Raw genomic sequence first — 49,417 nt, 5'->3', positions numbered from 1 at the left:
TCATAAAGGTGATGAAGGACCAAGCAGGGAAGAACGGCAGAAGAAATGTCCTTCATAAAGGTGATGAAGGACCAAGCAGGGAAGAACGGCAGAAGAAGTGTCCTTCATAAAGGTGATGAAGGACAAAGCGAGGCACAATGGCATCAGAAAGGTCCTTCATAACCAACACGGAATTTACAATCCTTCCTAAATTTTTATAAACATTAACATTAACCTCATAGTCCATTTACATTAAACTGGTATATTGTCCAATGTAGGTACAGTAATCACCATGACATGATAAAGGAGATTAATATGCCAGATTTAAAAGCAATTGTACTTGATCTTGATGGTACTTTACTTAATAAAAGTGGAGTGGTATCTAAAAGGAATAAAGATTATTTATTAGAGCAAAAAGAAAAAGGTGTAAAAATTATCCTCGCTACTGGACGCCCAATTAATATGACTACTGTTATTCACCAACAGCTTCAACTGAACACTCCAATGATTTGTCTAAATGGTGCAGTCGTGTATGATCGTGAAATTCAACAAGTTGTTAATGATGAACCAATTGGTAATCACTTAGTGGATGAAGTCTATGATAAGGTAACTGATCATGCAGAACTAATTATTAGTCATACATCAAAGTACAATTACCAAGTCCACAGCAAACAAGGGAACTCTCTCTTTGATATGTGGGGGTTGGCTAATGAAGATGTCGATAAAGACGAGCCTATACTAAAGGTTATGGTTGACTTTGAAAGTCAAAGGACAGCCCTTGATTTAGCTGACCAAATCAACCCGCAGTTACAAATCATTAATTGGGGTGCCAGTGTCGAGATCACCAAAAAGCCTGTAACCAAGTGGCATAGCTTAAAAAGGGTATTAGATCAATATGGAATTGACCCTCAAGAAACGGCTGCCTTTGGGGATGGTCCTAATGATATTGAAATGCTTAGAAATGTCGGCATTGGTGTAGCTATGGGGAATGGGTTAAGTGAGGTTAAGAGTGCAACAAAATTTATTACCGCCAGCCATGAAGAAGATGGTGTAACTGAGTTTTTATTTCAGTATCAAAAGAAAAGCCGTTTAACCATTTAACTAAATTGTAGGAAAGGAGCATCCACTGTGGAGCTCCTTTTTTAGGGTCTATTGATATATTGAAATAATGAAAAGTATCACTATTTCCGAAAGGTTTTTCTTGAATTTTACATAATGAGCGTTCCCTGTGGGGATAAATAACAAAGACCTCAAGTACAAAGGAGTTTGTCGCGAGTGTTTTGGAAATGGTATTTAAATAAAGTAAAAAAATCAGCTGGCCCCCAACCACATGATCCAATTGCTGCTAATCCTAATACGAAACAAGTTATAAGTAGGGATGCAATTGCTCAGAGCTTACAAGATATAGATGACTTGGTCATGAAAGAGATCACAGTTGGTGATCAAACCGCGACCATAATCTATCTCGATTCACTCGTGGATACAACATTGCTTTATCAAGTTGTTTTTAACCCTATTGATGAAAAACAGACGGGCCAGGTCAAAGAGATATTTAAAGACTTCGAAACGTTTGAACAAGATGAGCTGCCAAACCTGCTGCATCATATATTGAGTGGCTTTACTGTGTTGTTATTTGAACGAGAAAACCTTGCTATAGCAATTGATACTTTTAATGTTCCCGAACGTTCCATTACAGCACCAGAAAATGAAACGACCGTTCTCGGACCTCAAGATTCCTTTGTAGAAAGTTTACAAACGAATCTTTCATTAATTAAACGAAGAATTCGCTCACCTTATTTAAAATCAAAGTCCATGTTATTAGGGACAGAAACGAAAAATACGGTGACCGTTTTATATTTAGAAAATATTGCGAATGACGAAAATGTGAAACGTGTTTTATCCCGCTTGCAAAATATCGAGTACCATGGCTTTATTGGAATGCCTGTTCTCAAGCAAGCACTAGAAGATAAACCGTTATCGCCTTTTCCGCAATTCGGAATGACGATTCGTACCGATAATGTTATCAATGAATTATTGAATGGAAAAGTCATAGTAATGATGAATGGGAGTCCTGAAGCAGCTGTACTACCAGCTACTTTTTTTGAGTTGTTTATCACCCCAGAAGATTATTATAACCGGTGGACTACGGCTTCATTATTACGATCTTTGAGGTTAGCAGGATTTTTTATATCGATATTATTAACTTCATCTTATGTATCAGTTTTGACTTTTCATCCAGAAATGCTCCCGCAGCAATTATTGACCTTATTAGCAGAATCGCGATCACAAGTTCCGTTTCCACCAGTCATTGAAGTTCTCGTCATTGAACTAGTCATTGAAGTTCTTCGCGAAGCTGGTGCACGAATGCCGACCAAAATTGGGCAGACGATTGGGATCGTTGGCGGGATCGTAATTGGAACAGCAGCAGTAGAAGCTGGTCTTGCAAGTAATATTTTAATTGTACTAGTTGCTATTACTGCTCTATTATCATTTATTCCAGCGAATTTCATGATGAGTAATGCCATTCGATTTATTCGTTACTTATTTATTTTTGCAGCGGGTGCTCTTGGCATGTTTGGTCAAATGCTTACGTTAGCCTGGTTGTTTAATCATTTATCTAACTTAACTTCTCTTGGTTCACCTTTTATAACTCCAATCATTCCTAGAAAATGGTCGGATTTATTTAACAGCATTCTACGTGCACCTGGAAATTTTTTTATGCAGCGACCTGGAATATCTAGGGCGAAAAAAGATCTTGTTCGTCCATTAGACGAGGAGTAGTCGTATGGATAGAGGTAAGTTTAAAAAACTAAATGCTTATCACGTCGTATTTCTAGCGCAAAATACGATGGTTGGAATTTCATTATTTTCATTGCCGAATGATATTAGTCAAGCGGGATATAATTTGTGGCTCGTACCCATTTTGCTTGGAGTGCTTGCCAATCTATTGCTCATACCTATTATTTATTTGTGTAAGCAATATCCAAACGATTCATTGTTTAATATCAATGAGAAACTTCTTGGCATTTTGATCGGGAAAGTCATGAACTTCATTTTGTTACTTTATGCATTAGTTGCCTTAACGTCTGTCAGTCAAAGGTATTTAAGGCTTGTTCAAACGGTAACCTTGCCAGAGTATACAATGACTTGGATCGGGGTTGTATTTTTTATTGTTCTAGTTTGCATTGTGAATGGGGGAATTAAATCGATTGCTCGTTTTTGTATGTTTGCGTTTTTTTTCACAGCTTGGTTGATTTACTACCTCAAATGGCCGATGCAATCTGGAAATTGGATACATGCGATACCCACCTTTGAGGTCAGTATGTTTGCATGGCTCCAGGCACTACATAGCGGTGCATCTGCGATGTTTGGCTTCGGACTTATCTTATTTTATTATCCTTATATCATTAACCAAGAAAAAGCCTTTTTACATGCTTCCATTGGTATTTGGTTAGCCGTATTTTTTTATGTTGCTGTTTCTTTAGTGAGTGTCGTTTATTTTTCACCTTGGCAGTTAGATAATTTATTATTTCCCGTTCTTAATTTATTTCAAGCGGTTCAATTAGCTTTCATTGAACGTATTGAAACTTTCGGGACCGCTATATGGGTGTTTTTAGCATTATCAACAGCGTCTGCTTATCTTTGGGTTGCGAAAAAAGGGTTGGATGCCTTGGTTTCTAAACATAAAAATCGTACATGGCATTTGTATGTATGTGCCGCTATCGGCTTATTCTTATTTCTTGGCCCGATTCCATTTCATTTACAAACGGTGATTTATGACCAATGGGCTGTTTTCTATGGGTATGGAATTCATTTGCTCCCAATATTTTTACTTATCGTTCACTTCTTTAAGCGTGAAAAGGAGAAAGGGGTGTCTTTATGAAACTCTTTTTTTCAAGTCTATTGCTTGTTTTTTTAACAGGACTATTATTTGGTTGTGATGATCCAAACGTTAAACAGCCCGTCATTGAGGATCTTGGGATGATTGGTGTGATGGGGTTTGATTATGTTGATGATGAAAGGGTAAAAGTCAATATCTCCCTGCCCCAACCTCAACATGATGCTGAGGAACAAGTTCAAACCTTCTCAACGGTTGTGCGAATGCCGCATCAATCGGTTATGGACATCTCTACTTTAACAGAAAAAGTACTGTCCCCTCTTCAATTACGTGTTCTTTTATTTAGCGAGGAGTATGCAAGAAAAGTAGGATTATGGAAGGTACTTGAAAACTTATACCGTGATCCACAAGTAGGGACGAATATTTTTATTGCGGTTGTTAAAGGGACAACTGAAGAAGTGATTAAGCGTGACTATAGTGATAAACCCGAAATCAACGTCTATTTAAATGAGTTATTAAAACCAAGGGTAATGACTGCATTTAGTCCGTTTACAACTATTCATTATTTTATAAATAAAAGTACAGATGAAGTATCAGACCCTTCGGCACCGTACCTTGAAATTGTAAATGAAAATTCGTTAAAAATTACCAATGTCGCTCTTTTTAGTGGTGATAAAATGGTAGGGAGGTTAGATCCTGAAGAATCTAAATTAGTACAAGCGATGAAGAAAAGAAAAAACTTACCTGATATATCCGTTATGATTCCTGGACCAAACGGGGAAGGCGAAGAAGAGATGGCGATCTTAAAATTTGTGGCGACAAAGTTTAGTGCAGAAGCAAATGGTGATTTAGAAAACCCTGAGTTGTTTCTCCATTTTTATGTTCGAGGAAGTATCGTTGATTATGACGGGGCAAGAGATTTAGCAAGTTTAGGAGAAAGAAAAGAGATTGAAGAGAAGATTAGTGAGAGAATAGAAGACCGGGTGATTCATACGGTTCGCCAGTTTCAAGAGCTAGGTGTCGATCCTGGTGGTTTTGGCGAATACTTCCGTGTGAAAGCTCCAAGAGGTTGGAGTAAGGAAAATTGGAAAGAAGTGTTTAGACGGACGGAGGTTACGACTCATGTTGAAGTAAGGATTATTTCAACAGGCACGATCAGGTAAGTACAGAGTCTTTTCATAATCTAAGCGGAAAGTTCTGATATTTTAAGATGAAGATTAATCTTCTTACAATCGGGTATCTGATTAACACAAATACTTATGAGGTGATTATATGTTTTGGACGTTAATCGGTATACTCGTTTTGTTATGGTTATTAGGGTTTTCTTTTGAACTAGCCGGTGGGATAATTCATGTGCTTATTGTTATCGCATTAATATTAGTTATTTTCAACTTGTTGACAGGAAGGCGAATATAAGAAGATAACGTTTTTTTAAATCCAAATGAATGGAGATTTCTGGAGGGAACTAAAAGAAAATCGAACATTAAATTTCATTGGATTAGAGAAGTTTGTTTGTCAATCTTTTTATTTATGAAAAACGTGTTTTTTCGTAAATTTTCATATTGCTTAAGGACACCTATCTAAGTATAATTTTCTTGTTTATATAACTTTAATTATATTTGGAATGGGGAGTAGGAATTGACGACGTTAAGAATTTTATTCGTCTATAATTGGGTACCTGATGAGGAAAGAACAGAGGCATTTAGAGAATGCGCGTCTACTAAGACAGTACAACGATTAACAACAGTTTTTCAATCTTATCAAATGGAAGTAATTCCTCTTAATCTATTTAGTAAGGAACAATTAGCAGAAGCAGTTCAGGTGAACCAACCGGATTTAGCTTTTGTAATTGCAGAAGGTTTTCTGGATGAACCAGAAACTTTGTATGATGGATCAGGTGCATTAAGTATTAGAGCGGTACTTGAAGGATTAAGTGTACCGTACTCACATTCCGATGTCCAAGCGATGGAAGCTTGCCGTAATAAAGATATTACGTATGAAAAGTTAGGGCAAAAAGAAATTGCTATTCCTCGTTTCTTTGTTTTTAGTGATATACAAGAAGATAACGATAATATCGATCGAGTTGAATATGTCGTAGGATATCCAATGTTCCTTAAGCCATGCGGCGGCGGTTGTAGTATTGGGATTGACGAGAAATCGATTGCTAGAAATCGCAGTGAATTACTATTTAAATTACAGCAATTGCGGGAGATGATTGGTGATCAACCGATCCTTGCTGAGACGTACTTACCGGGTCGAGAATATACGGTTGGTGTGATCGGGAACGGTGTACCGAACGTTCTGCCAGTCATTGCTTTTCCTGAAGCCTTTAATGTTCGCAGTCAAGAAGTAAAGATGGTGGAGCATCAGTCTCGTAGTGAATTTGAGATTATTCCTGCTGCATCCCCAGTGGGCGCAAAGATAAAAGACACGGCTATGCAAGTTTTTCAAGCACTTGGAGCACGTGATTTAATTCGTTTAGACTTGCGAGAAGGTGAAGATGGTCGAGTATATGTTATAGATGTGAATGGCACACCTTCCTTGTCATTAACCGGGTCTTTAGCTTTTATGGCGGAAAATAGTCAGGTAGATTACCCAGAGTTTATCGCGTATTTCTTATTTGTCACGTTGACAAGGTATGGTTTACCGATAAACGAACAGTTGAATGAAAATGCTATGAGAGTAAATACGTATTTACAAGGGATTTTTGAAAATCAGATAGCGTAAGAGCTATAGGAATAAAAGAACAAATTAACATACAAAATAGAGGGTAAAATCGATGTGATTTTACCCTCTATTTATTTTGTGGTTTAAAAGCATTTGGCTTCCTTTTGAAGTAAGTTGACTGCTGTAAAAGGGGAAACGGACTCCAGGGATCCTTATTTGAGTCAATAATACTGTTTTGAGCAGTTTAAGGCACTCAGAGGATCTTATTGTTTGAACAAGCAGACGGTTTCACCAGATTTGATAAAAATAAGAGCTTCTCAGTACTCTAATAGTGGTTTAAGTATGAATTTCATTGAAATAAGGGCTTGTGCATTCCCTAAAATAGTAACGCTCCAAATTACAAGCGTTCGGTGTTAGTTAGTCAGTTGTGGTTATATAGAGAATCTTCATAACACTAATACCCGATAAACGAAAGTACATAATTCTACGTCTTTTAGGGACTATAATAATGAAGGTAGTACCTGCAAGTCCAATGTAAGGTAATGGTGATACATAAGAAGGTTGATAGAACTTCTTTTTCATTTGAGATTCCTACCTTAAGGAAAATAATAAAGCGATATGTGGAGGTGCTTTAAATGAAGAAAGAGAATATTGCAGCAAATAAACCAACATTAACAGATACACCAAAAAGAGAAGAATATTCGGTCCGTTCCGATGTGAGCAGCTATGCACCACAGGATTCAAATCCATACTATGCTGGAGACTCAGTAAACGAACATAAAGAACAAGAAGAAGCGAATCAAGGCATTGCAGGAGAAGAAATTAAACAACAAAACGAAAACCTGTAAAAGCATCGGTGCCACATGGTGCACACCGTCGCAACACCCGGTGCCAGGCACCTTTAGCACTGTGTTGTACTAAAGGTGCCTGGCACCCTACAGTAGGCACCGGCTATAGATAGGAGTGGGAGGCGTGTTATTTATCTTCGACTTAATGAAAATAGTTGTGAAGATCAAGAACCTGACATTAGTTCTAGGTACTATTATTTTCATTGTTCTAAGCTCCTTTATTGTTCATTATTTAGAACCTGAGACTTTTCCAACTTTATTCTTAGGGTTTTGGTATGTAATGACAACTATAACAACGACAGGTTATGGTGACTTCGTTCCTCAAACAGTAGCAGGGAAATGGTTTGCTCTTTTTCTATACTTATTTGGGATAACTTTAATTGGTGTATTTATCGGAAAAATGGTAGAAGGAATAGGCGTGTACCGCAAGCTTAAGGAGGAAGGGAAATTGCGCTTTAAAGGAAGTGGCCATTATGTCATCATCGGTTGGTCTCAAAAAGCCCAAAAAACAATTGATGAACTTCTATTAGCAAAAGAAAATGCAAATATCCTTATTATTGACCTTCACCATGTGACGCCCTATGACAAAGAACAAATTCATTTTATCCATGGTGATGCGACTGATTCTGACACCCTTGAAAAAGCGAATATTACGAAAGCAGATTCTGTTCTAATCTTTGCTCCCGATACCATTAATGACCCAATATCAGTTGATGGAAGATCACTATTGATTGCTTCATCCATAGAGCACTTAGCGAGTAAAAAGAAAAAAGACATTTATACGATTGTAGAAATTGTGAGAGAAAGTCATATCCCGACATTTAAACATGCCTGTGTAGATGAATTTGTGTTATCTAGTGAGGCTTTTTCTGATTTGATGGCAAAGTCGGCACTGCATAAAGGATCAACGAAAGTATTTATGCAATTGTTGAGCCGGGAGTACGGAGATAATGTGTGGGAAATCGAAAAAAAATCAAATTGGAAAACATACAATGATGCATTTGAAGCGTTGAAACAGATGGGTGCTAACCTATTGTCAGACTCCAATGATTTTAGCATTATTCGACGCCTGCAAGATGAAGTTCCAGACAACGCCAAACTGTATGTCATTTGTGATGAGCCTACATATCAAAAAATTAAATTAATGTGATGTCGGCAGAGAGTTCCTCTCCAGTAGATATCGCATGATAATAAAAAAGACCCCTTTCTACATCGTCCAAATACATAATGATGCTATATGTGAAATATGATTGAAATATATATTGCATACAACATTCCTAAATGTATTGGACAACAGAAGTAAGGGGTTTTGCAGATGATGCATGTAATACTGAGAAACTTCTTTTTGTTCCTTTCTAAAAATCAATTTTTAAATCGCGGTGCAAGAAAATGGGGTCTGAAATTAGGGGCTTCACAAGTTGTAGCGGGGGAGACGATCTCTAAAGCAATGAATGTCGTGCGTGAACTAAATGAAAAGGGGTTAGTTTGTACCGTCGATCATTTAGGTGAATTCGTAAAAACAGAAGAGGAGGCTGCTGAATCCACTGAATTCTGTATTCGAACGTTAAATGCAATTGCTAAAACAGGTGTGAACTGTAATCTTTCGCTTAAGTTAACACAACTCGGTTTAGATGTTGAAACGCAGCTCTGCTATGAAAATATGAAAACCATTTTAACCTATGCAAAAAAGCATAAAATTTTTGTTCGAATTGATATGGAAGATTATTCGCACTGCCAACAAACGATAGATATTCTTGAAAGCTTAAGAAAAGAGTATGATGGATTAGTAGGAACAGCTATCCAAGCCTATTTATACCGAGCGTCAGATGATGTGAAAAAATTACAGGGAGTAAATCTGCGGCTCGTAAAAGGTGCCTATAAAGAATTACCTGAAGTGGCTTTTCAGAAGAAAGATGAAATTGACGCGAATTATTTAAAGATCATTAAACAGCATTTACGAAGCGGGAGTTATACTGCGGTTGCAACTCACGATCACAAGATTATTCAGAAGGTAAAAGATTTTTGTAACGAAGAAAAAATCCCGATGACCCAATTTGAGTTTCAAATGCTTTATGGATTTCGTACAGATCTACAAGAACAAATTGCAAAAGAAGGATACACAATGAGAATTTATGTACCCTACGGGAAAGATTGGTACGGCTATTTCATGAGAAGGTTAGCCGAGCGCCCGCAAAATGTTTCATTTGCATTGAGGGGCTTTTTTTCAAAGTAACGTTAGAAGCTAAAAATGAGGAATGATGAGCGCAAGAAGGAAAAATTAGGAGAAAGCGTGAACGAAAAGCGAGGAATGGTGAGCGCAAGAGGGAAAAATTCAGGGAAATTCAGTAACCATGAATAGAGCACTTTCAAAGGAGGTAGCCTTGGCTTTCGAAACAATCAACGATACTCCTTTAACAAAAAATGAGAAGGCAGATCGTAAATCTGTACTCCTCACTCATTTACGTGTTCGAGTCACTTACGCCTATACTTGTTTATTTTTAAACTTTCGGATTCGATATTGCAAGTTTTGGCGGCTGAGTCCTAATGCTTCGGCCGTTCTAGAAATATTGCCATCATGCTCTGATAAAGCAGAGTTGACGTATTGTTCTTCTATTTTATCTAAATAGGCTTTTAAGGGTAGACCTGTATTAAGGTGAATATCTACCGGCTTAGCTGCTTCTACTTTAGCCTGTGTCTGGTTTTGTGAAAGAAACCGCTGTTGGAATACTCTGGGCAGATAGGTCAGTGTTATTTCTTCCTCATCCATCATTAAATTCATAGCAGCTTCGACCATGTGTTCTAACTCCCTGACATTTCCGGGCCAATCATAGTTGTATAAATGTTGGAGCGTATCATTAGCAATCCCTTTAACATTCATGTGGAATTTATAGTTATAAAGTTCAATAAAGTGTTTCATTAACGGTTCAATATCTTCTAATCTTTCGCGCAACGGGGGGATAAATAATGAAACGACACTTAGGCGGTAATAAAGGTCCTTACGTAAACGTCCTTCTGCAATCGCATTGATTGGATCTTCATTAATGGTCGAAATAATTCGAACATCGATTGTACGGTCTTTCGTATCACCGACTCTTCGGATGGTTTTCTCTTGAATCGCCCGTAATAGCTTGGCTTGAAGATTAGGATTTAAAGAATTAATCTCATCAAGCAATAACGTTCCACCATGTGCTTGTTCAAATAATCCTGGATGATCTGTAGCACCGGTAAACGAACCTCGTTTTGTCCCAAATAAGAGCCCCTCAATCAAATTATCAGGCAGCGCAGCACAGTTTTGCGATATGAAAGGTTGATCTGCACGGTCACTTCCGTTATGAATACTTTGAGCAAATATTTCCTTTCCAGTACCTGTTTCACCAGTAATTAGAACAGAGGAAGGCGTACGTGTAACCCTCTTGGCATCTTCAATTACTTCTTTAATCGCTGTACTCGTACCTATAATGCTATCAAAAGAATAGCGTGTGTTTTGGTTTTGTCTGTTTTGGCGAATTAGTTTTTCAATCTTTGTTACGTCTTTTGCAATCTCGAAAGCACCTTCAAGTTTATCGTTGTAAAGAAAGGGATACGTATGATTAATTGTGATGATTTCCTCGCCTTTATTATTGAAATATTGTTGTTTCACATTTTTAGTTGTTTGTTTCTTTTCTAAAGCTTGAAGTAAAGTACTCGTCTGTTGATGAGGAAACTGAAAAACGTCTCGAATGTTCTTCCCAATCACATCCTGGGCATTCATCGACTCTATCGCTGACATTTTATGATTATATAAAATCGTTTCCCCGTTTTTATTTACAACATGAATACCAACATCTAACTCTTGAATGACAGTGGTCAACATTTTTAATAGCTTTTCATGATTGATGTTAGAACGATCTTGCTCCATAGTTTCTCACCCTCTCCTACTATGTAAAAGTATAGAAGATCCTTGATTTACAAGCAAATATTTTTTGCATGAAAAATTAATAAACAAAATAATGTGCAAAAAAAAATATTTCTGTGATTATGAAAAGAAAAATCAGCTTTATAACTGACTTAAAATACTGTATAGTTGGCACAATTTTTGCAATAAGTAAAAGTAGAAATGATCAAGGAATGGAGGAATTGAAAATGACTAGAACAACAGAAATTATTGAAAAGACGGAAAAATACGGTGCTAAAAATTATCATCCACTTCCGATTGTCATCGCAAAAGGTGAGGGTGTGTGGGTTGAAGACCCGGAAGGCAATCGCTTCATGGATATGTTAAGTGCGTACTCTGCGCTAAACCAAGGACATCGCCATCCGAAAATTATACAAGCATTAAAAGATCAAGCAGATCGGATTACCCTTACGTCACGTGCTTTTCACAATGATAAGTTAGGAGATTTTTATGAAAAGGTGACTGCCTTAACAAGAAAAGAAATGGTATTACCGATGAATACAGGAGCAGAGGCAGTTGAAACAGCTGTAAAAGCTGCAAGACGTTGGGCATACGATGTGAAGGGTGTTGAAGACAATCAAGCTGAAATTATCGTTTGTGAAGAAAATTTTCACGGTCGTACAATGACAGCAGTATCAATGTCATCTAGTGAAGAATACAAACGAGGCTTTGGTCCAATGCTTCCTGGAATAAAAGTAGTCCCTTACGGTGATTTAGAAGCCTTAAGAAGTGCAATCTCAAAAAATACAGCGGCATTTATTGTTGAACCAATTCAAGGAGAAGCAGGAATTAATATTCCACCTGAAGGATTTTTATTAAAAGCTTATGAACTGTGTAAACAAGAAAATGTATTATTTATCGCTGATGAAATTCAAACAGGATTAGGAAGAACAGGTAAGTGGTTTGCGTGTGACTGGGAGAAGGTTGACCCGGATATGTATATATTAGGAAAGGCACTAGGTGGGGGAGTAATGCCAATTTCGGCTGTTGCGGGTGATGAAAACGTATTAGGCGTATTCAATCCAGGTTCTCACGGTTCAACATTTGGTGGAAATCCACTTGCGTGTGCTACTGCAGTCGCATCTTTAGAAGTACTTGAAGAAGAAAACTTAGTTGAAAAGTCGGCCAATTTAGGTGAGTATCTACTAAATGAACTGCAAAAAATTGACGATCCTCACATTCATGAGGTAAGAGGAAGAGGATTATTTATTGGAATTGAATTAACGGTTCCTGCCAGACCTTATTGTGAAAAGCTTAAAGAACTAGGGCTGCTTTGTAAGGAAACGCATGAAAATGTCATCCGTTTTGCCCCACCCCTTGTAATCACTCAAGAAGAATTAGACTGGGCACTTGAGCGGGTACGCACTGTTTTTAAACCATCGTAATTAAAGTCTTTTCTCAAAGATTATTGCTCATGATTTTGGATTGTAAGCCATGCATAGCGTGAGCGCTTGAAAAGAAAATAGCCTGAGAAAAAAATTTTAAATAAGATAATGAAAAGCCGGCTTAATGAAATGTACTATTGAAGTTGTCGTGTTTAAATTTTAAACGATACTTCTAGTACAGACTTTTGTCGGCTTTTTCATTTTCTAAAAGGAGAGGTAAATGCAATTTAATAGTAAGAGCTAATACAAACTAATTAAATCTTTGTAAAATAAAGAATAATATTGCAAAATAGAATTTATATACATATAACTTTTGACCAAAAAAGAGAGGGTGGTACGGATGATTAAGCTTATAAAAAATGGAACGGTGTATAGTCCCGAGTATCAAGGAAAAAAAGATATTTTAATCGTCGATCGACGAATCGGTGCAATCGATGACGACATAAATGTAGAAGGGCTTCCTAATGTAGAGGTATTGGATGCTGAAGGAAAACTTGTTGTTCCTGGGTTTATTGATAACCATGTTCATATTATGGGGGGAGGCGGAGAAGGTAGTTATCGCACTCGAACGCCGGAGCTTCAACTTTCAGATGCAATAAAAGGCGGAATTACAACTTTAGTGGGGGTCATTGGGACAGACGGAACAACACGAACGATGGCAAGTCTTGTGGCCAAAGCCAAAGGTATAAAAGAAGAAGGGCTGTCCTGTTTTATCCAGACGGGTTCTTACCAGGTCCCTGTTAAAACGTTAACTGGAAGTGTAGAAGATGATATTATTTTAATAGAAGAAATCATCGGCGCTGGAGAAATTGCAATCGCTGATCATCGTTCCTCGCAACCTACATATGAGGAATTAGCTAAGATTGCTTCTCAGGCGCGAGTCGCAGGAATGCTGTCTGGAAAAGCTGGAATTGTAAATGTTCATATCGGTGATAGTTCCTCAAAGCTCTCTTTAATAGAAGAAGTTGTTGAAAAGACAGATATTCCAATCCGACAGTTTTTACCTACTCATATTAACCGCAATCGGAAGTTGTTTGAGGCGGGAATTAATTATGCTAAAAACGGTGGGTATGTCGATTTTACAACTTCGAGTATTGAGAAAAAAGTGACGAAAGGTCAAGTGAAATGCAGTGAAGGTTTAAAGGAAATGCTAGAAACCGGAGTCCCGCTGGAGCAAATAACTTTTACTTCTGATGGACAAGCCAGCTTACCAGAGTTTGATGAAAATGGCATGTTTATCGGATTACAAGTCGGTAGAGTGACGTCCTTATACAAAGAGGTAAGAGATGCAATTCTTAATGAAAAAATAGAAGTTGAAAAAGCAATAAAAGTAATCACTTCTAATCCGGCTGATATATTAAAGTTTACTACGAAGGGTTATATTGAAGCAGGAAGGGATGCCGATCTCGTTCTCCTCGATCAAGAAACGTATGACATAGAGTCCGTTATTGCTTTAGGGCAAAAGATGATGTGGGAAGGCGAGGTCCTTGTTAAGGGTACATTTGAATAAGTTTTAAAGTAATAAGATTCGGTAGTTTAAATCTTGTTAGTACAAACGAAAAGGAGTGCGAGGGAACTCCTTTTCGTTTGTAGTTTGGAAGGTAGTGGTTTAGTTTCTACCATTACCGTTACCATTGTTTTTTAGAAGAACTTTAAGTCCTTGGCCCATGTCAGATGCTAATACATAGTTTCGATCTACAAATACGCCCCAAACGTTTGACCTCTCTGGTGTGTAGCGAGCAATTTCTACTGGGTTACTAGGGTCGGTAATATCGACGGCTAGAACACCGCCAGAATAATAAGATAAGTATAAAGTGTTGCCGTGAACTTTTGGATCATGGACCGTCTTAGCAAACGAAACAACAGGAGCAGAGAAATCAAACGTTAAGTCTGTTTTAAATTCACTTAGTAATACTGGATTTGTTTTATCTTTAATATCAAAAATGCGTGTATAACCGTAGGCGCTTTCGTATCCTGCACCGTGTGGATTAGCGATTTCACGAGTTTCAATCAGAACAGTTCCACCTTTAGCAAGTGCTGCAGAGTGAGCTGCACCTTTTTGGTTGTCTGCATATTCTGTTCGCCCAAGGTAAACTGGATTTTCTGGATCTTTAATATCGAAAATCACTGTTCCTAAATCCCACATCGACACATAAGCATGTTGTGCGTTATTGTCGGTAATTACACTATGGTTAAATACAGGGCGTGTTTTCCCGTCTGGAGATGCCCAGTGGTAACCGTTGAAATCTTCTGCGACTTCATCTAACTCTCTTGGATCCCATTGCCATAATAATTCAGGTTCTGCTGGGTTAGTTACATCAATAATTTGAAAGTCTTTCTGTTCTCCGTGAGTGTAATAGTCTGCATATGGATTTGAAGCTAGAACAAGAGCACGATTTCCTTGCGTTGTTAAGTAGAGCTCATGTGTCCCTGTAATTATTCGATCTAATTCATAAAAGCCTAAGCGCTCTGGGTTATAAGGGTCGGTTACATCATAAAGTAACACACCGCCGACACTGTTGGGTCTGTTAGCATTATTTCTAGAGGTTTGCTGTAGACTTACTGCTGCTAGGTCTCCTTTAAAATGTGGAGTATTAACAGATTTAACAATTACTTTTTCTTGCCAAGTATTTGGAATTTCATCTGCAAAAACCGCTACTTCAACGGGATTTGAAGGATCTTTTAGGTCAAAGACTCTTACGCCACCGTTCGCGCCATTTGCAGTATGGGTACCAGTATAAGCAAAGCCTTTATGGGCATAGACATCCGCCATATTATTTTGAACACCATTATTTTTTTCAATTTGTACGGCTGCAGCTTCTCTAAGGAACGAAAGGTTTTTCTGTCCAGTCATGGAGTGGGTTAAAGTTTGAAGGGCCTCACTATCGAATACATAAGCTTCTTTAGAAACGCCTTCCTCCAGCGCATCATGTGCAAATACAACAGGAGAAAATGCGGAGAATGCAAGGACTCCTGCCAGTGTAGTATTAATAAATAATTTCTTTTTGTTCAATCGAAACAACCTCCAATTATTTGAATTTTATTACATTTCAGATTATAGCTATATTTTTTCATGTTCACTATATTTAACGTTCTTGGTATTTCGACATTCGAAATTTTGTAGTAGATTAGTAGCGGGACTTAGTTTAAAGAGCGCTTTGTTCGATATATTGAATTTTTATAAATGCGATAAAAGTATTGTGAGAAAATCTACTTTTTCTCGTTAAAGTTAGTTCAATTATCATGTAAAAAAAAGTAAGTACTATCAATTTAGTGTAAAAGTAGGGTTTTTATAAGATTTATTAAAAAAGTGAAAAATCAGCTCTATAGATAACATTTTTTGAAGGATTTAACTGCATTATATTGCCCCTTTTGAAACGGTTTTTCTAGTTAGGAGATCAAAAATTCGGTACAATAAGAGGAGTAGAAGACGGAGAAGCAAGGGGATTAAATATGAGTGATTACAACTCAAAGAAAAATGAATTTAAAGTTGCGTTTAGTAACTTACAGGAAGTGGTCGATAAAATTAGTGAATTGCTTCATTGTCCTGTGACACTTGAAGATGAGACCCATCGATTAATTACCTATAGTAAACATGATATTCATACAGACCCTGCCAGGCTGGAGACGATCATTAGTCGTCAAGTACCTTTTAAAGTAACGCAACGGTTGTGGAAGCAAGGAATTATACAAAAGTTAAATGAAAGTAATCAACCTTTACGAATAAAAGCAATTGAAGATATCGGCTTAGGAAATCGAGTCGCCATTTCGATTCGACAAAAAGACGACGTTTTAGGATATATTTGGGTTATCGAAATGGAAAATACGATAGATCAAGTTGGTTTTGACCTATTAACGGTGGCAGCACAAACCTTACGAATGTTTTTGATTAAGCATCGCTTACAGCAGCGGAAGGAAACAGAAGGGCAGCAACGTTTCTTTTGGAGATTATTAAATAATAGTTATCAAAAGAGAGAAGACATTATCGAAGGGTTTAATAAACTACAAGTAAAAATTCCGGAACGCTTTGCTATTGCTAGTTTTCGATTTTCGACTAGGATAACCTCAAGACAAGAACAGCAGTTCATTACGTATCTCCACGCCAATCAAGACTTAGAAATGATCTTTTATCATATTGACCAATACGATTTTACACTGTTTCTCTCACCTAAACACCAACGTATTACGTTACAAAAGCTTCCAATTATAATAGAAGACATTGTTACTTCTCTTAGTGGAAAAGAAAAAGGCGCTATTCAAGTAATAGGTGGGTGTAGTCAGTTATATAGCAAAATTGAACGAATCGATAAAGCCTATCGTGAAGCACTTACTGTAATAGATTTGAAAGAAACTTATGTAGGTGAGTTAACATCAACTTATGGTTATTGGGAATTAGGTGTTTTTAAATACTTAGATATTATGATTGAGAGAAAAGCGGAAGACAATATTGATTGTTATCCGATTTCGTTCTTAACTGAGTATGATGAAAAAAATCAAACGAATTTATTGGAAACTTTAGAAGTGTTTTTGAATATGGATGGGAATGTAACTGAAGCATCTAAAGAACTACATGTACATCCCAATACATTAAACTATCGAATGAAAAGAATTGTGGAGTTAACAGGAATAAAGCTGAAAGATCCTAAATTAAAGCTGGATTTATACTTAGAGTTTAAAATAAGAAGGTGGATGGGCAAGTAACTTTGTTAAAATACACAAAGACACTTGCTCTTTTTTTAGGAGTTTAACAAAGCCAGAAATCTTTCTAATCTATATACTGTAATTAAAGTAATTAGTTTATAGGAGGCATGTCCAATGATTATCGGCGTTCCTACAGAGATTAAAAATAATGAAAACCGCGTTGCACTTACGCCAGCAGGTGTTGTGACACTAACAAACGCAGGTCATCACGTATTAATTCAAGACCAAGCAGGAGTTGGTAGCGGATTTACGAACGAAGATTATGCAGCAGCAGGTGCGCAAATTATTGTTTCTGCCAAAGATGTTTGGAGCCAAGCAGAAATGGTTATGAAAGTGAAGGAACCCCTTCCATCAGAGTATGAATACTTCCGTAAAGGATTAATTTTATTCACATACTTGCATTTAGCAGCAGAACCAAGTTTAGCTCAAGCATTAGTTGAAAAAGAAGTTACAGCTATTGCTTACGAAACAGTTGAAGTGAATCGTACTCTTCCATTACTTACTCCAATGAGTGAAGTTGCAGGACGTATGGCTGCACAAATTGGTGCTCAATTCCTTGAAAAACCAAAAGGTGGAAAAGGTATTTTACTATCAGGTATACCTGGTGTGAAAAGAGGAAAAGTGACTATCATTGGCGGCGGCGTAGTTGGTACAAATGCTGCGAAAATTGCAATCGGTTTAGGTGCCGAAGTAACAATGATCGACTTAAGCCCTGAGCGTTTACGTCAACTTGATGATATTTTTGGAAACTCTATTCAAACATTAATTTCGAATCCATTAAATATAGCTGAAGCAGTAAAAGAAAGTGATCTCGTTATTGGAGCTGTTCTTATTCCAGGAGCTAAAGCACCAAAGCTTGTCACTGAAGAAATGATCCAATCCATGACAACAGGTTCAGTTGTTGTTGATGTTGCGATCGACCAAGGTGGTATTATCGAAACGGTTGACCAGATTACAACTCACGATAATCCAACGTATGTTAAGCATGGTGTTGTTCACTATGCAGTTGCTAATATGCCAGGTGCTGTTCCACGCACATCTACGATCGGATTAACGAATGTTACAGTTCCTTATGCATTGCAAATTGCTAATAAAGGTGTACAACAAGCAATCATGGATAGTACAGCATTAAAATTAGGAGTTAATGCTGCGAATGGTGCAATCACATATGAAGCGGTAGCTAAAGCTTTAGATATGTCATATGTACCAGTAGAGCAAGCAATTGCTGGAGTTACTGCATAATTCAAACGTTTTCCCCAAAAATGTTTAATTATATAAAAAAGAGAGGAAAAGCCATCTTGGTTTTTCCTCTTTTTTAATTAGAAATTCATGTTTAATTAATATATTCTTAATAATTATTTGGTATATTTTACTAATATATTACAGAACTTTAAACATGTTTGAAAGAATGTAAATGAACACTTTGGGAGGCACCGATGAAGGAATACAAAATATTTTTCTTTCATTTAGATAGTATGATAGTAACTGGTAACCTGACAATTCCGTACATCCGTGAAGTCATTCAATTATTGAAGCAAAAAAGTAAAAAAGTTTATTTTTTAACGAACCAACTCGATTGCTCCACATCAATAAAAAAGCAATTAGAATTATATGGAGTAAAAGCAGCTCTAAATCAAATCATTACTCCGATGCACGCTATCCAAGATTACTTTAGTGACAAAGTTAAAATGATAAGTGTGTTTATTGCAGGTTCCGACCTGATAAAAGAAGAGATGCGCAAAAAAGGAATTCATATTGTAGCTACCGCCACCGAGAAAACGAAGGGAGAGGTTTATGTAATTCTCTCGTTGACAATAACCTTAGAAAGTCGAGAACTGCAAGATGCTTTTTCTCTATTACAACGAGGAGCAAAGCTTATTTTGTTAAATCCTGATTTATATGGATCTAATCCAAACAAAATGATATCAGGATCAATAGCAAGAGTTTTTATCGGGGAACAACCGATTGATAGATTGAAGATTAATGTAACGGGGAAACCATCAATATGGACGCAGCAAGTGTTATTAAAGAAAATTAATAATCAATCTGGCCAAGCAGTAATGGTTAGTCATTCATTAGCTAGTAATGTGGCTATAGGTCAAGCTTTAGGAATGGATACCATTTTACTGACAGATGGCCAAACGCAAGAAGAAGTAAAGCAAAAACCAACATATATCTTTGCAAGCCTGAAAGAATTGTTTTACGAACTAAAAGGTAAGGAAATGGTACAGGATCAATAGCTTTAAATTTTTATAGAGGAATAAAGCGGAAAGTTTTGAATATCTAAAAGACATACGTACAAAGTTTACTAGTGGCAACAATAAAAAGGGAAGAAAGAAGGGGAAGGAATGCAAAAGGTACATACGGAAGTATTTGCACATCGGGGATTGTCCAGCCTTTATCCTGAAAACACAATGATTGCTTTCAAAGCAGCGGCAAAGCTGCCTATTGATGGGATTGAATTAGATGTACAATTAACGAAAGATAAAGTACCTGTTATTATTCATGATGTAACGTTGGAGCGTACAACTGAAGGGAAAGGAATGGTACGTGACCATACACTAGAACAATTAATGACATACAGTGCTGGTGCTTGGTTCAGTGAACAATTTCGGAAAGAGAGAATTCCGACTTTAGAGGAAGTATTAATCTGGGCAAAAGATTACACTTTCAAGCTTAATTTAGAGTTAAAATGTCCATCGTGGGAACGCCAAGAAATGTGGGAAACGGTTAAGCATTTGATTGGTCGCCACGGTATGAGTGATCGCATTCTAATTTCTTCTTTTGATCATGTGTTAATTGCTAGTATAGAAAAAGAGGCAACACCAGTAGAGACAGCGGTAATTGTTGTTGCTGGATTGTTTAAACCACTATCTTATATCCAATCAACTGGCACAAGAGGGTTTCACTACTTTTATCCAATGATGTTAGAAAGTGAGCTAAAGGCTCTGATGGAAGCAGGCATTTCAGTGAGGCCTTTTACTATTAATGATAATCAAATGATGAAACAGGCTTTTCAAAGTAGAGTGACTGGCATATTTACAGACTATCCACATGTCGCTCTTCAAATTAGAGAGGAAACGGAATAACGAAAAGGGCTAAACCATACTTTGAAATTGGTTTAGCCTTTATATCTTAATTTTCTATTGATACAAGGTGAGGACGGTTAGTGTTGATGTAAACCAGGTTGACGTTTTTTCCAATCAATTTATCGAATTTCTTTGCTGTGCCGTATGGGATTTGTAGAACTTTATGCTCTCCCCCAATTAGAACCTCAATTGAGATGTTATCAACAATTCCTTCGACAGTAGCCGAACTCTTTTTAATGTCATTTTTTTTAATCATTAGTTTTTGATCAATTAGGATAATATCACTTTTGAGTCTATTATCACGCTTAATAGCTTCTACAGAAATATTAAAGCGTTGTGCGATGCCCCATAATGTGTCGCCAGCTACTGCTGTGTATATGGCAGTTGTATGGCTTTCGTGTAAATGACTTCGTTCTGGATGGTTTTTATGTTTGCTTTCACTGATAGTAGTTGTTGTTTTTGGTATAACGAGCAGTTGATCGACTCTAATGAGGTCAGATGTTAAATGATTTGTCGATTTAATTTCTTCTATTGTAATTTGGTACCTTTTAGCGATAGAAAAAAGACTATCTCCTTGTTTCACTTTATAATTTATATTGTCAATGGTTACATCATCATTCGAGCTTTCAGTTTGAGAGGGAATGTCAGTGTTGTTATGACTCGAGTTTGTTGGCAGGTATAAAAGTTGTCCAGCTCTAAGGAAATCTGTCGTAAGATCGTTTGCCGACATAATGTCTTGAACGGTAACCCGATGCTTTTTAGCGAGCGAATAAAGAGTATCACCATACTTTACTTGATATTCAGAGCTGCATGCGAGCGCTTTACCTGTCGCACTATTAAGGTTGAGTAAAGCACTTGTTACAAGAGCTCCTGCTAAAGCATACCGTACGACTTTATCTCTTCTCATTTTACATGTTTTATTTCTCTCAGCTAAAATTCTTTGTTGTCGAGTTTTAGTAATTACTTTGTAATCAGACAATGTAAACCTCTCCCCATAACAAAAACTATGTGTCAAATTCCGCAATTTTTTTACTAGCCTTGTATATTATTCGACAATTTTTCATATTTGGGAATATGGTTTTGCGAAAAGAGTAGAAAAGTAATGTCATAAATCTTGCAGAGCAGGGAATAGGGAGGAGTTACTTAATATACGAGGGGGGATATTTTACTGTAAAAAAATATTTAGCCTTATGTCTAAAGACACATTTGTCAATAGGTAACTTATGGAATGTTTTAGGGGCAATCTAAGTTGAAGTCTATTATTTAGAGAATAATACAAAAACCCCTCATGGTGGAAGCAACCGTTTCGGTCCACACCAATAGAGGAGTTTTTAATATAAATTAATTATAATTTAACAGATACTTCGTTTAAACGTGCACTGGACTAAGGCGCCATATCTCACTAGCATATTCGGATATTGTTCGGTCACTAGAAAATTTACCTGAGTGAGCGATATTCGTAATACTTTTCTTTAACCACGTGTTTTGATCCCGGTAATTTTGATCGACCATTTCTTGAGCCTCGATATAGCTGTCAAAGTCTTTTAATACAAAAAACTCATCATTGTTAGATAAAATATTATAGTAGATATCTTTAAATTCATATTCATCCTTATTAAAGAAGCCATTAACTAGCTGATCAAGAATGGTCCGGATCCGATGGTCTGAGTTATAAATATGTCTTGCGTTATATCCGCCAAACTGATAATAGTTTAGGACTTCCTGTGCTGTTAAGCCGAAAATAAAGATATTCTCGTCACCGACCATTTCTTTAATCTCTACGTTGGCACCATCTAATGTCCCAAGAGTTAAGGCACCATTCATCATTAATTTCATATTACCTGTTCCAGATGCTTCTTTGCTCGCTGTGGAAATTTGCTGGCTGACGTCTGCGGCAGGAATTATTTTTTCGGCAAGAGATACACTATAATTCTCAAGAAAGACGACCTTTAATTTATTGTTTACGAGTGGATCATTATTAATTAAGTTTGCTGCTGTGACAATAAGATTAATAACTTCTTTTGCGAAATAATAGCTTGGTGCTGCTTTGGCTCCAAAGATAAATGTACGAGGAGTCATATCTATGTTTGGATTTTCGCGAAGTCCATTATATAGGTGAATAATATGGAAGATATTCATCAGTTGACGCTTGTATCCATGGAGTCGTTTAATTTGGACATCAAATATAGAATGTTCGTCGACAGTAATACCGCACTGGTCTTTAATTAATCTTGCTAGTTTGCGTTTATTGTCTTGTTTCACATTTCTCACTTTCTCCTGAAGTGACGGGTCTGAAGCATATTTTAGTAAACCAATCAGTTCTTTTGGTTGGCTGATCCACCTTTTACCGATTGTATTGGTAATCAGGTCAGCTAGTTTTGGATTAGCATTCAATAACCATCGTCTGTGAGTAATTCCATTTGTCTTATTGTTATATTTGCTAGGATAAACCGTATAAAAATCTTTCATTTCTTTTTGTTTTAAAATATCGGTATGAATTTTCGCTACACCGTTTACACTGAAGCTTCCGACAATTGCTAGATGCGCCATATGTACTTGGTCATAAGCGATGATGGCCATTTGTGAAATCTTTTCACGAAGTTCAGGGAAATCAAACCATAGCATCTGACAAAAACGTTCATTTATCTCTTCAATGATCATATAAATTCGTGGAATGAGTTGTTGTACTAGGGAAACGGGCCATTTTTCCAACGCTTCACTTAAAGTCGTATGGTTGGTATAAGCAACTGTTTCTGTAGTAATCGCCCATGCTTCATCCCAACCGAAACCTTCTTCATCCATTAATATTCTCATTAACTCAGGAATAACTAAGCTTGGGTGGGTATCATTAATTTGCATTGTAATTTTGTCGGGCAGTTTTCTTAGGTCATTGTTATATTTTTCTTTAAACATTTTAATAATGCTTTGAACTCCAGCAGAAACGAGAAAATATTGTTGCTTTAACCGAAGCAGTTTTCCTTCAAAGTAGGAATCATCAGGGTATAGGAACTCAGAAATGGACTCAATAGAACGCTTATATTCTAGGTATTTGTAATAGTCGTTTCGATTAGAAGAATGGAAGTTAAAGTCGTTGGTAGTAGATTCCGCACTCCATAGGCGTAACGTATTAACCGTCTGATTTTCATAGCCGACAATTGGGACATCATAAGGTACAGCCATAACCGTTTCATAGTTCGTATGATGGAAAGTTAAACGACCATCAATAAATTCGGGGTGGACATTTCCGCCGAAGCGAACCCCAATCGCTTTGTCAGATCGACGAACTTCCCACACATAGTCTTCTTCTAACCAATAATCAGGAAGTTCAACTTGATGACCATCAATTAGTTTTTGTTGGAATAATCCATACTTATAACGAATCCCGCACCCATGGCCAGGGAGTTCTAACGACGCGAGAGAATCTAAAAAACAAGCTGCAAGCCGGCCAAGTCCGCCGTTACCAAGACCAGCATCATGCTCTTGATCGAAAATTTGTTCAGGGTCGATTCCTAGTTCTAATAATGCGTCCTTTACAGTTGTAAGTGTACCTGTATTCAGCAGATTACTTTCCAATAAACGGCCTAATAAAAATTCCATTGAAAAATAATAAACTTGTTTTTCTTCATTGTTTAAATAGTGTTTATTAGTTTCAACCCAACTTTTATTCATCTTCTCTTTTACAAGCGTTCCAATCGTCTGATAGATTTCAATGGGTGATGCTTCTTTTGCATCTTTACCGAACTTTTTTTCTAACCTTTCAATTAAAGCAACTTTAAATGACTCTTTACTAGAAAACATAATCCCCACTCCTTAAACCTCTAAGGTTTTTATATACAAATCTGTATAACGTTTGGCCGATTGTTCCCACGAGTAATTTGATTGATAAACATTTTCTAAGATCTTGGACCAGTGTTCTTTGTCTTTATAAAAACGAAGGGCCCGTTTAATCGTATATAACATGTCATGTGCATTATAATTGGTAAAACTAAAGCCATTGCCGTTATATGAAAACTCGTCGTAAGGCTGGATCGTGTCCTTAAGACCTCCGGTTTCTCTAACAATAGGTACACTTTCATATCGTAAGGCGATAAGCTGCCCTATTCCACAAGGTTCAAAGCGAGAAGGCATTAAAAATAAATCAGAAGCGGCATAAATTTTTCTAGCTAACGGTTCACTAAATGTTACACTTGTTGAGACTTTGTCTGAAAAGCGATCAGCGGCATCTCTGAACGCATGCTCAAACTCGGGATCACCAGTACCTAAAATAACGAGTTGAATATCTAATGCAAGTAATTCCTCTAAAACATGTCGAATAAGCGGAAAACCTTTTTGTTCTACAAATCTACTAACGATAGCTATCATTGGAACATCTTCAACTTTAGGAAGACCTAATTCTTCTTGAAGGAGGCGTTTATTCACCATTTTTTCAATCGGTGAATGACTATAACATTTATAAATATAAGGGTCTGTTTCAGGGTTATATTCTTCGTAATCGACGCCATTGACAATTCCATGCAAATCATCTTTTCGATGGATGAGCATACTTTCTAAATTCTCACCGAAGTATGGATATTGAATTTCTTTAGAATACGTTTCACTTACTGTAGTTAGTACGTCTGAGTGAAAAAGGGCTGCCTTCATGAAGTTAATACACCCGTTGTATTCTAACCCAAAATAATGTTCATCCGAAAAGTTAAGAAGATCATGAAAAATGGTAGCAGAAAAAATTCCTTGATACATCAAATTGTGAATTGTAAAAACAGTCTTTAATTCACGATAAAACGGTTGATATGTATACATGGTTTTAATGTAGGCAGGAATTAATCCTGTCTGCCAATCATGACAATGTAAAACGTCTGGTTTGTCTTCTAAATAAGGTAAGGAGTCAATAACGGCATGATTAAAGAAGGCGAAGCGTTCGCCATCATCATAGTGTCCATATAATCCTTTTCGTTTAAAATAGTATTCATTATCGATAAAATAATAAGTGGTGCCATTATGAACGAACTGAAGTAACCCGCAATATTGTTTTCTCCATCCGACATGAACCGTTAATGTTTTAATAAGTTTCATTTGGTCTCTATATTCTTCCGGGATGTCACTGTAATTGGGTAACATAATGGATACATTAACACCAGTTTCTTTTAAAGAGGAAGGCAGAGAGCCGATCACATCGGCTAATCCACCTGTCTTAATAAATGGTGTACATTCTGATGCAATGAAGAGTACGTTCAATTTTTCCATCTCCTTGATGATGTTTAATAAGTCTGGTCCACCTATTAAACGTAATTATAATAATGTATTTTAATTAAATGACTTTACGTTTTGCAACTACATATGGTTGTTCGCTGCAACCAACAAGTGTTCGTTCGGGTGATAACACGACATCTTTATCTAATATGACATTCTCAAGTCTGCCGTGTTCTTTAATATCACAACGTTGCATAACGATTGAATTTTTAATGACAGTTCCTTTTTCGACATGAACTCCCCGGAATAGGATGCTATTTTCAACTGTTCCTTCGATGACGCAACCATTTGCGACTAATGAGTTTTTAACAGAAGAGCCTTTTAAGTATTTGGCAGGAGGTTCATCTTTTACCTTTGTATAAATAAGGTTTTCATTAAAAAATAAGTTTCGATAAACTTTAGGGTCAAGTAAAGACATACTATGTTTATAGTAACTTTCAATCGAATTGATCACCGCTAAGTACCCATGGTAGGAATACCCCATAACTTTCAGTTGGTCTAAGTTTTGGATAATGCCATCTCTAAAGAAGTTATCCATTCGCCTTGCTATACAATGGTCAACAATATCCATGAGCAGTTTCTTATGAATAATCATCATATCTAAGGAAACAAAATGGTTGAAGTGGTCGTTAGTGACAGCGGTAATTCTTCCGGTCTCATCCATTTCTACTTTATGACATTGCTTATGTTCTTCCTCAAGGTTTGGTACAGGTTTATAGATCACGGTTACATCTGCACCTGTTTCTAAATGATATTTAAATGCATGGTTATAGTCGATATTACATACATTTTGACTACCTGTAATTAATACGTATTGAGAAATTCCTCTATCAAAAAAATCACGATTATTATGAAAGTGCTGAAGATCTCCTTGCGATATGTCAGAAGGATCATTCCAGTCAGGCGGAAGAATAAATAACCCTCCACGCTTCCGGTCTAAGTCCCAAGCGGCACCTGTGCCCAGGTGGTCCATAAGGGAACGATATTTTCTTCTTGTAAATACAGCAGTATCACTAATTTTAGCATTAGTCATGTTAGATAAGACAAAATCGATTAATCGGTATCTTCCCCCAAAAGGAACTGCAGCCCCGCAACGAAAATACGTTAATTCATTTAATAAATCTAATTCACTATCTAAGTTAATAACACCCATCATAGAATCCATTTAACATTCCCCTCTCTACTAAGACCCTCTCTACTAAGACCCTCTACTAATAAGATCCTCTCCTAAGATCTTTTATCCATTTACAACGGCAATATCTGAAAGAACGGTGTCTTTGTCTATTACTACAATTTCTTTTGGCGTACTTGGCTTAATGACAACATTATCCGGAATGATTGTACCATCATTTATAATAGCTCTCTCTATCGTTACATTCTTACCAACCGTAACATTTGGCATAATGACACTATCTTTAATTTGACTGTTTTCTTGAATTTCTACTCCATAAAAAAGGATAGAACGATAGACACTACCATAAATCAAGCAGCCTTCGTTAATCATCGAACACTCAATAGATGCTGTAGGAGCAATATATTGAGGAGGTTGATTAGGGTTTACAGAGTAGATCTTCCAATTCGGATCACTTAACTGTAGAGATGGAGAATCTCTTAATAAATCCATGTTGGCTTCCCAAAAGCTATTAACAGTTCCGACATCTTTCCAATAACCTCTAAACGGGAAGGCAACCATGTTCTTACCATCTTCGAGCATCTTTGGAATGATATCCTTTCCAAAATCATTACTCGAATATGGGTAAGTTGAATCTTCAATTAAATACGATTTTAATACTTTCCAATTGAAAATATAAATTCCCATAGAGGCCAAATTATTTTTCGGATTTTCCGGTTTTTCTTCAAAATCATTAATGATATAGTTGCTATCGGTATTCATAATTCCAAAACGACTTGCCTCATCCCAAGGAACTTCAATGACGGATATGGAAGCATCGGCATTATTTTTCTTATGGAAATCTAGCATAGCCGCATAGTTCATTTTATAAATGTGATCGCCCGAGATGATCAGTACATATTCAGGGTCGTATTGTTCAATAAAATTAATATTTTGGTAGATAGCATCTGCCGTTCCTTTATACCACGAGCCCCCAGTTTTCTCGATAAAAGGCGGTAGGGCACTTAAACCACCATTACGACGATCTAAATCCCAAGGGCTTCCAATGCCTAGGTGGGTATTTAGTGCCAAGGGCTCATATTGAGTAAGTACACCAACGGTATCTATTCCAGAATTCGTGCAATTACTAAGGGTAAAATCAATAATTCGATACTTTCCACCGAAATAAACAGCTGGTTTAGCAATCTTTTTAGTCAGAAGGCCTAATCTTTTGCCTTCCCCTCCAGCTAATAACATTCCCACACATTCTTTCTTTTGTTTCATGATTATCGCCTCACTCTCTTTCTATTTCACTATCTGTTAACTTCAAAACTAGCATAGCTAGTGGAGGAACTTTAATCGTTAAACGATAAGGTTGATTATGCCAAGTTTCTCTTTCGCTAACTAATGGTTTGTCTAAAGTTTGATTAGAACCACCAAATTCTTCGTTATCACTATTAAAAACTTCAATGTAAGTTCCCATAGAAGGAACCCCGATATGATAGTCATAACGAACGATAGGAGTAAAATTACAAACAACGATAACATAATCCTTAAAATCTTTACTTTTTCTAATGAAACTAACAATACTTTGTTCATAGTCATGTGGGTCAATCCATTCAAAACCATCATTGTGATGATCTAACTCCCATAATGACTTTTCAGATTTGTAAAAGGTGTTAAGTGATTTCATGTAGTGGGAAAATTCTTTGTGTGAAGGATATTCTAGTAGTTCCCAATCTAAGTCTTCAAGGTCTTTCCATTCATCAAATTGACCAAATTCTCCACCCATAAATAACAACTTCTTACCTGGGTGAGTCATCATATAGCCGAGGAATGCACGTAAATTGGCGAACTTTTGCCAATAATCACCCGGCATTTTATTTAGTAATGATTTTTTACCATGAACAACTTCATCATGTGATAAGGGAAGGATAAAATTCTCTGAGAAAGCATAAAAAAAAGAAAAGGTTATTAATTGATGGTGCCATTTACGATGAACAGGTTCCATTTCCATATAACGGAGCATGTCATTCATCCAGCCCATATTCCACTTATAATTAAATCCTAGTCCACCGACATATGTCGGGGCGCTGACTAATGGCCAAGAGGAGGACTCTTCTGCCATCATGTAAGTGTTAGGGAAAACTTCAAATACAGCTTCATTTAGTTTACGGAGAAATTGAATAGCCTCGATATTCTCTTCTCCACCATATTGATTAGTAATTTTATCTTCATCTTGTCTATCGAAATTTAAGTAAAGCATACTAGAAACAGCATCCACTCGGAGTCCGTCAATATGGAACATATCAAGCCAATAAAAAGCGTTCGAAATTAAAAAACTATTCACTTCAGAACGTCCAAAATCAAAGGACAGAGTTCCCCAGCCCTTTTTTTCAGCCTTCCGCTCATCAGCGTATTCATATATTGGTTCACCGTCGAATAATCGAAGTCCGTGTTCATCTTTACAAAAATGACTGGGAACCCAATCTAATAAAACACCAATTTCGTTTTGATGACATTGATCGATGAAGTACATAAAATCTTTGGGTGTCCCAAACCGACTAGTTACTGAAAAGAAGCCGGTGGACTGGTAGCCCCAAGATCGATCATAAGGATGCTCGGTAATCGGGAGAATTTCAATATGGGTATATCCCATCTCTTTTACATAATTAATCAACTCGCTAGCTAATTCTCTGTATGTATAAAATTCACCATTGTCTTTTCGTTTCCAGGAACCAAGGTGAACTTCATAGATGAGCAACGGTTCATTTAATAGATTTTTTGTTTTCTTTGCTTTTTGCCAAGCCTCATCTCCCCATCTGTAGTCATTTAAATTAGTTACAATGGAAGCAGTTTGTGGGCGGAGTTCGGAGTAGAAGGCGTATGGATCAGACTTTAGGAAAACTCCCCCATGTTTAGAGTGGATTTCATATTTGTAGATTGTTCCTTCATGTACATTTGGAATAAAGCACCACCAAATGCCGGACTCATTTATTTTATGCATAGGGTGGTTTGTTCCATTCCAATTATTAAAGTCTCCTACAACATGGACAGCTTCTGCATTAGGGGCCCAAACTGCAAAGCGCACCCCTCTTGTTCCCTCTTTTTCATATAGGTGGGCTCCAAGAGTTTTGTAGCTGTAAAAAAGGTTGCCTTGATGGAATAAATAAAGATCATATTCACTAAGATTTTCTGTTTGCAAAAGAAACCTACAACCTTTCTAAAATAAAGTTCTTAGGTTAAGCTTTCTACATTATAAAAAGAAACCCTCTTGAATTAACAGAAAGAAAATAAAATTAATGTTACAAAATCTAACAAACTTCTAGTAGTGGTGACGAGTTGAATGGAATAAAAGAAGAAAAAAATACTACATATCGTCTGAAAATAAGAGATTTTGTCGTAAAGAATAGAAAATATAGTAAAATATAACTAAACTTATAGGTTGATTTATAGGTATAAAGTATTTTAATGTTATATTTTAATAATATTATGATGTTAAAATTTTAGTAGGTGATGCTAGTGAATCATCAAATTGAGCCTTTATATGACAAAGAGATAATTTGTTTAGTATGTGGAGAAAGGTATACTACAAAACGAATTCGTACTAGGTTTATGAGGTCACAAAAATAGAAACTGTCATCTTACAGTGTCTTAAGACGATAACTGTAACTTTTATATGTACGAGGTACATGTCTTTCCAAATTGTGAAGAGTCACTCGCACAGTCTGATTTTTTGTCGGCACAAAGTTAACGGAAGTAATAGTTATTTATTTGTTGGGAGAATTGAGTCGTAGAATAGGTTCAGAAACAGAAGCGATTAAATAGTTTTCTAAAGTTATACAATATCAATGTTATAATAATGATGCAAAGGTAATAGAACTGGTGAGGGAACAATGATTTTTAATTAAAAAGCAGGAGAAAAGTTTTAGTTGTAAATAATATTTTCTAAAAAAGACACCATGTAAATTGCCTTGTATGATAAAATTGACACATGAATAAAGTTGTAGTTAATTCAGAGTGTTGTACTTATATCATATCATTTAATTTTAATTAGCTACTATAGTATGTGGAGGCTATTATGAATGTAAATCACGTGAATGCAATTTGTCGCGCAACGCAAACTATCTTACAAAGTCACTTTGGCATAGAAGTTACACCTTTAAAACCGTCAGCTGGAAAAGGTCCGGTTCCTTCTAACCATGTTTCAGTCATCTTAGGTGTGAGTGGCCAGTTGAATGGGCAAATTATTTGTTCATTTTCTGATAACACAGCGAAGGGAATTGTCGGTGTGATGATGGGCGGGATCGATGTAGAAACATTAGATGATATAGGTTGGAGCGCTGTGCAAGAGTTTGGAAATTGGGTGGCAGGGACAACGGCAACGGAGCTGTCTAAAGAAAATTGTATTATTGACGTCACGCCTCCTATCGTAAACGAAGGGGCTTCAAAATACCATTCAAATAAAACATTTATAAGCATTCCATTAGATAGTCAAATCGGAATGATTGAGGTACATATTTCAGTTTCAGATCAATAAAAGGTTTTTACGAAGTAATCTTAATAGCCGTTAGCCGTTATTGAAAAACACAAGCAGCAGAAGAACTTTTTTCTGCTACTTGTGTTTTTGTTTTGCTATGGCTTTATTTGCTTGTATAGGCCAGCCGATTGTTTATTTTGACTGGAATGGTGTGCGCTGGAGGGAAAAGCTAGGAGAAAGCGTGAACGAAAAGCGTGGCTTAGTGAGTGGAAGAGGAAAAAACTAGGAGAAAGCATGAACGAAAAGCACGGAATGATGAGCGGTGGAGGGAAAAACTAGGAGAAAGCGTGAACGAAAAGAGCGGAATGATGAGCGGTGGAGGGAAAAATTAGGAGAAAGCGTGAACGAAAAGAGCGGAATGATGAGCGGTGGAGGAAGATACTAGGAGAAAGCGTGAACGAAAAGAGTGGAATGATGAGCGGTGGAGGGGAAAATTAGGAGAAAGCGTGAACGGAAAGAGCGGAATGATGAGCGGTGGAGGGAAAAACTAGGAGAAAGCGTGAACGAAAAGAGCGGAATGATGAGCGGTAGAAGAAAAAACTAGGAGAAATCCTTAATGTATTATTAATAATCCCGCTTATTATCTGAGGATTATAAGTCCGAACCAGGAGTAGGAGAAAGGACGTTAACTAACAAACGTAAGTAAACTTAAATACTCGAAGAAGATGATTTTGTTTAATTGTTCATATTATAGGGGATAGGTTGTTATTAGTTGTTGAAAGGGCCTGGTTAAGGGTACACTTCATAATATAGTTGATTAGGAAAAAAGGAGTTGTAGGCATGACAAAAATAGATGTTTCAAAATTTGAGAAAAAGATAGAAATTAGAAATATCAAGAGAAAAGATTTTAATGAAATTATGGCACTACAGAAACTTTGTTTTCCTAATATGGAACCGTGGGAAATTGAACACTTAGAAAGCCATATTCGTGTTTTTCCTGAAGGACAGTTTGTTGTAGAATATGATGGGAAAATTATAGGTTCATGTTCGAGTTTAGTAATCAATTTTGATGAATACGATGATCAGCATACGTGGGATGAAATTACGGATAAGGGATATATAACGAACCATAATCCTGATGGGTATAACTTATACGGTATTGAGGTTATGGTGCATCCAGATTATCGAAGAATGAAAATTGGAAAAAGGCTGTATGAGGCAAGAAAAGAATTAGCAAGAAGCCTTAATTTGAAAAGTATGATTATTGGCGGGAGAATTCCTAATTATTATAAACACGCAACGAAATATACGCCTCGTGAGTATGTCGAACAAGTGATGTTACATAATATTTATGATCCAGTTCTAACTTTCCAAGTGATGAATGGATTTACACTTAAACGAATTAATCCGAATTATTTACAAGATGATAAGGCATCGATGAGATATGCGACGTTAATGGAATGGAATAACATCGATTTTCAACCGAAGAGTAAAAGGCATTTTAGAACGTCGTTTCCTGTGCGGATAACGACTATCCAATATATGATGAAAAGAATAGATTCATTTGAAGAGTTTGCTACGCAATGTGAATACTACACGGATGTAGCTGCAGGTTATGGATCTGATTTTGCAGTGTTCCCTGAGATTTTTACCACCCAGCTGTTATCATTCCTACCTGAAAAAAGTCCGAGTCAAGCGATCAGACGCTTAACTGAATATACAGAAGACTATATAAAATTGTTTACCAATTTAGCTGTAAAGTACAATGTTAATATCATTGGTGGTTCCCACTTTGTGGAGGAAGAAAATAAAATTTATAATATTGCCTACTTGTTCAGAAGAGATGGAACGATTGAAAAGCAATATAAAATTCATATCACTCCAAATGAACGTAAGTGGTGGGGGATCAGTCCAGGTGATGAAATCAAAGTTTTTGATACCGACTGTGGGAAGATAGCTATTCAAATTTGTTATGACGTAGAGTTCCCAGAACTCGGACGAATCGCTGTAGATAAAGGAGCAAATATAATCTTTACGCCATTTTGTACAGATGAACGACAAGGCTATTTAAGAGTTCGTTATTGTGCGCAAGCACGTGCGATTGAAAACGAAGTTTATACTGTTATTTCGGGTACAGTTGGCAACCTTCCACAAGTTGAAAATATGGATATCCAATATGCTCAATCAGGAATTTTCACACCTTCTGACTTTGAATTTCCACGCGATGCTATTGTTGGTGAATGTCACCCTAATATAGACACCGTAGTTGTTGGGGATGTTGATCTTGAAATATTGCGTCGACACAGACGTAGCGGGAGTGTAAATCAATTACGTGATCGAAGAAAAGATCTATATGAGATTAATTACAAACTAGAAGGAAAATAAATGATTGTGAAGAGAGGCCGTTCAAATGGATCAATAAGATCTTTTCGAACGGTCTTTTTTTCTGTAGGGTGGATCAGGTTTTTGATGCTAGTTGAATGTGAACATATCACGAGAAGTGTTTGCCTTATACGTCTGGGTTGTAATTGCATAAATGCATAGAAACGAAATGATTTACCATTATGAGTTTAATTCATTCTTTCGTTGGAAAAGCTGTGATGAGAGAAAGGATGAGCAATTTGAATTTAGAAAAAGTAGTTGTAAAACGATCTGTTATGACCATCTTTATAGCTATGTCTTTTTTAATTATTACAGGATTACTAAGTTATGCTCTCTTGTTTCGTGAAAATCTTGTTACGGATTGGTACATGGAAGTTGTCGGAAGTGAAAATATTATTTCAGCAGGGGCCACGAATGATCTTCATATTTTTCTGTACGATGAGGAAGGAAATCCAATAAAGAATGCTAATGTTAAAGTAATATTAGACATGCCAGAAATGGTTCATTATATAAAGAAGCCGATGCGTCATGTGGAGAATGGCTTATATGAAGTTGAAATCTTATTGTCTATGGGTGGAACGTGGATTGGTTGGTTAGAGGCAAAGCGCGGTAGTGAGACATACATCAACCAGTTTTTACTTCAATCGGATGGTAAGGTTATGTCCAATGATTTTCGTGACCCAAAAGACCACTTTCATTTAGAACAACCACTTCCTCCTACTATTCAACAACAGTTAGATTAACTGTTCATACGTTATTGACAAGCAGAACATCTACTGCTTAAATGACGTATTAGAGGAGGATGACATGTGATGGAAAGTTTTAATGGACAAAAAATCTTACCGGCTGCAAGAGATATTAAACAATTAGAGAAATTGTTAGAAAGTCAGTTCACATATATTATTTTATTAAATAGTCATATTGGTCAGTTGAGGAGTCTGAACCGATTGGCCAAAACTAAAAATAAACAATTGCTTTTGCATGCGGATTTAGTTCAAGGACTTAAAAATGATGAATATGCTGCCCAATTTTTATGTCAGGACATTCGGCCTGCAGGCTTAATTTCAACGAGGAAAAGTGTGGTACTATCAGCAAAAAAGAGTGGGTTAATTGCAATTCAACGATTATTTTTACTAGACAGTATTGCACTTGAAACGAGTTATAAATTATTAGGAGTAACAAAACCTGATTTTATTGAGGTCCTTCCAGGTGTAATGCCGCATATTATAACTGAAGTTTTTGAAGAAACCAAAATACCAATTATAGCAGGTGGACTTATCCGAAAAAAAGAGGAAGTTGATCATGCAATCAAGGCCGGTGCAGTGGCAGTGACTACTTCGAGGGAATTTTTGTGGAAATATTAGGTTGTTTTTAATGGTACATATGGTAAAGAAAAGGCTAGAAAAAAATTTTTTTCTGGCTTTTTTACTATGTGACTGCCACTTACATTATGGTCTTTTGAAATATACATTCCATCAATAGAACATACCGAACGATGACATGTGTCTAATACTTATCTTATTTTGTAATATGTAGGGAAGTTATGTCTTTATTTTTTACATAAAATTAGCAATGTGTTGGCAGGAATGGTAAAGTATTTAGGGAAATAAATAAGTGTTTACTATTAATTAAGTAAGGTTTTGTAGAGGATAAGGAGGATACTATGGTGTGGAAACAAGCTTATAGTAGATGGGTAGGTTTTGGTGGCTTAGAAGCAGAATTAAAAGAGGCATTGGAGGCTTTAAAGAATGATGATGTTCGCCTAGAAGATTGCTTTTATAAAGGACTAGAGTTTGGTACAGGGGGAATGAGAGGAGAAATTGGCCCTGGACCTAACCGGATGAATACATATACAATTCGTAAAGCCTCTGAAGGTTTTGCTCAATATATTTCTGAGTTTGGAGAAGATGCAAAAAAGCAAGGTGTTGTTATTGCTTATGACTGCAGGCACAAATCACCTGAATTTGCTAAAGAAGCAGCGTTAACGCTTGGAAAGCACGGGATTCAAACGTATTTATTCCGTGATTTACGTCCTACTCCAGAATTATCATTTGCTGTTCGAACTTTAAAAGCATTTGGAGGAATTGTAATTACCGCGAGTCATAACCCGCCAGAATATAATGGTTATAAAGTTTATGGTCCAGATGGTTGCCAACTTCCACCGGGTCCTGCGAATACTCTCATCGAAAAGGTTAATGAGGTCGAAGATGAATTATTAATAGAAGTAGCAGATGAAAACGAGTTAAAAGCAGCTCAACTTTTAAAAGTGATTGGTGAAGAAATCGATTTGGCTTATAATGACGAGCTTCAAACGATTATTGTTAATCCTGAGATGGTGGTTGAGAAAGGAAATAATGTAAACATTGTGTTTACACCATTGCACGGTACAGCAAATATTCCAGTTCGTCGTGTACTTGAAACATCTGGTTTTAAAAATGTAGTAGTTGTAAAAGAACAGGAACTGCCTGACCCGAATTTTTCAACGGTTAAATCACCAAATCCAGAGGAGCATGCAGCTTTTGAACTTGCTATTAAATATGGCAATAAACACGATGCTGATGTGCTAATTGCAACAGACCCTGATGCTGACCGAGTAGGGATTGCTGCAAGAAATGAACAAGGTGAATATGTTGTACTGACAGGGAATCAAACAGGTGCATTAATGCTGGAATATATTCTTTCACAAAGAAAAGAACAAGGAAAGATCCCTGAAAATGGAGTAGTTCTAAAGACAATTGTTACTTCTGAATTAGGTAGAGTAATTGCAGAACAATATGGGCTTGAAGCAGTCGATACACTGACAGGCTTTAAATTTATCGGTGAAAAAATAAAGGAATATGAAGAAACAGGATCTAAAACCTTCTTATTCGGTTATGAAGAGAGCTACGGTTATTTGGTTGGAGACTTTGTTCGTGATAAAGACGCCGTTCAAGCTTGTTTGTTAGCAGCAGAAATGGCAACATACTACAAGTCTCGTGGAATGAGTTTGTACGACGGTTTAATGGAAGTATTCTCTAAATATGGTTTTTATCAAGAAGGATTAGAATCACTAACGCTCAAAGGAAAAGCGGGAGTGGAACAAATCCAGTCGATCCTCGCTCATTTTAGAGCAAATCCGCTTCATGAAATTGGCGGAATGAAGGTTACTGTAGCTGAAGATTATCACTCACAGGAACGGTCCTTCCTAGTAGAAAATCGTAAAGAAGCATTGACACTGCCAGTTTCAAATGTTTTAAAGTATACGCTAGAAGATGGTTCTTGGGTTTGTATGCGACCATCGGGTACAGAACCAAAAATTAAATTCTATTTTAGTGTGAAAAGACCAACCCTTGTTGAAAGCCAAACTTGGTTATCAGAACTAAAGCAAGACTTAATGAGTAAAATTAATGATCTTTTGAAGCAAGCGTAATGTGTGAGGGTGGATTGTAATAAGTCCACCCTCATGCTTTTTTGTATATCTGTTATAAAAACTGAAAACAATGTCGAAAACTTAAATCAAAAAAAATTGATATATTTGTTGTCAAAAGAAGAAGATCGGTATAAAATAGGATTAACAAGATGACAATATTTGGTGGTGAACATGAATGAAAGAAATTCCACTAATAGACGTTAACTTAAATAAGACGTTTGAGGAATATGAAAGTAAGTTTAAAGCGTTGGCCGATAAAAAACGGCTTGAAATTATGTATGAGTTGACACAGCGGGGAAAAGTTTGTGTATGTGACTTATGTGAGATCTTTCAGATGCCACAATCAAAAATCTCTTATCATTTAAAAATTCTTTTAAGTGCTGGTTTAATTAAGAAAGAAACAAAAGGGACTTGGAGTTATTATATGTTAAATGATGAACAGGTGAACCATCTTCTATCCGAACAATTATGTTGTTTGTTTCGAGGCTGATTGTTTTCATTCAGTCTTGATCATTTATAAATCAATTTTTTTTGTTTTAAATATCAACTTTTTTTGATCAAAGGAGAGATTGGAATGAACATTCACGTGGGTTTAAATGTAACAAATTTAGGTATGTCCATTGATTTTTACTCAAAGCTTTTTGGAGCACAGCCAGTTAAAATAAAAGAGAATTATGCGAAGTATTTAATCCCTGATCTTTCATTAAACTTTACGTTAAATGTACAGGCGACCGTCGAGGGAAATCAAATTAATCATTTTGGTATCCAAGTAGACCAACTAGAAGATATTGATAGGCATAGAGATCGTATGACTGATCATGGAAATGAAACAAGAGAAGAAACAAACACCGTTTGTTGCTATGCAAGACAAGATAAATTTTGGATTTCTGACCCAGACGGAAATGAGTGGGAATTCTTTTACACGTGGGAAGATGCAGAAAGAGAAACTGAACCGAATACATGTTGCTCGTGAAGGGAGGTTGTTAAATCATGATAAATGAACTGGCATATCGGGCTACTATTCAATATAAGCAAGAGGTTATTAAGAAAAACTTTAATGAAGTTCATCGTAAAGTTAGTGGTAATGAGAAAAAAAAGGTCACTGTATTTAAACGATTAGTAAGTTTTTTTGCAAAGAGAAGAAAAATAGAGGTACAAAAACCTTGTTGCAACATAACGTGTTGCGCATCTTAATCAATAACAGACAGTAATACAGACAAAAGAGCAACAACCTAAAATTATGGTTGCTGCTCTTTTTGATGCACTGCATTAAAGATGTAAAGAATTAAAGGTGCCAGGTACCTCTTTAGGGTACCTGGCACCATAAAAAGGTCATCATTTGCTTGTTTTTCTCATAAATTGTTATAACCGGAAGACTAGAGGAGGGTCGTCTATGTTACCGCATGAACAGAAAGAGTTAGAATATGCAATTGAGGAAATCACTGAGATTGCTCAAGGGTTTGGCTTAGATTTCTTCCCAATGCGATATGAAGTTTGTCCTGCAGATATTATTTATACGTTTGGTGCTTACGGGATGCCAACGAGATTTTCCCACTGGAGTTTCGGAAAACAATTCCACAAAATGAAGCTGCAATATGATTTAGGTTTAAGTAAAATTTATGAGTTGGTCATTAATTCAGACCCTTGTTATGCCTTTTTACTCGACTCCAACACACTCATCCAAAATAAGCTGATCGTTGCCCACGTTTTGGCCCATTGTGATTTTTTTAAGAACAATGTCCGTTTTTCCAACACGAGACGAGATATGGTAGAGAGTATGAGTGCGACCGCTGAAAGAATTTATCGTTATGAAATGATCCATGGCAGGGAAGAAGTTGAGAAATTCTTAGATGCGATATTAGCGATTCAAGAACATATTGACCCCAGTATTTTACGTTCTAAATTAGCTTGGTCGATGGAAGAAGAGGAAGAAGAAGTCCCGAAGTCAACTTCACCATATGATGATTTGTGGGACCTAGGCAGTAACAAACCAGCTGAACCTAAAAAGAAAAAGAAGAAAAAATTCCCGCCAAAACCAGAAAAGGATTTATTGTTATTTATTGAAGAATATAGCCGTGAACTTGAGCCGTGGCAAAGAGATATCCTTACAATGATGCGTGAAGAAATGCTTTATTTCTGGCCGCAACTAGAAACAAAAATCATGAATGAAGGTTGGGCGTCGTACTGGCATATACGAATTATGCGTGAACTTTCACTAACAACCGATGAAGCCATCGAATATGCTAAGTTAAACTCCGGTGTGGTTCAACCATCAAAGACGAGCATCAATCCATATTATCTCGGTCTTAAAATTTTTGAAGATATTGAAGAGAGATATAACAATCCAACGAAGGATATGAAAGAACGACAAGGTGTGAAACCTGGCAGCGGTAGAGAGAAAATCTATGAAGTACGAGAAATAGAGTCCGATATTTCGTTTATTCGAAATTACTTGACGAAGGACCTTGTTAATCGTGAAGACTTATTCCTATTCCAAAAGCAAGGCTCAGATTATAAGGTCGTTGATAAAGAGTGGGAAAATATTCGTGATCAACTCGTTCAATCCCGAGTAAATGGGGGATTCCCGTATTTAACAGTGACGGACGGTGACTATTTAAAAAATGGGGAATTGTATATTACTCACCATTACGAAGGTACGGAATTAGACGTAGGGTATTTGGAGAAGGTTATGCCCTATATTCACCAGTTATGGGGCCGTTCCACTCATATGGAAACTGTTATTAATGAAAAGAAAATTGTTTTTACGTACGATGGGAAGAAAATGCATCGAAAATATTTATAGAGAGATTGATAGTTTCAGATAAACCAAATTTAATTTTGTAAAGCCTGTACGGTTAAGTGCAGGTTTTTTTATACATTAAGATATCGACTAGTAAAGCCGGAAGAACCTTGCTATTGTTTATGCTTTTAAGCATCTAATGAAGAAGTTATGTGAATAGAGCTGTTTGCAATGTCATCTTTAGTTTCATTGTTATATCCTTTTTTTAAGAAAAGGTCTAGGGCTGTAAATTTTCATTTTCTAATAAATTAAAGACTATTCCAGTTTCAATTTGAAAGTAATGAGAAAAATAATGTGACTTATTTATTAAATCTTACAAAAATTATCAATTTAAGATAAAATATAAGTAACATCTATACTAGTTATTTATTTTTTTTTGCGGAGGATACTAATGTGTTTAAACTTTCGAATAATCAAGTAGAACAGGCATTGTATCAAAATGCTTTTGAGTATGCCTCTAATGGTAAAGCAATTGTTACGTTAGATGGAAAGTTTCATTTAGTTAATAGTACGCTATGTACTATTTTAGGTTACTCTAAACCCGAGTTACAACAGCTAACACTATCACAATTATCTCATCTTGAAGATATTTCGAAGACTAATTATTTATTTACAAAACAACCCCCTAATATAGAAGGAAAAATTATTATTGATCAACGATTTATTCATAAAAACGGTAAAGAGCTATGGGTTGCCTTACATTTCTCATTACTTAAAATAACTGAAGGAAGTAAACATACATCTCATTATCTTGTAGATATTTATGATATTAGTAAACAAATAGAAAAAGAGAAAGAGATTAAAAAGCTTAATCAAATTCATCAACTAATTTTAGATTCTATTTCTGATGGAATTTATGGTATTGATCTAGATGCGAATGTTATTTTTTGGAATAAAGCAGCCGAAGAAATGGTAGGTTTTGGTGAAAATGATTTAAATACTCAAAATTTGCATGATCTTATACACCATACAAATAAACAAGGCAATAAAGTTTCTGTAACATGTTGTCCCGTGTTCAAGGCACTTAAAGATGGTGAGAGTATACATATCACTGATGATCTATTTTGGAGAAAAGATGGGACGAGTTTTGACGTCGAATATACGACTAATCCAATCATAGAAAATGGTGAATATATAGGTTCGGTTATAACTTTCAGAGATATTACCGAAGTTAAGAAAACGAAGGAAATCTTGCAAAAGTCAGAAAAACTCTCCTTAGTTGGCCAAATGGCAGCAGGGATTGCCCATGAAATACGAAATCCTTTAACTTCTTTAAAAGGTTTCTTGCAACTTATACAGTCCGGTGAACCTGATAAACAATTATATTACAAAATAATGAATGAAGAATTTAATCGCATCGAATTAATTCTTAATGAATTGTTATTGTTAGCCAAACCAAATGCAACCACATTATGCGAAAAGAATATTATTGGTGTCTTAGATCAAGTGGTAGCTATTCTACAACCACAATGTAATATTCAAAATGTACAAATTAACTGTCTTTATCAAACTGAAGAAATTTTAGTCTTTTGTGATGATAATCAGTTAAAACAAGTATTTATTAACCTGATTAAAAATGCCATTGATGCGATGCCGACCGGCGGTGAAATCTCACTAGAGGTCGAACGTGAAAGTGAACAAGTTATCATTCGCGTAAAAGACCAAGGAGTGGGTATCCCAGAAGAGAAGCTTGCATCTATCGGACGACCGTTTTTCTCAACAAAAGAAAATGGAACTGGGTTGGGACTGATGATTTCATTTGGGATCATAGAAAATCATAATGGAAAAGTATTTGTGAATAGTAAAGAAAATCAAGGTACGACGTTTACTGTTACGCTCCCTTTATTATAAGTAATGAAATTCAAAGAGGCAGCACTCCGCAATGGAGAACTGCCTTTTCTAGTTGTCATTTGTTGAGCCTTTCCTTTACATCTGCATCCTCATTTTGTCACTTCCATATCTTTTAGCACAATCTTTTTAAAAATTATTTGAATTTTCCCTATAATTATTGACAATCTTTTTTAATGAGGTATATTTATTAAAAATTCGGAAAAAAACAGGGGTGTATATCATGAAGTATGCATTTGCAAAACGAGTACGCCATCTTCAATCTTCGGCTGTCCGTGATATATTAAAGGTCGTTTCTAAAGGTAATGTTATTTCGTTTGCTGGAGGTCTTCCAGACGATGATTTATTTCCACTTGAAGGGATTCGGGATGCTTTTGAAGAGACGTTCAAATCTGGGAAAAAGTCATTGCAATATATAGAAACAGAAGGCTTTCTTCCACTGCGTGACTTATTAATTGACCGTATGAGTAGGAAAGATATTACTTCCTATAATACCGATGAAATTTTGCTGACAACAGGTTCCCAACAGGCGATCGATTTGTTTTCTAGAGTTACATTCAATCCAGGAGACATCATTTTAACTGAAAATCCAACGTACTTAGCCGCGCTTCAAGTTTTTGAATCGTATGAAGCGAAAGTCATTCCCGTTGACTCAGATGAACACGGAATGATTGAAGCTGATCTAGTGACAAAAATAAAGAAGTATAAACCGAAATGTATTTATGTCGTACCTACTTTTTCAAATCCTGCAGGTAAAGTATGGTCAAACGAGCGTAGGAAAATGGTTTTGAAACTTGCACAAAAATACCATGTCATTATTTTTGAGGACGATCCGTATGGAGATATTCAGTTTGATAAAGATGAAACTTATTATCCCATCGCTTCATTTGATAAAGAAGGAACTCATGTATTGTATACGAGTACATTTTCTAAAACGGCTGTTCCAGCGTTAAGAACGGGATGGATTGCTGGTCCTCACCAAATTATTAGAATTATGTCTCAGGCCAAACAGGCGAATGACTTACATTCTAACTCTTTGTCACAGCAAGCTCTATACCATTTATGTACGAACTATGACTTAGATGGACATATTCGTAATTTAATTGAAGTATACCATTCCAGAATGAACATTATGTTGCATGAGCTAGAGAAAGCGAATCTTCCTGGTATGTCTTATGTAGTTCCAAAAGGAGGAATGTTTTTTTGGATTGAATTAGATGAGTCCATTGATACGACTGAGCTATTGAAAGTAGCGGTTGAAAAAGGTGTGGCTTATGTACCGGGAGCTCCTTTTTACGTTGGAAAAGGAAAGAAAAATGCACTGCGGTTAAACTATACACATTCGACACCTGAAAAATTAGAAGCAGGAATGAAGATATTAACAGATGTTATTAAACAGCATACTTCCTTAAAGGAAGTCGTACGATAAACTGTAGTGTTCATTAATAACAAGTGAAAGGAGGATACATATCTTATGCTAGTTGTTAATACGGAGCAGGTCGTAGGTAAAGAAATAGAAATTTCCCTTGGGGTTGTAAAGGGAAATACCGTACAAGCACGACATATTGGGAAAGACATAATGGGTGGTTTGCGAAATATAGTTGGTGGAAGAATGAAAGAGTATGAAGAGATGTTTATTGATGCTAGAAATTACGCAGAACAGGAAATGATTCGTGAAGCAGAAGCACTCGGAGCTGATGCGATTGTAAATGTCCGTTATACAACTTCTTCTATTATGGAAGGTTCATCTGAGATTTTGGTGTACGGGACAGCGGTGAAATTTAAATAGTAATTACAAAGGCAGGAGGGTTTACCTTTCTGCCTTATTAAAATTTAGAATGGTCACTAGAAAAAAGACGAACTATTTCGAAAATAATTGTCGTATTATCAAATCTTTTGTATAGTAAGAGGTAGAGATATTCTAATAGGTATAAAGGGGAATAAATGATGGTAGAGGTAGAAGATAAATTTTGTCAATATTTAGAGACAAATGCTGAAAGCTTTCTTTCTAACTGGAGGAAAAATGTGCGTATATCTGATGCTGATCCATTTACAGTTAATGTTGAGGGTAATGGTCAAGCAATGTTTGAGCTCCTAATTTACTGTTTGAAAAATCCTTACCAAGATGAATTCGTCCAAAATCTAGCCTATAAGGTTGCTATTGAAAGAGTTGCAGCAGACGTAAACATTAGTGAATTTATTTACAACGTTAACATTGGGAGAAGTATTATTTTCCAATCACTAGAAGAAATTGACCTTTCACTGAAAAGTATGCAACCGGTTATTAATAAAATTAACTTTTGTTTTGATCAGTTCATCTATCATGCAGTCTATAAATATACGGAGCTAAAAGATATTCAGCTACAAGATAAGAGTTTATTTATAGAGCAATCACATAAAGATCGTTTAACACTATTAGGCCAAATGTCATCTAGTTTTGTACATGAATTTCGAAATCCGTTAACTGCTGTAATGGGCTTTGTAAAGTTACTAAAAGAAGAAGATCAAAACATCAAATATATTGATATTATCACGCATGAATTAGAGCAGTTAAATTTTCGAATATCACAATTTCTAGTAGCTTCAAGAAGGGAAACAACTTCTCATCATCAAAGAGAAAATTTTGAAATGAAGCAACTCATTGACGAAATCATTGAGTTTGTTTATCCGAGTATAGCTGACGGTGATGTTATCGTTACTACTGATATAGGTGAAGACAAGATAGTTAAAGGATTTCGAGAAGAGATTCGTCAAGTTTTTATTAATTTGATCATGAACTCTATCGATGCTTTAAAAGACAATAGTGGAAAAAAAGAAATTGTCATCAAATCAAATACTTCACCGGATCGAAAGATAGAAATTACAGTTACGAATAATGGACCAGCTATACCGGAACATGTCCAAAAGACGATTTTTGAACCGTTTTTCACGACGAAAGAAATGGGTACAGGTATTGGTTTATATGTAAGTAAAAAAATTATGGAAAAGCATAACGGAGAAATATCCTGTATTTCTAATGAAGAATCCACTACTTTTACCGTTACTCTACAACTTGAATAAAAAAGCGTGCAGGGCAGGTATGCCACATACACGCTTTTTTATCCTGTAGGTTAATTAAATAGACCAATTGCACTTAAGAAAACGAGTAAGATCAAGATTGGTGCAATAAATCGTAGAATAAAGATCCAAATGTGACCGGTGAATGTATCACCAAAGTCAGATTCTTTCATCGCTTCAGATTTGTTCCAACCCCATCCAACAAATGTGGCAATGATTAAACCACCGAGTGGAAGGAAAATGTTTGATGCAAGAAAATCCATACTGTCTAAAATGTCTCGATTAAAAATTGTTATATGTGACCAAACACCTAGACCTAAAGATGAAGGGATCCCAAGCAAGAAAATTATAGATCCAATTGCTATGGCAGTAAACTTACGAGTCCACCCAAACTTTCTAATGAAGTAAGCAACCGCAACTTCTAGTAGTGAAACAGCCGATGAAAGTCCAGCTGCTGCTAATAAGAAAAAGAATGCTAAGCCTACCAACCCTCCGTAAGCGATACTGTCAAATATATCAGGAAGTGTGACAAAGGCAAGTCCAGCTCCATATCCTGGTTCAATACCGAAAGCGAACACAGCCGGGAAAATCATAATACCAGCAACGACAGCAAATACAGTATCAAGTGAAGCAACACTATATGCTGCACCTGGTAGTTTTTCTTCTTTTGACAAGTAGCTTCCATAAGTGATAAGAGCACCCATTCCTAGGCTTAAAGAGAAGAACGCTTGACCTAAGGCAGCTAAATAAACTTCTGGTTCTCTAAAAGCAGCCCAATCTGGTGAGAATAGGAAGGCTAGCCCTTCTTTAGCGCCTCCTAATGTTAAACTATAACTTGCCAAAACGAGTAACAAGATGGCTAAAATCGGCATTAACAATTTATTTGTTTTTTCAATTCCATTCTTAACACCAATTAGTACAACTCCAATCGTTAAGGCCATAAAGATAAATTGCCATAAAATTGGATGGGTAGAGTGCGTAATAAAGGTTTCAAAATAGGCCCCGTATCCTTCAGGTGGAGCACTCCACAACGCTCCTGTTAAATAGTTAATAAAATAATATAAAGTCCAACCCGCGATCACACCGTAAAAAGAAAGAATGATAAATGCGGAAGCTACTCCTAAAAATCCACCAATGACCCACGGCTTTTTCGGTGCGAGTGTCTGAAATGAACCGACTACATCACTCTGTGCACGCCGTCCAATTGTAAATTCAGCCATCATAATCGGGAGACCAATAAATAATATACAAAGAAAATATATAATTAAAAAGGCAGCTCCTCCATTTTCTCCAGTCACATAAGAAAATCTCCAAATATTACCTAATCCTACGGCTGAGCCCATTGCTGCTAAAATAAAGCCGAGTCGTGATGCCCATTGCTCTCTAGGTTGATTTCCTAAATGATTACTCAAAAAATTTCCCCCCTTTAAACCGCTAAAGATAAAATAGTGTTACTAATATAACATAGTATTTAGAAGAATTCGACACTGTTTGACAAAAAACACTGAAACTAAAATACATATACGGTACAAGGTAGTAACTTCAAACCATATCTGCAATGGAGAAAAAATAAATAGGCTCAATAATATTTTTACTTAACTATCCTGTTCCTACTTGATTGAAATAACAACGATAAACTCTACTTTTGCAGAAATTTTTATGGAAGGCCTACATAAATAAAGGAGTAGTATTTTATTAATGCCATTAAGTAGGAGTTAAAAATTTTCTTGTAATAGTTTTATTATCACAAAGAGAAACACCTAATTTAGAATTTTCCCAAAATTATAAATTTTATGTTGACATGAACACATGCTCATCTTTATAATCATGATAGCGCTTACAAAAATACCAAAATCATGAGGAAAAGGGGGAAAATGCATGGGAGCTATATTGGAGGTTGAAAATGTTTCACTTCAATTTGGTGGTGTAAAAGCATTGAACGATGTAAGCTACCATATTAAAGAAGGTGAGATATTTTCACTGATAGGGCCAAACGGTGCGGGGAAAACAAGTATGCTAAATTGCATTAGTGGCTTATACCGTCCTTCAAATGGTTCAATTCGCTTTAAAGGCCAAGAAATACTAAATATGAAGCCTTATAAAAGAACGACGTTAGGAATTGCTAGAGCTTTCCAAAATATTGCCCTTTTTGCTCATATGTCAGTACTTGATAATTTAAAGTTGGGTAGACACACTTTAATGAAATCAGGACTCTTAAAGGGTGGACTATATTGGGGATCAGCACAAAAAGAGGAAGTGGAGCATCGAAGGGCCGTTGAAGAAGTAATCGACTTTCTTCAATTGCAAGACTATCGGCATACACCGGTTGGCACACTCTCTTATGGACTTCAAAAAAGAGTAGAAGTAGGAAGAGCTTTAGCTTTAGAGCCAGAATTAATCCTACTAGATGAGCCGATGGCGGGTATGAATTCTTCGGAAAAAGAAGATATGTCAAGATTTATTTTAGATATGCATGAATTGAAAAATATTACAGTTGTCCTCATTGAACATGACCTAGGTGTTGTTATGGACTTATCAGACTCCATCGCTGTTTTAGATTTCGGAAAGCAAATTGGGTTTGGTACACCTGCAGAGATTCAAAATAACGCCGAAGTAATTAAAGCTTACATTGGTGAGGAAGCTATTTAAGAAAGGAGGATCTGATAGCTATGTCAAGAGAAAAAACGTTACCTCATCTTTTAATTGAACGCGGTACAAAGATGGGCAACCAAGTGGCTTTAAGGCAAAAAGAACTTGGCATTTGGAATGAAATATCGTGGGCCGATTACTTAGAAAACGTCCGTACATTAAGTTTAGGGTTTGCTTCTGAGTTAGATGTTAAAAAAGGTGATAGGGTTGCTATTCTAGGTGATAATCGAGCACAATGGCTATATTCTCAACTGGCAGCACAATGCTTAGGTGCGATTGTTATTGGTATTTACCAAGAAGCAACAGGCGATGAACTAATATATTATTTAAATCATTGTGAGGCTAAGATTGTTGTTGCAGAAGATCAAGAGCAAGTTGACAAACTGCTTGAGATTGAAGAATTAATTCCTAATGTAGAAAAGATTATTTACTACAATGATAAGAGTTTAAGGACGTATAAGAATGAAAAACTTCTTTATATGAGGGACTTACAAAAATCAGGAGAGGCATTCGCTCAAAAGAATCCGGATTTCTTTTACAAAAAAGCTGAGCAAGTAATCGGCGATGACGTGGCTATTATATCCTATACAGCAGGTTCAACCGGTGATCCAAAAGGCGTAATGTTAACCCATAACAATCTACTATCAGCAGCACAAAGTTTAGCTGAAATTGATCCTGTAGCTGAAAAAGATGACTACTTATCTTTTTTACCACTTGCTTGGATTGGTGAACAAGTAATGAGTGTTACGATGTCTCTGTGTAAAGGAATTTCTATTAATTTCCCAGAACAACCGACAACTGTACTTACTGATTTAAGAGAAATTGGTCCGCATTCACTTTTTGCCCCACCAAGAACCTATGAAAATATTATTTCTAGATTTAAGTTAAGAATTGATGGGGCTACTTGGTTTAAGCGAAAAGTCTATAACTTTTTCAAACCATTTGGCGATAAAATGGCAAATGCAAAATTAAACCAACAACCGATATCATTATCAACCAAAATCATGTATGGTATAGGTGATTTTCTCGTATTCAGTGCCATCCGTGATCATCTTGGTTTATCACGTATCAAGCGAGCGTACAATAATGGGGCTCCATTAGGAGAAGAAGCCATCCACTTCTTTCACTCATTAGGAATTAATTTGAAACAATGTTACGGGGCAACAGAAGTTTGTGGTATTTCATTTGTTCAAAGAGATGGTGATCTTAATCAATCGAGTGTCGGTTTACCGCTGCCCAATACGGAAGTGAAAATCTCTAGTGAAAATGAAGTCCTTATCAAAAGTCCAAGTCAATTTATCGGCTATTATAAAGAAAGTAATGAGCCTGCTCCTGTATCCGGTGGCTGGGTGTCATTAGGAGATTATGGTCACATAGATGACAAAGGTCATCTACACATAAAAGAACAAGCGAACAGCATCTTTACTACACAAAATGGTGAAACGATTGCCCCAAGTTATTTTGAGAACAAATTAAAAAATAGTCGTTTTATAAAAGAAGCACTCGTCTACGGAAAGGATAAACCTTACTTAGTTTCAATGATAAACATTGATATGGCTAATGTAGGACGTTGGGCTGAGAAAAATCAAATTGTTTATACAACATTTGCAGATCTATCAACGAAAAAAGAAGTCCTTCATTTAATTGAAAAAGAAGTTGCTACGATTATGAAGGATATTAAGAGTGAAACGAGAATTAAAAAAATAGTCATCTTCAATAAAGAACTTGACGCTGATGATGGTGAGTTAACACGTACACAAAAAATACGCCGCAGTTATTTAGAAGACAAGTATCAATCTCTTCTAGAAGGCTTATACTCATCAAACGGTCAAGTCAGTCTAACATACAATAACGGAAACTTAGAAGTTATTGATTTAGATACGAACAAGGAGGTGGCTTAATCGATGAGTTTTTTCTTACAACTACTCATTACTGGTGTAGTCGTTGGAAGTATTTATGCATTGGTAGCTCTAGGATTTGTTCTAATCTA

39 protein-coding genes (1 of these 39 running past the window's edge) are annotated in these 49,417 nt (G+C 36.3%); 30 read left to right on the top strand and 9 right to left on the bottom strand.

Annotated elements, in window-relative coordinates:
* Positions 1–294 precede the first annotated feature (294 nt).
* From AC2VNP_RS06750 to AC2VNP_RS06710, 9 genes are all read left to right on the top strand, one after another.
* On the top strand, positions 295–1,080 hold the full coding sequence (locus tag AC2VNP_RS06750) for a Cof-type HAD-IIB family hydrolase (RefSeq protein ID WP_486916601.1): 786 nt from the start codon (positions 295–297) through the stop codon (positions 1,078–1,080).
* Between the two features lie 174 nt (positions 1,081–1,254).
* On the top strand, positions 1,255–2,760 hold the full coding sequence (locus tag AC2VNP_RS06745; protein ID WP_486916600.1) for a spore germination protein: 1,506 nt from the start codon (positions 1,255–1,257) through the stop codon (positions 2,758–2,760).
* 4 nt (positions 2,761–2,764) lie between these two features.
* Entirely contained in the window at positions 2,765–3,862 is a 1,098-nt protein-coding gene (locus tag AC2VNP_RS06740) for a GerAB/ArcD/ProY family transporter (protein ID WP_486916599.1), read from the top strand.
* Positions 3,859–4,980 (top strand): Ger(x)C family spore germination protein, encoded by a 1,122-nt coding sequence (locus tag AC2VNP_RS06735; RefSeq protein WP_486916598.1) that lies wholly within the window; start codon positions 3,859–3,861, stop codon positions 4,978–4,980. The genes AC2VNP_RS06740 and AC2VNP_RS06735 overlap by 4 nt, the downstream gene beginning before the upstream one ends.
* 109 nt (positions 4,981–5,089) lie before the next feature.
* Complete coding sequence (locus AC2VNP_RS06730; protein ID WP_486916597.1) at positions 5,090–5,233, top strand: lmo0937 family membrane protein; 144 nt, start codon at positions 5,090–5,092, stop codon at positions 5,231–5,233.
* A 222-nt stretch (positions 5,234–5,455) separates the two neighbouring features.
* Positions 5,456–6,544, top strand: a complete 1,089-nt coding sequence (locus AC2VNP_RS06725; protein WP_486916596.1) for a D-alanine--D-alanine ligase family protein — start codon at positions 5,456–5,458, stop codon at positions 6,542–6,544.
* A 575-nt stretch (positions 6,545–7,119) separates the two neighbouring features.
* Positions 7,120–7,332: a hypothetical protein gene (locus AC2VNP_RS06720; protein WP_486916595.1), complete on the top strand. Its 213-nt coding sequence runs from the start codon at positions 7,120–7,122 to the stop codon at positions 7,330–7,332.
* A gap of 124 nt (positions 7,333–7,456) precedes the next feature.
* Positions 7,457–8,482, top strand: coding sequence for a potassium channel family protein (locus tag AC2VNP_RS06715; RefSeq protein WP_486916594.1), 1,026 nt, complete (start codon positions 7,457–7,459; stop codon positions 8,480–8,482).
* Positions 8,483–8,647: 165 nt separating this feature from the next.
* Positions 8,648–9,565, top strand: a complete 918-nt coding sequence (locus AC2VNP_RS06710; protein ID WP_486916593.1) for a proline dehydrogenase family protein — start codon at positions 8,648–8,650, stop codon at positions 9,563–9,565.
* 249 nt (positions 9,566–9,814) lie between these two features.
* Here AC2VNP_RS06710 and AC2VNP_RS06705 read toward each other — a convergent pair whose 3' ends face one another.
* Complete coding sequence (locus tag AC2VNP_RS06705) at positions 9,815–11,230, bottom strand: sigma-54 interaction domain-containing protein (RefSeq protein ID WP_486916592.1); 1,416 nt, start codon at positions 11,228–11,230, stop codon at positions 9,815–9,817.
* 224 nt (positions 11,231–11,454) lie between these two features.
* On the opposite strand from AC2VNP_RS06705, the gene AC2VNP_RS06700 reads away from it, so the two are divergent.
* Both AC2VNP_RS06700 and iadA read left to right on the top strand, forming a co-directional pair.
* Positions 11,455–12,651, top strand: coding sequence for an ornithine--oxo-acid transaminase (locus tag AC2VNP_RS06700; protein ID WP_486916591.1), 1,197 nt, complete (start codon positions 11,455–11,457; stop codon positions 12,649–12,651).
* 340 nt (positions 12,652–12,991) lie between these two features.
* Positions 12,992–14,161, top strand: coding sequence for a beta-aspartyl-peptidase (gene iadA, locus AC2VNP_RS06695; RefSeq protein WP_486916590.1), 1,170 nt, complete (start codon positions 12,992–12,994; stop codon positions 14,159–14,161).
* A 99-nt stretch (positions 14,162–14,260) separates the two neighbouring features.
* Here iadA and AC2VNP_RS06690 read toward each other — a convergent pair whose 3' ends face one another.
* Positions 14,261–15,664, bottom strand: coding sequence for an LVIVD repeat-containing protein (locus AC2VNP_RS06690; RefSeq protein WP_486916589.1), 1,404 nt, complete (start codon positions 15,662–15,664; stop codon positions 14,261–14,263).
* Positions 15,665–16,104: 440 nt separating this feature from the next.
* Here AC2VNP_RS06690 and AC2VNP_RS06685 point away from each other — a divergent pair, with 440 nt between their 5' ends.
* The 4 genes from AC2VNP_RS06685 (at position 16,105) to AC2VNP_RS06670 (ending at position 20,441) form a co-directional block, all read left to right on the top strand.
* Positions 16,105–17,352: a PucR family transcriptional regulator gene (locus tag AC2VNP_RS06685; protein WP_486916588.1), complete on the top strand. Its 1,248-nt coding sequence runs from the start codon at positions 16,105–16,107 to the stop codon at positions 17,350–17,352.
* A gap of 114 nt (positions 17,353–17,466) precedes the next feature.
* The gene (ald, locus tag AC2VNP_RS06680) at positions 17,467–18,594 is read left to right on the top strand and encodes an alanine dehydrogenase (RefSeq protein WP_486916587.1); all 1,128 of its coding nucleotides are present in this window, start codon (positions 17,467–17,469) and stop codon (positions 18,592–18,594) included.
* Between the two features lie 194 nt (positions 18,595–18,788).
* Positions 18,789–19,592, top strand: coding sequence for an HAD-IIA family hydrolase (locus tag AC2VNP_RS06675; RefSeq protein ID WP_486916586.1), 804 nt, complete (start codon positions 18,789–18,791; stop codon positions 19,590–19,592).
* A 108-nt stretch (positions 19,593–19,700) separates the two neighbouring features.
* Positions 19,701–20,441 (top strand): glycerophosphodiester phosphodiesterase family protein, encoded by a 741-nt coding sequence (locus AC2VNP_RS06670; RefSeq protein ID WP_486916585.1) that lies wholly within the window; start codon positions 19,701–19,703, stop codon positions 20,439–20,441.
* A gap of 46 nt (positions 20,442–20,487) precedes the next feature.
* Here AC2VNP_RS06670 and AC2VNP_RS06665 read toward each other — a convergent pair whose 3' ends face one another.
* The 6 genes from AC2VNP_RS06665 to glgB form a co-directional block, all read right to left on the bottom strand.
* Positions 20,488–21,420: a LysM peptidoglycan-binding domain-containing protein gene (locus AC2VNP_RS06665; RefSeq protein ID WP_486916584.1), complete on the bottom strand. Its 933-nt coding sequence runs from the start codon at positions 21,418–21,420 to the stop codon at positions 20,488–20,490.
* Between the two features lie 389 nt (positions 21,421–21,809).
* Entirely contained in the window at positions 21,810–24,239 is a 2,430-nt protein-coding gene (locus AC2VNP_RS06660; protein WP_486916583.1) for a glycogen/starch/alpha-glucan phosphorylase, read from the bottom strand.
* Positions 24,240–24,251: 12 nt separating this feature from the next.
* Positions 24,252–25,676, bottom strand: coding sequence for a glycogen synthase GlgA (gene glgA / locus AC2VNP_RS06655; protein ID WP_486916582.1), 1,425 nt, complete (start codon positions 25,674–25,676; stop codon positions 24,252–24,254).
* 73 nt (positions 25,677–25,749) lie between these two features.
* A complete protein-coding gene (gene glgD, locus AC2VNP_RS06650; protein ID WP_486916581.1) occupies positions 25,750–26,856 on the bottom strand; it encodes a glucose-1-phosphate adenylyltransferase subunit GlgD in 1,107 nt (368 codons plus the stop codon).
* Positions 26,857–26,928: 72 nt separating this feature from the next.
* Positions 26,929–28,086 carry a glucose-1-phosphate adenylyltransferase gene (locus AC2VNP_RS06645; protein WP_486916580.1) on the bottom strand — a complete coding sequence of 386 codons (1,158 nt, stop codon included), beginning with the start codon at positions 28,084–28,086 and terminating at the stop codon, positions 26,929–26,931.
* A gap of 10 nt (positions 28,087–28,096) precedes the next feature.
* The gene (glgB, locus tag AC2VNP_RS06640) at positions 28,097–30,007 is read right to left on the bottom strand and encodes a 1,4-alpha-glucan branching protein GlgB (RefSeq protein ID WP_486916579.1); all 1,911 of its coding nucleotides are present in this window, start codon (positions 30,005–30,007) and stop codon (positions 28,097–28,099) included.
* Positions 30,008–30,883: 876 nt separating this feature from the next.
* Here glgB and AC2VNP_RS06635 point away from each other — a divergent pair.
* The 12 genes from AC2VNP_RS06635 to AC2VNP_RS06580 all read left to right on the top strand — a co-directional run bounded on the left by AC2VNP_RS06635 (position 30,884) and on the right by AC2VNP_RS06580 (position 44,781).
* Entirely contained in the window at positions 30,884–31,342 is a 459-nt protein-coding gene (locus AC2VNP_RS06635) for a chemotaxis protein CheC (protein WP_486916578.1), read from the top strand.
* A gap of 780 nt (positions 31,343–32,122) precedes the next feature.
* The gene (locus tag AC2VNP_RS06630; protein WP_486916577.1) at positions 32,123–33,667 is read left to right on the top strand and encodes a GNAT family N-acetyltransferase; all 1,545 of its coding nucleotides are present in this window, start codon (positions 32,123–32,125) and stop codon (positions 33,665–33,667) included.
* 227 nt (positions 33,668–33,894) lie between these two features.
* A complete protein-coding gene (locus AC2VNP_RS06625) occupies positions 33,895–34,407 on the top strand; it encodes a FixH family protein (protein ID WP_486916576.1) in 513 nt (170 codons plus the stop codon).
* Between the two features lie 69 nt (positions 34,408–34,476).
* Positions 34,477–35,028, top strand: coding sequence for a glycerol-3-phosphate responsive antiterminator (locus AC2VNP_RS06620; RefSeq protein WP_486916604.1), 552 nt, complete (start codon positions 34,477–34,479; stop codon positions 35,026–35,028).
* Positions 35,029–35,327: 299 nt separating this feature from the next.
* Positions 35,328–37,073 carry a phospho-sugar mutase gene (locus AC2VNP_RS06615; protein WP_486916575.1) on the top strand — a complete coding sequence of 582 codons (1,746 nt, stop codon included), beginning with the start codon at positions 35,328–35,330 and terminating at the stop codon, positions 37,071–37,073.
* Positions 37,074–37,248: 175 nt separating this feature from the next.
* Positions 37,249–37,563, top strand: a complete 315-nt coding sequence (locus AC2VNP_RS06610) for an ArsR/SmtB family transcription factor (protein WP_486916574.1) — start codon at positions 37,249–37,251, stop codon at positions 37,561–37,563.
* A gap of 84 nt (positions 37,564–37,647) precedes the next feature.
* The gene (locus AC2VNP_RS06605; protein WP_486916573.1) at positions 37,648–38,046 is read left to right on the top strand and encodes an ArsI/CadI family heavy metal resistance metalloenzyme; all 399 of its coding nucleotides are present in this window, start codon (positions 37,648–37,650) and stop codon (positions 38,044–38,046) included.
* A gap of 420 nt (positions 38,047–38,466) precedes the next feature.
* Entirely contained in the window at positions 38,467–39,876 is a 1,410-nt protein-coding gene (locus AC2VNP_RS06600) for a SpoVR family protein (RefSeq protein ID WP_486916572.1), read from the top strand.
* A 390-nt stretch (positions 39,877–40,266) separates the two neighbouring features.
* Positions 40,267–41,724: a PAS domain S-box protein gene (locus AC2VNP_RS06595; protein WP_486916571.1), complete on the top strand. Its 1,458-nt coding sequence runs from the start codon at positions 40,267–40,269 to the stop codon at positions 41,722–41,724.
* Between the two features lie 220 nt (positions 41,725–41,944).
* Positions 41,945–43,150, top strand: coding sequence for an aminotransferase-like domain-containing protein (locus AC2VNP_RS06590; RefSeq protein ID WP_486916570.1), 1,206 nt, complete (start codon positions 41,945–41,947; stop codon positions 43,148–43,150).
* A gap of 45 nt (positions 43,151–43,195) precedes the next feature.
* On the top strand, positions 43,196–43,510 hold the full coding sequence (locus AC2VNP_RS06585; RefSeq protein ID WP_486916569.1) for a YbjQ family protein: 315 nt from the start codon (positions 43,196–43,198) through the stop codon (positions 43,508–43,510).
* Positions 43,511–43,665: 155 nt separating this feature from the next.
* Positions 43,666–44,781, top strand: a complete 1,116-nt coding sequence (locus AC2VNP_RS06580) for a histidine kinase N-terminal domain-containing protein (RefSeq protein WP_486916568.1) — start codon at positions 43,666–43,668, stop codon at positions 44,779–44,781.
* Between the two features lie 50 nt (positions 44,782–44,831).
* Here the strand turns inward: AC2VNP_RS06580 and AC2VNP_RS06575 are convergent, their stop codons facing one another.
* Positions 44,832–46,190 carry a sodium-dependent transporter gene (locus tag AC2VNP_RS06575; RefSeq protein ID WP_486916567.1) on the bottom strand — a complete coding sequence of 453 codons (1,359 nt, stop codon included), beginning with the start codon at positions 46,188–46,190 and terminating at the stop codon, positions 44,832–44,834.
* A gap of 466 nt (positions 46,191–46,656) precedes the next feature.
* Between AC2VNP_RS06575 and AC2VNP_RS06570 the strand changes: the two genes are divergently transcribed.
* The 3 genes in view from AC2VNP_RS06570 to AC2VNP_RS06560 are tightly spaced (at most 20 nt apart) and all read left to right on the top strand, a layout consistent with a single transcriptional unit that may run on beyond the window.
* On the top strand, positions 46,657–47,427 hold the full coding sequence (locus AC2VNP_RS06570) for an ABC transporter ATP-binding protein (protein WP_486916566.1): 771 nt from the start codon (positions 46,657–46,659) through the stop codon (positions 47,425–47,427).
* Positions 47,428–47,447: 20 nt separating this feature from the next.
* On the top strand, positions 47,448–49,328 hold the full coding sequence (locus AC2VNP_RS06565; RefSeq protein ID WP_486916565.1) for an AMP-binding protein: 1,881 nt from the start codon (positions 47,448–47,450) through the stop codon (positions 49,326–49,328).
* 3 nt (positions 49,329–49,331) lie between these two features.
* Positions 49,332–49,417, top strand: partial view of a branched-chain amino acid ABC transporter permease gene (locus AC2VNP_RS06560; protein ID WP_486916564.1) — the start only. The gene runs 799 nt beyond the window's last position; the window shows 86 of its 885 coding nt (coding positions 1–86); its start codon is at positions 49,332–49,334; its stop codon lies beyond the right edge, outside the window.

The organism is Alkalihalobacterium sp. TH-98 (genome assembly GCF_057473385.1).
The sequence above is the reverse complement of the archived record's forward strand: the minus strand, read 5'-3'. Positions and strand labels throughout refer to the sequence as shown.

What these genes read in the sequence shown, in the direction of transcription:
- AC2VNP_RS06750 (WP_486916601.1), top strand. Translation starts at nt 295, where the DNA reads ATGCCAGATTTAAAAGCAATTGTACTTGATCTTGATGGTACTTTACTT.
- AC2VNP_RS06740 (WP_486916599.1), top strand. Translation starts at nt 2,765, where the DNA reads ATGGATAGAGGTAAGTTTAAAAAACTAAATGCTTATCACGTCGTATTT.
- AC2VNP_RS06735 (WP_486916598.1), top strand. Translation starts at nt 3,859, where the DNA reads ATGAAACTCTTTTTTTCAAGTCTATTGCTTGTTTTTTTAACAGGACTA.
- AC2VNP_RS06730 (WP_486916597.1), top strand. Translation starts at nt 5,090, where the DNA reads ATGTTTTGGACGTTAATCGGTATACTCGTTTTGTTATGGTTATTAGGG.
- AC2VNP_RS06720 (WP_486916595.1), top strand. Translation starts at nt 7,120, where the DNA reads ATGAAGAAAGAGAATATTGCAGCAAATAAACCAACATTAACAGATACA.
- AC2VNP_RS06710 (WP_486916593.1), top strand. Translation starts at nt 8,648, where the DNA reads ATGATGCATGTAATACTGAGAAACTTCTTTTTGTTCCTTTCTAAAAAT.
- AC2VNP_RS06705 (WP_486916592.1), bottom strand. Translation starts at nt 11,230, where the DNA reads ATGGAGCAAGATCGTTCTAACATCAATCATGAAAAGCTATTAAAAATG.
- AC2VNP_RS06700 (WP_486916591.1), top strand. Translation starts at nt 11,455, where the DNA reads ATGACTAGAACAACAGAAATTATTGAAAAGACGGAAAAATACGGTGCT.
- iadA (WP_486916590.1), top strand. Translation starts at nt 12,992, where the DNA reads ATGATTAAGCTTATAAAAAATGGAACGGTGTATAGTCCCGAGTATCAA.
- AC2VNP_RS06685 (WP_486916588.1), top strand. Translation starts at nt 16,105, where the DNA reads ATGAGTGATTACAACTCAAAGAAAAATGAATTTAAAGTTGCGTTTAGT.
- ald (WP_486916587.1), top strand. Translation starts at nt 17,467, where the DNA reads ATGATTATCGGCGTTCCTACAGAGATTAAAAATAATGAAAACCGCGTT.
- AC2VNP_RS06675 (WP_486916586.1), top strand. Translation starts at nt 18,789, where the DNA reads ATGAAGGAATACAAAATATTTTTCTTTCATTTAGATAGTATGATAGTA.
- AC2VNP_RS06670 (WP_486916585.1), top strand. Translation starts at nt 19,701, where the DNA reads ATGCAAAAGGTACATACGGAAGTATTTGCACATCGGGGATTGTCCAGC.
- AC2VNP_RS06660 (WP_486916583.1), bottom strand. Translation starts at nt 24,239, where the DNA reads ATGTTTTCTAGTAAAGAGTCATTTAAAGTTGCTTTAATTGAAAGGTTA.
- glgD (WP_486916581.1), bottom strand. Translation starts at nt 26,856, where the DNA reads ATGGATTCTATGATGGGTGTTATTAACTTAGATAGTGAATTAGATTTA.
- AC2VNP_RS06645 (WP_486916580.1), bottom strand. Translation starts at nt 28,086, where the DNA reads ATGAAACAAAAGAAAGAATGTGTGGGAATGTTATTAGCTGGAGGGGAA.
- AC2VNP_RS06635 (WP_486916578.1), top strand. Translation starts at nt 30,884, where the DNA reads ATGAATGTAAATCACGTGAATGCAATTTGTCGCGCAACGCAAACTATC.
- AC2VNP_RS06630 (WP_486916577.1), top strand. Translation starts at nt 32,123, where the DNA reads ATGACAAAAATAGATGTTTCAAAATTTGAGAAAAAGATAGAAATTAGA.
- AC2VNP_RS06625 (WP_486916576.1), top strand. Translation starts at nt 33,895, where the DNA reads ATGAGCAATTTGAATTTAGAAAAAGTAGTTGTAAAACGATCTGTTATG.
- AC2VNP_RS06620 (WP_486916604.1), top strand. Translation starts at nt 34,477, where the DNA reads ATGGAAAGTTTTAATGGACAAAAAATCTTACCGGCTGCAAGAGATATT.
- AC2VNP_RS06615 (WP_486916575.1), top strand. Translation starts at nt 35,328, where the DNA reads ATGGTGTGGAAACAAGCTTATAGTAGATGGGTAGGTTTTGGTGGCTTA.
- AC2VNP_RS06610 (WP_486916574.1), top strand. Translation starts at nt 37,249, where the DNA reads ATGAAAGAAATTCCACTAATAGACGTTAACTTAAATAAGACGTTTGAG.
- AC2VNP_RS06605 (WP_486916573.1), top strand. Translation starts at nt 37,648, where the DNA reads ATGAACATTCACGTGGGTTTAAATGTAACAAATTTAGGTATGTCCATT.
- AC2VNP_RS06600 (WP_486916572.1), top strand. Translation starts at nt 38,467, where the DNA reads ATGTTACCGCATGAACAGAAAGAGTTAGAATATGCAATTGAGGAAATC.
- AC2VNP_RS06590 (WP_486916570.1), top strand. Translation starts at nt 41,945, where the DNA reads ATGAAGTATGCATTTGCAAAACGAGTACGCCATCTTCAATCTTCGGCT.
- AC2VNP_RS06585 (WP_486916569.1), top strand. Translation starts at nt 43,196, where the DNA reads ATGCTAGTTGTTAATACGGAGCAGGTCGTAGGTAAAGAAATAGAAATT.
- AC2VNP_RS06580 (WP_486916568.1), top strand. Translation starts at nt 43,666, where the DNA reads ATGATGGTAGAGGTAGAAGATAAATTTTGTCAATATTTAGAGACAAAT.
- AC2VNP_RS06570 (WP_486916566.1), top strand. Translation starts at nt 46,657, where the DNA reads ATGGGAGCTATATTGGAGGTTGAAAATGTTTCACTTCAATTTGGTGGT.
- AC2VNP_RS06565 (WP_486916565.1), top strand. Translation starts at nt 47,448, where the DNA reads ATGTCAAGAGAAAAAACGTTACCTCATCTTTTAATTGAACGCGGTACA.